Here is a 57671-nt window from a genome sequence, read left to right as displayed (position 1 = left end):
CACATTGTCCTTTATTTATGATGCATTATGCAATTTTCTGAATTCGATCTTGATCCAAAAGTTTTAACCGCCATTAGTAAAATGGGTTTCGAAACAGCCACGAGTATTCAGCAGCTGGCTATTCCGGAGGCCTTAATTGGCCGCGACATTTTAGCCTCAGCTCCAACCGGTACAGGTAAAACCGCTGCATTTTTGATCCCAGCAATTCAGTATTTGCTTGATTTTCCTCGTAAAGACCCAGGGTTTGCACGCGTACTCATTATGGCACCTACCCGTGAACTGGCTTATCAAGTACATGAGCAATGTCAGTTACTCGCTGCCAACACTCGTTTACGCATTGGTGTTGTCACTGGGGGCATAAACTACGGCAGCCATAAAGAAATTTTTGAAAAGAACAACGATATTCTCATCGCCACCCCAGGCCGTTTGATGGAATATCTTGAAACTGAAAACTTCCATGCTGAAAATGTTGAATTGCTCATTTTAGATGAAGCAGACCGCATGCTGGATTTAGGTTTCAAAAAAGAAATGCTACGAATTTGTGATGAAGCCAAAAACCGTCGTCAGTGCTTTTTATTCTCTGCCACATTAGAAGGTGACAGTGTCGAATTATTTGCTGAGCGTATTTTAAATGATCCAGCCTTGCTAGAAGCAGAGTCATCACGCAAAGAAAAAGCAAAAATTCACCAATGGGTGCACTTAGCGGATGACTACAAGCACAAACTCGCTATGCTAACCCATTTGCTGCAAAACGAAGAAGAAGTGCAAAAGGCCATCGTCTTTGTTAAAACCCGTGAACGTCTAGAACAACTGGTTGGCGAGTTATACTCTAACGATATCAAAACAACATGGCTACGCGGCGAAATGCCTCAAGATAAACGCATGACTGCGATGGCAAATTTTCACAGCGGTAGAACTCGCATTTTAATCGCCACGGATGTTGCAGCCAGAGGTATTGATGTACCTGACATCACCCATGTGATTAACTTTGATATGCCACGCACAGCGGATGTTTATGTACACCGCATTGGTCGTACTGGTCGTGCTGGTAAAAAAGGCACAGCGATATCATTTGTCGAAGCACATGATGCAGCCATCTTGAAAAAGGTCGAACGTTACACCGAGCAGAGCTTAAAACGTCGTGTAATTAAAGGGTTAGAGCATCAGCATAAAGAAGCTAAGTTACCTAAGAAGAAAAAAGACCCAGTAAAAATCAAAGCCAAGAAAAAGCTAAAGGCGAAGCAAAAGAAAAAGAAATAATAGTTGCACATTAATTCAGCCTAAAGTGACATCATTGGATGTACTTTAGGCTGATGTGTTTTGCTCCAGATACTGCAGTAGTACCATTTTAAGTTTGTCTATTTCGATTGGCTTAGTAATAAAGTTGTCCATACCACTGGCTATCGCTTTGTCGTAATCCTCCGACATCGCATTAGCTGAAAGCCCACAGATTGGCATAGTTAATTTCAATTCATTGCGAATAAATTGCGTTGCACTAAACCCATCCATGACTGGCATTTGTATGTCCATTAGCACCAAGTCGTAAGCATAAGGCGTATTGCTGAGTTTATTAACCGCTTGGCGTCCATCTTCGGCAATATCAGCTTGTAGCCCCAAAGAGGTAAGTAGTTTTTCGGCCACCATCTGGTTAACCGCATTGTCTTCAACAAGCAGAACACGTCCTTTAAGATTAAGCTCAATTTCAGGCTGTATCGCTATATGAGCGCGCTGACTTTCATGTTTGAATAACTTGCAAATGTAGTTATAAAAGGTGCCATAAGTGAATGGCATTTCTAGCACCAGCGTATCTCTGGCAATACCGGCACGCGTCAGTAATACGGCATCTCGCTTATCGATGACCACACATAAGCCTGCACTGTAATGCTGCAAAGATGCAATATCTGATAAGCAAATAGATTTGGACATCTCATTATCAAGTATCAATACAACGTTCAGCTCACTCAACTGTTGCTGCGTTATACCGCTTACCTTTTCAGCATCAAGATAGCTCACTTCACAGTTATTTACTGCTAGATACTTACTGATAATACGTGTGGTTTTATCTGTTTGCCGATGACACACAATAGAAACACTAAAGTTGTGACCCTCAGATAATTTATTTTCTAGAAGGTTAGTTGCAGGTCGAAGTTTAAGTAATACCGAAAAAGTTGACCCTTTATCAATTTCAGAGTGCACACTCACACTGCCATGCATCAGCTCGCACAGCTGCTTGACTATTGCCAACCCCAAACCCGTGCCACCAAACTTTCGACTTGTAGACACATCGGCTTGAGAGAACTGCTCAAACACATCGTTTTGATGCTGCTGTGTCATACCAATTCCAGTATCTTCAACATCAATCCCTAAAATCACCTCCCCTGTGGCGCTATCATAAGTAGACACTCGCAACTCAACGCCACCAAGAGAGGTAAATTTAATGGCGTTGTTGCATAAATTGAGAATAATTTGCGTGATCCGAACTTCGTCCCCCACTACGTGGCTAACTTCTGTTGGGCTTATGCATCTAAAATACAAGTTTTTCTCAGCTGCGCGTAAACTTACTGAAGCCAGTATATTGTCGAGCATTTTATCTAGCTCAAACTCTTTTTCTTCAATGTCCAATTTGCCCGCTTCAATTTTTGAGAAATCTAAAATATCGTTTATCACAGCCATCAGCACACCACTTGAGTAGTCTATTTTATCGATGCATTCTCTTTGCTCAGTAGATAAATCAGACGTTTTTAACAGCTCAATTAAGCCGATAATACCATTCATTGGCGTGCGAATTTCGTGACTCATATTGGCTAAGAATAAGCTCTTTGATACCGTGGCTTGCTCTGCCTCCTTTTGCTTTGCCGCTAACTCTTTATTCAATTCTTTTTGCTCTAATACCAATTCTTTGGTGCGCTCAAACAGCTCTGTCGTTTGCAAATTTTTATTATGAAATACACTGGCAGCTACAGATAGCTGGCCAATCTCATCTTCGCGATTAAGATATGGAATATCCTCAACATGCAAGTTATTACTCAAGCGTTTAAATAGCACCGTGAGCGAGCGGATCGGCCGGATCACTCTGAGAATAAGCAACGCGGCATAAAGGGCAACCAATACTATACTCAGCATAATGAATAAATCGCTGCGTGATTGCAAAGCGCTTGTTACTTCTTTGGCTGAGGCAATTTTATCTTGCACTAGCTGCTGTTCTTGAGCGCGCAGCTTAGTTGATAAGTGCAGAATTTCATTGGCAGTGCCAGGTAAAACCACGTTGGTTAAATACAAATACCCACGAATAGTTTGATGGAGCTTTCTAAATGCGGTGCTCATATTTTGAAAATGCTCTTTTACCACAGCGTTTGTTAATTGCCACTTACCTTGGGATACATATTGATTAAAGTCCTTTACATGCGCCGCATTTTGCGTCATCAAATACGCGAGTACGGCGTTATGCGCTTTGATTAAATTCAGTGTTGCCATGGCTTGTTGATTTGGGTCTAGTTCTTTATCTATGGCTGACTGAGCAGCATTCATAACAACAAGTAACTCGTCTTGATATAAAGATTGTCGCTTTTCTCGACCGGACACGGCAACTGCTAAGTTATCTTTGTAATCACCAAGGTGGCTTTGCATGCGAACTATCATGCCATTAACGTCTTCTGTGCTATGAGGCGTTTTGCTGATTTGAGCAAGCAGGGCCTCAATCTTAGCAATTAATTCATTACTGCGATTTACCGCAGCAGTACTAGCAGATTGCTTAAAAATTAAAACATTACGTTGTAAGTCTATCACTGACAGCTCAAGCAAATAGGCTCTTTCAGCAAGCTTGGTAGAGCTGGCTACTTCACTGTCTCTTTGTGCCAGTAATTTATAACTGGCCTTAGTCAAATAAGCCGATGCCAGAACCAGTAAGCTGATACACAGTAAACCCAAACTAAGCTGAAATGCTAGAGAGCGGTAAAACGTCATACACTTCTCCTAGCTAATAAACTCGTACCACTTTTGCAAGCTGTAGTCATAACTGGGCATGACCGTGTTCCAAACAGCAACGTTACTAAAGCGCTTCAGATAACTACCGCCCGTGCGCACTTCGCCTTGCTTAACTGACAACTTACCATCAGTGCCAGTCAAGTTTTGCGCGGCGGGAAGCCCTTCATACCAATAATCCCATTCAGTTTTAGACAAGAAAGATTTGGCCCGTTGAGGGTTTGAAATGTAGTAACCTTGTCTTGCAATAAAAGCTCCAGGCCAGCCTGATAGCCACCAATTCATGTAGTCATAAGCCGCATCTTTAACCGCACCAGTCGTTGCTGATGATAAGCACATTACGCCATGCCAACCTCGATACCCTTCTTTAGGCGCAGCATAAATTACCGGCACATTCTGACCATTGAGCGCAGAGACAGCAGGCGAAAACATACTTTCAATTACCACTCGGTTACTTTTCATAAAATCAACCGATTCGGGTACCGATGTCCAAAAACCGCTAAAATGCCCTTGCTGTTTAAAGTCACTCAATACTTTGAATAATTGGTCTAGCTCATCGTTGGTGATATTACCGATATTTGCAAAGCTCACTAAGCGCTGAGCTTGTGCAGCAAGCGCCAAATCAAACAAGCCTATGGTAGGTGCGTTCACTATGCCAACTTTACCTCTGTATGCTTTCTCAAGTAGCCACCCCCAACTCTCAGTTTTATATGGCACTCCGGGTGCAATAACATCGGTGTTATAGCCAAATGAATCTACATTATGAACATAAGGTAAGTAACTTATAAAATCACTTTCTTGATCTGAGAGGGTTTGATCTTCTTGAACATGAAGCAATTTGTAGGGGGCATCTCCAGCACCAATTTTTGCGCTTGGCTGCAGACGGCCCGTTTTTGTTAGCGAGTTGATTTCATTCCAATATGTTAGTCGTTTTTTTTCAATTGGTTGAATTGAGCCTGAGTACCATAATACGTTGATGCTGTTTGACCACTGTTCATATAAATCGAATGACTCAGGTGCCATTGCCGCTTTTTGTAGTACTGCTGCACTACCTTTTGGTTCATAGACTAAATTGATGCCTAAGTCCTTTTGTGCCTGCTCTTTAAGAGCTTGTTGCAGCGTAACATGTGTGCCTAACACTCTTACTGTTTGGACTTTTTTGGCAAAAACATACGGCGCTTTAAAACCCAACACACTACACACACCAACACTTGCAGCTTGTTTGAGTAGCTTTCTCTTACCTTGATCAACCCCACTACGCAACGATTTATCTGTCATAAAATTTCCTTACAAACACACGCTTTTAGTAGCTCATTCGCTCTAATTTTATCCAAGTATAGAAGAGGGGTAGCTATTTGGCTTGCGGCAAGGACAATTAATGAACGCTCAGATAGTGAGTATAAAACAAGCAGAAGATGTGAATAACAACCGTGTTAAGTCAATAAAGATAAACGCTTTTGCGCCAGTCTATAAAAGTTTACGGCTAACAAAGTGAAAATCATGACCGGCATTGCGGCAAAGTTTAACACTTGCCAACCAATCGCTGACTCAAGCCAACCTGCGGCCAAAGATGACATGGCAACCATACTAAATACCAAAAACTCATTACTGGCCTGAGCTTTTGCTCGTTCGTGCTCATGGTAGGTTTCGCTTACCATGTGAGTGGCTGAGATAAACATAAAGTTCCATCCAACCCCAAGCAAACATAACGCGAGCAAAAAGTGCCAGTGAGTAACACCAAGTAAATTAATGGCGCAACACCCTAGAACCGCAAAAACGCCTGCCGTCATAACATGAGTTTGACCGAATCGTGTTATTAACTTTGCGGTAAAAAATGACGGCACAAACATGCCCAAAACGTGCCACTCAATCACCAGCGCCGAGTCACTTAGGTCAAAACCATGGCGATGCATTGCCAGCGGGGTCGCCGTCATCAGTAAATTCATGGTTGTATAGCTGGTCATTGCAACCAACACCGCAGTAATAAATTTAGGCTGACTGATAATTTGTTTTAAAGGACGTGGAGTTTGCAGGCTCTTTTTATGATCTACTTCGTTAAACGTCACCGCTTGCAGTAGCCCTAAAGCAAGGCAATACAGTGCAGATAAAGCAATAAACACATTGGCATAGTTTATTGATACATAATGCTCATTGACCCAAACTGCGATATTAGGCCCCAAAACTGCCGCAACGACACCACTTGCCATAATCGTTGAGATAGCCGTTGCTGGATTGTCGCTTGCCTCTATTGCAGCAAAACGATACAAGGTGGCAAAGCCAATGCCAATACCAATTAAAAAAGTGGCAAAGCTAAACAACCAAAACGCACTTTCAGTTAACGCGTAAAAGCCTAGTATCGTGCCACTAATACCAATGAGGTTACCTAATGAAAAACCAACCCGACGGCCAACTTTCGCCATAATTAAAGAAGCAGGAATCGTCGTGAGCAAAAGACCTAGCATTTGTGTTGCCACTGGAAACGTCGTAAATCCATCGCTTGGACTAAGCGCTTGACCAACCAAGGCTGAAATCGTAACTAGCAAGATGTTTCCAGTAGTAATTAAGCCCTGACAAATTGCCAGTAACAACACATTTTTATTCATACTGCTTCCATTATATTGGCTTTCTACTTAAGCCAAATGGTTGAATTAGTTTTGCTCAGCCCTTAAAAAAACCGGCTCATGTTCTTTTGTCGTTGCGTCTTCACTAAAATAATATCCAGCCACGTCAAAGTGCTTTAATTCCTCAACAGAAGTAACTTGGTTTTCCATGATATATCTTGCCATCATGCCTCGCGCTTTTTTCGCGTAAAAGCTAATTACCTTGTATTGCCCATTTTTGCAGTCTTTAAAGGTTGGCGTGATAATATCTGCTTTGAGTGTTTTTTTATCAACCGCTTTAAAGTACTCATTTGACGCTAAGTTTACCAGCAAAGTGGCCTTTGCTTGCTCAAGCGCTTCATTGAGCTTTTGAGCAATAATTGTTCCCCAAAACTCATATAAGTTTTTACCACGACCATTATCAAGTTTAGTACCCATTTCTAGCCGATACGCTTGCATCAAATCCAGTGGTTTTAGCACCCCATACAGGCCCGACAAAATTCTTAAATGATCTTGCGCATATGCCAGCGCTTGTTCACTTAACGTGCTCGCTTCAAGGCCAGTGTATACATCGCCGTTAAAAGCAAGTACCGCAGGCTTTGCGTTATCTTGAGTAAATGGTTGTGACCACTGACTAAAACGCGCCACATTCAACCCCGCAAGCTTATCACTTATTTTCATTAAGCTTGCTACTTGTTGTGGTGATAACGTACGACATACCTTAATGAGCTCTTCGCTGTGCTCTAATAATTCAGGCTGAGTAAACTGCGTGACAGTAGATGGGGTTTCAAAATCTAAGTTTTTTGCGGGTGAGATTACCGTGATCATTGCGGGCCTATTGACTTAAAATATGTTTAGTGTCAATTTCAACACTATCCCTTAATTACTTCAAGTGTTGAATAACCCTTGAATTTATAAGGGGTAACCACAAATTAATCTAAGAGCTGCAACGTTGCTACCCTTTAACACCTCACAACTGTGTTATCCGAGTAAATACGGACAATTGACCTATTAAAGACCGTCATGGTACTGCAACATAGGAGCTCTAGAATTTTTGATAATTTTTTGCTGCAAAATAGGAATGAGGAAAACCAATGACATCAGCACTAGATAGGCTAAAACAACACTCTTCGATTGTTGCTGACACAGGCGATATTGAAGCCATTCGCAAACACCAGCCAGAGGATGCGACAACAAACCCGTCACTACTTCTAAAAGCTAGCGAAATGCCAGCATATCAAGCCTATCTGAACAAAGCATGGGATTATGCCAAAAGTGCTGAGAAAGACGCAGATAAACAGCTTGAGCTTGCCTGCGACTATTTTGCAGTACTTATTGGTAAAGAGATTGCGGACATTGTACCTGGCTACATTTCAACCGAAGTAGACGCGCGTTTATCATTTGATACGCAAGCGACCATTGCAAAAGCCAAAACGTTGCTCGCTTTATATCAAAAAGAAGGCGTAAGCCAAGACAAAATCCTCATTAAAATTGCTTCAACTTGGGAAGGCATAAAAGCTGCCGAACAGTTAGAAAAAGAAGGCATTAAGTGTAATTTAACACTACTGTTCAGCCAAGCCCAAGCTAGAGCCTGTGCGGACGCTAACGTATTCTTAATTTCACCTTTTGTTGGCCGCATTCTAGATTGGCACGTTGCAAACGGTCTTGAAAAACCAACTGATCCACTGGCCGACCCAGGTGTTCAGTCAGTACGTAGCATTTATGAATTCTACAAGCGTCATGATTACAAAACCGTTGTGATGGGCGCAAGCTTCCGTAACACAGGTGAGATCATTGCCCTTACTGGTTGTGATAAATTGACAATTAGCCCAGCACTACTTGAAGAGCTTGGTCAACTAACTGATGTAAAAGAATATCTGCTTGAAAGCGACTATCCGCTAGAAGCAAAACCAGCACCACTGAGCGAAGCGCAGTTCCGCTGGCTACATAACGAAGACGCCATGGCAACTGAAAAACTTGCAGAGGGTATTCGCGCATTTGCACAAGCCCAAGAAGAATTAGAGACTCGTTTTAAAGGCTTATAATCTAAATTCAGCTCTGCTATGAAACGCCGCATTTTGCGGCGTTTTTTATTTCCTTCTCTTTTATTGATTTTAATCAAACTGTCACCTGCCTTTAACCTAACCGACACATTTTTGTTTTATTTTCACACAAGTTATGGTATACCAAAGTTGCTTGCAGCGCGGTTTCAAGTGCGAAAGCGTTATTGAGGTTAATAATCAATAGGAGAAATTCATGGATAGCCTAGACGATATTCTGGAGATATTAGAAGGTCCTGAAACAACAAAACGAACCTCTCAGAAAAAGCAAAAACGAAAGTGGCGTGAAATTGAAGCGCTAAAAGATAAACAGCGTCTTCGCAAAGAGTTACAGGAATTAGATTACTTCGCAGACAACCTAGATTTAGATGACTTGGATTTTATTTAAGTCATCTAAATAAAAAAGGCTCCTAGGAGCCTTTTTTATTGACTAGATAACTCGACTTTCTTTAATAAGTAGTCGAGTACTATCCGTAATACCTTGTTATACCTGCCAATTAATGGGCTGTTTTCCCATATTTTTCAATAGCTGATTAGTTTTTGAAAAATGCTTGCAACCCAAAAAGCCGCGATGCGCAGATAAAGGAGATGGATGTGGTGCATGCAGTACATGGTGGCGTTGCTGGTCGATACATTTGCCTTTTTTCTGAGCGTGTGACCCCCAAAGTAAAAATACAATACCATCACCGTATTGATTTAACTGTTCGATAACCACATCGGTAAAGCGCTCCCATCCTAAAGTTTTATGAGAATGGGCAGCGCCTTGTTCGACCGTTAATACCGTATTGAGTAGTAACACCCCTTGTTGCGTCCACGGCAGCAGATAACCGTGACTAGGAATAGTAAAACCGTCAATATCTTGCACTAGCTCTTTATACATATTCGCAAGAGATGGGGGTGGCTTTATTCCTGGCAATACCGAGAAACATAAGCCATGCGCTTGATTAGGTCCGTGGTATGGATCTTGTCCTAAAATAACGACTTTTACTTCATTAAAAGGAGTCACCTTAAATGCTTCAAATACTTGTTCTTGAGGGGGATAAACTGTCACCCCTTCACTGCGCCTTTGCGCTACGTAGTTCAAGGTGTCTTGAAAGTAGCTTTGTTGCTTTTCTTGACCGAGTAAGTCTTGCCACGTTGTCATACGATTAACCTTTAGTCTTTATTATAGTGTGAGCGAGCCACTTGCAGTTTATCACACATGTCGGTAACACCATCAAGCACCCTAGTGCTGTATCGATGAAGCAAATCAGCATCAACTTCTATAAATTGCTGATACTTAACCGCTGGGATCTCAGGCCAAGCTTGCCAATTTAGAGTTGGCATCACTTTTTTACTCTTTTCATTGGGCAGTACAATCACTTGTGGTTTGGTTTTTAATACGTTTTCAATACTTATCTGCGGATAATCGGCAGAGTTATCAGCAAACACATTCTCGACTGCACACACTTGAAGTAGCTGATGCAACCAAGTGTCTCGATTAATTGTCATCATCGGCTCAGGCCATAATTGATAGAACACTCGTAAAGAAGCGCTATTCTGATAGCGCTTCTTTAGTGCCTCAAAACGCTTTGAGAAGCGCTCAGCCAGCAATTGTGCTTGTTGATTTTGACCCGTAAGTTGACCAAATAGCCTCAGTTCATCAGCAACTTTGCGTATATCCTTGGTGTCGCTATAAATAACTTTTATGCCGAGCTTTTCTAGTTTTTCTAGATCAGCCTTTTTGTTACCAGATTGCCACGCAATCACCAAATCGGGTTTTAACGCCAATACTCGCTCTAGTGAAATACCGTTATAACCACCAATACGCTCAATTTCATTGGCAGCAGCCGGATAATCTGCATATTCTACCGTACCAACAATACGCTCGCCCGCACCGATGGCAAATAGGTTTTCAACTATATGCGGGGCAAGTGCAATAATACGTTGTGCCTCTTTCGCCTGCACAACACCACAGGTAAACAATGCTACAAGCCATAGCAAATAAGAAACTCTCATCAGTAATCAAAGCCTTCTAAGGCTTTAACCCCAGACTCAAAAGCATGTTTTACGTTGCGCACTTCGCTTACTGTATCTGCTAAGTCCGTAAGTTTACGGTGAGCGCCGCGCCCGGTGATAATGACAGATTGCATTTTTGGTCGTTTGGCGATTGCATCAAGCACCTCTTCAAGGTCTATGTAATCGTAGCTCACCATATAAGTCAGTTCATCGAGTAAAACTAAGTCGATGCTTTCATCTGCAAGCCACGCCTTGGCTTTTTGCCAAGTTTGTTGCGCAGCTAGGGTGTCGGTTTCACGGTTTTGTGTCTCCCAAGTAAACCCCGTTTTCATGACTTCAAAGGGTACACCCGCTTTTTCTAGTAAGTTGCGCTCACCACATTCCCACATCCCTTTTATAAACTGCGCAACTACCGCTTTTTTGCCATGACCGACACATCGAGCCACCACGCCGAATCCAGAAGAAGACTTGCCTTTGCCGTTACCTGTGATCACTTGAAAAATACCTTGAACTTTGTCAGCTGCAGCTACTTTTGCATCCACTTGCTCTTTTACTTTTTGTTGTCTTTGTTGATGCTTTTGCTGATCTTTATTCGATTGCGAGTCGCTCATAAATTCCTCGTTGTATGATTAATCATTAGCGCTTAAAAGCGCTAAAATTTTCTCTATATTCAGATATTGCTCACAGGTGTCAGCAAGACGCTCTAACTGTTGTTCTCGATGCTTTGCTAAGTCAAAACCTAGCGCTTGCATACGACCATCACTAGCCCAAGTTAATATTGCTTTGGCTGCATTTGGATTATCAAAAAGCCCATGTAAGTAAGTGCCAACAACTTGCTTATCACCCGATATAAAACCATCTTTAACTTGCCCTGCAGGGTGCTTAGCAAAATGCATAAACGGGCTATCGAGTGCAGGCCCTTCACTTACACCGCAGTGAATTTCATAGCCATGAATGGTCTCATGCGTATCTGCCAATAAACAATGTCCTGATACCTGAGTCAGGGTTTTGTAGTTGGTCAGTGTAGTGGTGAAATCTGCCAAACTCAGTGCTTCAATGCACTGCTGTGTTGATTCAATACCATCGGGGTCATAAATCGCTTTGCCCAACATTTGCAAACCACCACAGATACCTAACACTTTGCCACCAAAGCGTAAGTGACGCATCAGTTCAACTTGCCACGATTGTGATTGTAAAAATTTCAAATCGCTTATCACGTTTTTACTGCCAGGAATAATTATCAAATCGGCAGCGCCAATTTGCTCACCATGGCGAACATAACGTAAATCAACATTTGGGTGCAAACGCAGGCTATCAAAGTCAGTATGATTACTGATATGAGGCAGCAGCAATACGCTAACGCTAAGCTGTTTATCGGTCACATGATTTTCAACTGTCACCGCATCTTCAGCATCTAAGTTGAGTGAATGCAGATAAGGCATAACGCCCAAAACAGGCTTGTTTGTGTATGCTTCAAGCCAATCAAGACCCGATTGCAATAAGCCAATATCGCCGCGAAAGCGGTTGATCACAAACCCTTTCACTAATGCTTGCTCGGCCTCACTGAGCAGCGCCAAAGTACCCACCAAGTGAGCAAACACACCGCCTTTATCTATGTCGGCAACAATGATCACAGGGCAATTAACTTCACAGGCAAAGCCCATATTGGCGATATCATTCTCACGTAAATTAATTTCTGCAGGGCTGCCAGCTCCCTCAACCAGTATCGCTTGATATTGCGCCTCCAACCTTTGGTGAGATGCCAACACCGCTTGCATCGCTACTTTTTTGTAATCATGATATTTGGCGGCTTCCATATTACTAATTGCGCGCCCATGAATAATAACCTGTGCACCCGTATCACTATTTGGCTTAAGTAATATAGGGTTAAAGTCGGTGCTAAGTTCAACATTTGCTGCAACCGCTTGCAGCGCTTGGGCGCGGCCTATTTCGCCGCCACACGGCGTGACTGCGCTATTGAGTGCCATATTTTGCGGTTTAAACGGCGCCACACGTAACCCTCTTCGAGCCAATACGCGACATAATCCAGCCACTAAAGTGCTCTTGCCAGCATCCGAAGTGGTACCTTGTATCATCAATGTTTTCAACGTGTTTGCTCCTGCTTAAGTGCTAAGGTGCATCCTGCAATCACAAAATCTACCCGACCAGCAAGTGCCGCAAGGTCTAGGTGTAGCCAACCCGCTTGATCAACAAATTGTCTACTTAACTCGCCCAATGGCACAATGCCATGTCCCACTTCGTTACTAACCAATATGACGTGTGCTGCTGTTTGCTGTAATGACTGGATAAGTTGTTGTTTCTTTTTTTCAACAGCCGCTAAACCTAATTCGCACAGGCCATACGTTAACCAAAGTGTTAAGCAGTCAATTAGAACACAGGTTTTTTCACTTTGTGATGTGATTATCTCATCAAGCAGCCAAGGCTCTTCAACAACCTGCCAATCTGCGCTTCGGTGCATTTTATGATGTGCGATGCGATGTTGCATCTCAGGGTCTTTGCCTTGCGCTGTTGCCACATAAATGAGCTGCTCTACCACTCCATCTGTAAGCAACTGACTTGCCCTTTGCTCAGCTAAGCGACTTTTGCCTGAGCGAGCGCCCCCTAAAATAAGCTGTATTTTTGAGTTCATAGCCACACCTTTAAACACATCAAGTAAACGCTTACTTCTGCAATTTGTTGCGCAGCTCCCAAACAGTCACCGGTATATCCACCGAGTTGCTTAGTAAACCAAAGCACACACAATTTACGCACTAGCCATAAACAGGCAACCATCGCAACAACATGCCACAGACTCAACAAGCCAAATAACCAAGCAAACAACAAAACACTCAAGGCGCACAAATACACACTCTCTTTTGCACTGGTAGATAAGTATTGTGCAACAGGCTTTACCTTACTTTGGCCATCTAGTTGTACATATGGGATGAGCCCAATTAAGCTCGTTGCCATCGCACGACTTAAGGTGTGAGCAAGTATTAAAGCGATACATGGTAAATACCAAGTGGCACTCAGTAAAACCAACAATTGAAACTTCAATAGCATGATTAAGCACAGTGCCAGTGCACCATAAGTACCTAATCGAGAGTCTTTCATAATATTAAGCTTTTGCTCAACAGACCAACCGCCACCAAAGCCATCCCATACATCAGCAAAGCCATCCTCATGAAATGCACCGGTGAGCAATATCCCCGCTGATAAAGTTAAAATAACTGCTATCTCAATGGGTAGTAAGCTTTGTAAAGCAGCATAAATGGTTGCTAATCCTAAACCTATGAGCAGGCCAACTAATGCAAAATATCGACTCGCATCATTGAGTAGTTCATCGTTTACAGGGCTATTTATTTTAATTGGTAGACGCGTTAAAAATACCACCGCCACTAAGAATGTGGGCTTATTCACATGGCACCACATGAGTAACCTGCGCTTGTTCAAAGCTCGCCATTTCATTGTAAAAAGCCAAAGCACTTTGCATCAGTGGCAGACAAAGTGCAGCGCCTGTGCCCTCTCCAAGCCTTAAACCTAAATTTAATAAAGGGGTTACATTGAGCTCACTGAGCATCTTTTGATGACCCTGTTCACCCGAGCAATGGGCAAAGATCATATAGTCTTTACATGCATCGCATATGTTAATCGCAAGCATTGCCGCAGCGCTGGCAATAAAGCCATCAATGACAATCATACGCTGCAATTTGGCGGCTTCTAATATCGCACCAACCATTTGGCAAATTTCAAATCCACCAAAACAGCGTAAGATGTCATATGCGTTGTGAAAACGCCCCTGATGATGAACAAGTGCCAACTCTATCAAGCGCTGTTTTTTGCTTCGAATGTCTTCACTAACTCCTGTGCCACTACCAACAGTTTCCTTTGCAGGCAACCCTGTTAGGGCTGATAAAATAGCCGCCGCAGCACTGGTATTGCCAATGCCCATCTCGCCAAAAGCAAATACATTACTGCCTTGCTGCGCAAGTTTGGCTATCAACTGCTTACCGTACTGGAGTCCTTGTTCGAGCTGAGTTTGACTAAGCGCTTCCTCTTTGACAAAACAACGTGTAGTACTGCCCAAACGCTGCGATATCACTTTAAGCTCAGATGCTGGAGGGGTTAATATTCCGCAGTCAACCACACTGAGCTGCCAGCCTAACTGCCTACAAAACACGTTAATTGCCGCGCCGCCTGTTGCAAAGTTTGCCACCATTTGCCCTGTAACTTCACTCGGCGCAATTGAAATGCCCTGCTGGGCAATACCGTGATCTCCCGCAAAAACGACTAGTTGCGGTGCTATCAACTTAAATTCAGCGGTTTCGAGCTGCTGTTCCGTTAAGCTTTGCGACAAAATCAGCACCAGCTGCTTGGCAAGCTCTTCTAACTGCCCAAGTGCACCTAATGGTTTGGTTTTTAAATCTATTTTATGCTGAATTTGTTGCTCAAACTGTCTGTTTAGTGGCGGGATCACCATCATGTTCTGCGTCCTATATTTGCGAAGCACTGCGATTTCGCAGTACCAGTAGCGACAAGAAAAACACGCTGCCTATTGCCGCGGTGATCACACCCACTGGCAATTCCTGATTATTTAATAGCGAGCGTGCGGCCACATCGACCCAGAGCATAAATATCCCACCACTAAGTGCGGTGGCAAATAACCCTGAAAAACTCGCTTGAGAGATAAAAAACCGCACGATGTGTGGCACCATTAAACCAACAAATCCGACGCCGCCACACATTGCCACTAACACGGCGGTGAGTAATGAACTTAATAGCAGCATACTTAAACGCAGCTTAGTTACATTGATGCCGAGCGTTGTGGCACTTTCATCACCTAACAAAAGCGCATTTAAAGCTCTTCGAAACAACAGCATACAAACCAAACTTATGCTTACCACCACCGCAGGTAGCCAAAGCGTTTGCCAATCTGCTCGCGCAAAACTGCCAAGCGTCCAAAAAACAATGGCACTGATAGCCTGAGGGTCACTCCAATACAAAATTAAGCTCGTGGCGGCACTGAATAAAAACGATAAAGCAACGCCCGCTAACAACATAGATTCAACTTGCTGAGTAGACTGAGAACGAGCGACCACTATCAGCGCGCTCATAGCAAGGAGTGAGCCTAAAAATGCCGCGCCAGAGAGCGCCAAACCTGCTTGTACACCAGTCAGTGCAAATAGCAAAACCACGCCAAATGACGCACCTGACGATACACCGAATAAATAGGGATCTGCCAGAGGGTTTCTAGTTACTGTTTGTAAAATCAGCCCTGCCATAGCAAGCCCACAACCCGCTAAAAAGGCCAATATAGCGCGTGGCAATCGCAGCTCTATAATAACTCTATGTGATAAATCGGTAGCATCATACATAAGCAATGCTTGCCAAACTTGCGCAAATTCTATTGAAATAGCCCCAAAGCTCAGCGCACACTGAAAGCTTATCGCAAGTACGGCAATTGAGAGTCCAAAAAAAGCGAGTCTACTCATCGAATATAACCATAGTGGTAACGAATATGCGGTACTGAAGCCTGCTCATCACTGCGAATTGGCACTTGAGTAACCTCTGCACACACGCCAAACACATCACTGAGTAAACCGCTAGTAAGTACTTCATTTGGCTTGCCTTGCGCGGTTAGCTGACCATTTTTTAGAACCAATAAATGATCAGACATTGCACCAGCCAAATTAAGATCATGAAACGACGCGAGCACGCTTACTCCCAAAGATTTAGCCAACTCCATGATTTGAATTTGATACCTTACATCTAAATGACTGGTGGGCTCATCCATAATCAGCAAGCTCGGTTTTTGTAGCATTGCTCTGGCTATCATAGCCCGCTGTTTTTCTCCGCCGGATAAGGAGCTAAATACTTGCTTAGCTTTGTGTAAAAGACCGACTCTATCTAACACAGCCTCAATGTTACTTTTATCTTCTTTGCTCGTTGCTGAAAACAATGGTTTGTGCGGTGTTAGTCCCATCGCGATAACATCAAATACGGCCAAATTAAATTGCTCTGGGACTTCTTGCAAAACCACAGCTACATGCTTTGCATATTCTTGTCGCGAATAGGCATTGATAGAGCGACCAAACAACATGATTCGGCCATCAGAGGGGACACAATAACGATAAATACAACGCAATAAGGAGGATTTACCAGCCCCATTGGGGCCCAGTAAGCCAACAAACTGACCCGCTTTGAGCTCAAAAGTGACGCCACTAAGAATGTTGGTTTGGCTAACTCGAAAGCTCAAACTATCAACAGTTAACAAAGGGGAAGTGTCTGTTGTTTGGTTCATGTCTACCTTTAATACTGTAAAACGAGCACATAGACACAAACAACCACAATACTAAAAGGTATTGCACAAAAAGGGATTGATTGTGACTCAAAGTACGCCCGCTAAGAGTGTATTTGCTGGCCTTGGTATCTGACTTCGGCTATTGCCTTCACAGTTGCGGGGACAGTTGAGTATTTGCAACTCATTCCCAAGAACTACCAACAAAATTAAGCGCTCATTATGCTGTCTAGACGGCTAAAATACAACTTTTGCCCACGCTTTATCCTGTTCATCGTAATAAACATGAACTGTAACACATTTACCATACCCAACTTCGAGCGCGTGAAATGCATGGGTATTGTTTGGCTCCAGCTTTAAAATATGACTAACAAGCTGTTTGATAACACCCGCATGGGTAAAAACGACGTTATTGGCACTACGATTGTGGCGCAGTTGCCCTGACCACCAATTGATGACTCGAGCTTGGAATAACTGCAGCGATTCTCCATTTGGCGGTGTATAACAGTCAGGCGATTGCCAAAACTGGCCAATGGTTGGATTGGACGTTTGTTGCCAAAGCACTTCATAAGACTTGCCATCCCAATCACCAAAGTTCATTTCTTGTAGCCTAGGCTCAATGAGTAATAGACACTTTAGCTTGGCAGAAACATGTTCCGCGAAGTCTCGACAACGCTTCAGTGGGGAGCTGACAATAGTATCTACTTGCGTTAGATGCGCTACTGAATCCACAAGTTGCTGCCATCCTTCATCACTTAGCGGTATATCGCTTGCGCCTAGTAAACAGCCTTTGCTTTGTGGCTGGCCATGACGAATAAAATGCCAAACCTGATGCATACAAGTCCTTATAAAACAAAAATGCGAGCCTTAGCTCGCATTTTTCAAGTGTGACAAAACTATAGAATTTGATTTTCTTTCCAAGCTTGCTCTTTAGCTAAACGCTTTTTGCGTCTATCACACGGGTCATCACAGTCGCAGGCTTTCTCTACGCCAACTGCGCCTAAACCGCCACAACTACTGGCCATCGATTTCTTTTGTACGAGAACACCTACCGCCATTGCAGCAACAATTAAAATGAGCAAACCGAAGGTAAGTAAAAACAGTGACATTGTACTGGCCCCTATAAAGTAAAAAGTGTCTTTGCAAAACTGAGCATTGACGGTCTAAGACGGCGTTATTATAACTCGCTTATTGCTTACTCACAAATAAGGTTTGAACGCCTCACTTGCATAAGTTTTTAGACCTTCAGGCGATTTACTAATTAGATACACCGCCAGATTGTGTTGCTCTGCATATGCCTTCGCCCGCTCTGTGCCCATTACCGTCAGTGCTGTTGCTAAGCCATCTGCAGTCATTGCAGATGGATGCAATACGGTTACTGACACTAAATCATGTTTAACAGGCATACCGGTTGCTGGGTCAATTAAATGCGTAAAGATTTCACCATCCATTTCGTAAAAAATACGATAATCACCGGATGTCGCAATGCCAATGTCACGGAGTTTTAGCTCTTTGTGAACCTGACGCTGTCCCATAGGTGCATCTGGTTGCTCAATAGCGATGATCCAGGGTTTATCATTTGGTTTGCTCCCCGATAGTCGCAGCTCTCCACCAATTTCAACCATATAGTTGTGGATACCATTTTGCTCAAGCAAAGACGCTACTTTATCAATACCGTAACCTTTCGCGGTGGATGAGAATGACACTTCTAAGCCATCAATAGTTTTTGCTAAGCCCTGCTCATTTAGAATAAGCTTGTCGACACCAATGCGGCTGCGCATTTCATCTAACTGTGCTTGCGTAGGGCGATTGGTTGGGCGCTTATCTGGGCCAAACCCCCATAGATCAATTAACGGTCCCATAGTGACATCTAGGGTTTGAGTTGACTTTCCAAGCCTAATTGACTCAGCGACTACGAGTCTAAAATCTTCGCTAATAGGCATAAATTGGTTATGTGCAAGCGCATTAAAACGATTTATCTCAGAGTCTTTCACCCAAGGTGACATTGACTGGTTTACAGCAATGAGGGCGTCATCAATTTGATTTTTTAGCTGCTCGGCGGTAACTTGTCTATCTTGCGGGTACACCTTGATGTTATAGGTAGTTCCCATTGTCTTACCGTTTATAACCAGCGGTTGAGGCAGCTCAGAACTGGCTTGCTCACAGCCAGTTACACATAAAATCACTAAAACTAACAATGGAAGAAATACACGTCTCATAATCCTTGCCTCAAAATTTTATCTAAAAGTACATCTTTGGCTTTATCACAAACTCACTTCCTGCCGTCCAATTTAATAAAACCAACTAAACATAATAAAAAACCCCAAGGCTTAAAAAACCTTGGGGCTTATATTTTATCGCAAAACTGTGTTTTGGATCATAACTAAAAGCTCACTAGCCACCGAAATCATCAAGTAAGATATTTTCGTCTTCTACACCTAGTTCTTTTAGCATGTTGATTACAGCTGCGTTCATCATTGGAGGACCACACATGTAGAACTCACAATCTTCCGGCGCTTCATGATCTTTTAAGTAGTTTTCATAAAGTACGTTGTGGATGAAGCCTGTGTAACCTTCCCAGTTATCTTCTGGTTGTGGATCTGACAACGCCGTATGCCATACGAAGTTATCGTTCTCAGCCGCTAAGCCGTCGAAGTCCTCAACGTAGAACATTTCACGTTTAGAACGCGCACCGTACCAGAAAGACATCTTACGCTTAGAGTTAAGACGCTTAAGCTGGTCAAAAATGTGCGAACGCATCGGTGCCATACCTGCACCACCACCAACGAATACCATTTCTGCATCAGTATCTTTAGCGAAGAACTCACCAAATGGACCAGAGATAGTAACTTTGTCACCTTCTTTAAGTGACCAAATGTACGAAGACATTTTACCACAAGGTAGAGACAAGTTATTTGGCGGCGGAGTTGCAATACGTACGTTAAGCATGATGATGCCAAACTCTCCAGGGTAGTTAGCCATTGAGTACGCACGAATTGTTTCATCATCCACTTTAGACTCAAGATTGAAGAAGCCAAAACGCTCCCAATCTGGACGATATTCTGCTGGAATATCATAGTCTGCGTATTTAACGTGGTGTGGTGGAGCTTCAATCTGGATATAACCACCCGCACGGAAAGGTACTGACTCACCATCAGGAATAGCTAGTTTTAGCTCCTTGATGAACGTCGCTTTGTTATCGTTAGAGATAACTGTACATTCCCACTTTTTAACACCGAAAATTGACTCTTCAAGTTCAATTTCCATGTCGTTCTTCACGTTTACCTGACACGCTAAACGGCAGCCCTCACGAGCTTCACCTTTAGAGATGTGATCAAGTTCAGTTGGTAGAATGTCACCACCACCTGATTTAATGTGTACGCGACACTGACCACATGAGCCACCGCCACCACACGCTGACGATACGAAAATACCTGAATTAGCTAACGCTCCTAGTAGTTTACTACCAGCTGATGTCGTAATCGCTTTATCCGGATCACCATTAATTCCGATTGTGATGTCACCACTTGCTACTAACTTAGATTTAGCTGCAATAATTACTAAAACTAAGATAACAACGATAGCAATGAACATCCCTACGCCTAAATATACCTCAAGCATGATTTTTCCTCGCTACCTTTACAGTGAAATACCAGAGAATGACATAAAGCCAAAGCCCATTAGACCAACAGTGATAAAGGTAATACCTAAACCACGAAGACCATCTGGTACATCTGCATATTTCATTTTTTCACGGATACCAGCAAGCAATACGATTGCTAATGCCCAACCCACACCAGAACCAATACCAAATACCACTGATTCACCAAAGTTCAGGTTACGCTCAACCATGAATGAAACCGCACCAAAAATTGCACAGTTTACGGTGATAAGAGGTAAGAAGATGCCCAATGCGTTGTAAAGTGCAGGGAAAAACTTATCTAGTGCCATCTCAAGGATTTGTACTAGCGCAGCAATTACACCGATAAAGGTCAAGAAGCGTAAGAAGCTAAGGTCTGCTTCAGCAAAACCTAACCACTCAAGTGCACCTGGTGCCAATACCGCGTAATAAACTAGATTGTTTACTGGTACAGACACACCAAGTACAAAGATTACAGCAACACCTAGGCCTAAAGACGTGGTTACTTTCTTAGATACTGCTAAGAATGTACACATCCCTAAGAAGAAAGATAAAGCTAAGTTTTCAATAAAAACCGCTTTTACGAATAAGCTAATATAATGTTCCATCTCTCTCCCCTTATGCCTTCGCTTCTACTTGTTCTTTCTTGTATGTGCGAAGTATCCAAATAAAGATACCCACTAAGAAGAACGAGCTAAATGGCATAATTAGTAGACCCATTGGACGGTACCAACCACCATCAGAAACCAGAGGTAAGATTTCAACACCAAACAATGTACCTGAACCAAATAGTTCACGAACAAAACCAATCGTTAGAAGAACAACTGAGTAGCCTAAACCATTACCAATACCATCTAGGAATGACATAGTTGGCGGCGACTTCATTGCATATGCTTCTGCACGACCCATTACGATACAGTTGGTAATGATCAAACCGATAAAGGTAGATAGCTCTTTCGCTGTTGAGTAAACAACCGCTTGCAAGATTTGATCTACTACAATTACCAATGATGCGATGATGGTCATCTGAACAATGATACGTACACTTGATGGAATATGGTTACGGATCATAGAGATGAATAGGCTTGAGAAAGCAGTTACCAATGTCAATGCGATTGACATGATCAATGCGTTCTTAAGGCTTGATGTTACCGCCAGTGCAGAACAAATACCAAGTACCTGAAGGGCAATTGGGTTGTTTGCAAAGACAGGGCCAAACAAGACTTGTTTCATTTCTTTAGTATTAGCCATTAGTTCAATGCTCCTTTACGTACTTTCGCAAGGAATGGACCAAAGCCTTTGTTGCTTGTCCAAAAGTCAATCGTGTTATCTACACCGTTTGAGGTTAAAGTAGCACCAGATAAGCCATCAATTTTGTGCTCATTGTTACCAGCAGTACCTTTAACGATGTCAATTGGAAGTTGCTTACCTTCCCACGTCGCTGTCCACTTAGGGTTTTGGATTTCTCCACCTAGACCCGCAGTTTCGTTGTGCTTGTAGAACTGAATTGCCTTGATTGTTTGACCTTCAGCATCCATTGCTAAGAAGCCAAACATAACGCCCCAAAGACCATAACCTTGAATAGGCAGAATAACTGTAGACACCTGACCATTTTCATCTTTTGCAAGATAAACTGGCGAGTTGTTAGTCATACGCTGCACACCGGCAAGGTCGTCTTCTTTAGGAATAGCAAAGCTGCGCGCAGCATCATATTTTGTGCTTTCGAAATCAAATGAAAGTGGGTCAACATCTACATATTCACCTGTTTTCATATCAATAACGCGCGATTCAATATTTGCGTTAAATGTTGCTTCAACGTCTTTAACATCTTTAAAGCCAGCAGCAGCAAGGATATTGCGTTGAACGTCCTTGATTTTGTTAGCTTGTTGCAGTGGACGTAACTGCACTGATGCAACAGATACGACGATCGCACATACCAAACACAGGCCAACAACAACGCCTAACGTTTTGCCAATAGATTCATTGTTACTAGACACGTGCTAATCTCCTCTTAACATTAGACTGCACAACAAAGTGGTCGAATAGCGGAGCAAATAGGTTAGCGAATAGAATTGCTAACATCATGCCTTCTGGGTATGCCGGGTTAACCACACGGATTAATACCACCATCACACCAATTAATGCACCGTATGCAAACTTACCTTTATTAGTGAAAGACGCAGAAACTGGGTCAGTCGCCATAAAGAACATACCAAATGCAAAACCACCTACCACTAAGTGCCAGTACCAAGGCATAGCAAACGCAGCGTTAGTATCTGAACCTAATGCATTAAACAAGCTTGCCATAGCAACCATACCTAGGAATACACCTAGTACGATGCGCCATGAAGCGATACGCACATACATTAAGAAGAAACCACCTAACATCAGTGCCAGTGTTGATGTTTCACCCATAGAACCTTGGATGAAGCCATAAAACGCATCCCACCAAAGAGCCATGTTGTTGAAATCTAAAGCACCTTGAGCCGCTTGACCTAAGTATGTAGCGCCAGAGAATGAATCTACTGCTGTCCATACCGTGTCACCTGAGATGTTTGCAGGGTATGCAAAGAACAAGAACGCACGACCAGCTAACGCAGGGTTTAAGAAGTTACGACCTGTACCACCGAATACTTCTTTTGCAATAACAACACCAAAAGTGATACCTAGTGCTGCTTGCCAAAGAGGAATTGTAGCAGGAAGAATCAAAGAGAATAGAACAGATGTTACGAAGAAACCTTCGTTAACTTCGTGCTTACGGATTGATGCGAATAATACTTCCCAAAAACCACCCACAGCAAAAACTGTCGCGTAGATAGGTAAGTAGAAACATGCACCGTAGAACATCTTCGCGCCCCAGCCTGACTGCGCGGTTAATTCACCACCCAGCGCTTGGAACATCGCTACTTGCCATGTGTTAGCAAGTTCAAAACCATTACCAAGCGCAATAGCTGCCTGATGACCGATGTTGAACATACCAAAGAACATAGCTGGGAAAGTTGCCATCCACACTAAAATCATAATACGTTTTAGGTCGATGTTATCACGTACGTGAGTTGCACCTTTGTTTACATAACCAGGCGTATAGAAAATAGTAGCGACTGCTTCATACAGTGCATACCACTTTTCGTGTTTACCACCTGGTTCAAAGTGAGGTTCAATGTCTTCTAAAAATTTCTTTAAGGCCATTTTTAACCTTCCTTCTCGATAGTAGTCAGGCAATCACGTAGGATTGAACCGTACTCATACTTGCCAGGACATACGAAGGTACATAGTGCTAAATCTTCTTCATCTAGCTCTAATGCGCCCAACGCAATCGCACTATCCACATCACGTGAGATTAAATCACGTAGTAATGGAGTTGGTAAGATATCGAGTGGCATAACACGCTCATAATTACCGATTGGTAACATCGCACGCTTAGAACCACCCGTCGACGTTGTCATTTTAAACAAGCGACTTGGTGTTAAGTGTGAAATGAATGTACGTGTTACTGAGAACTTGTCACTACCTGGTGCAATCCAACCAAATAGTTCTTTTTCGCGACCTTCAAGCAGTACTGATACTTGAACATGGTAGCGACCAAGGAAAGCGTGAGGGCCGGTTGCTGTTTTACCAGCTAACACAGAGCCAGAAATGACTCGGTTATCACCGTCTTCAAGCTCGCCTGCAACTAAATCTGTTAGCGACGCACCTAGTTGAGTTTTAACTAAACGTGGGTTTTTCACACGAGGACCAGCTAGTGATACCACACGCTCAGCGTAAATTTCGCCAGTTAAGAACAACTGACCAAACGCTATTACGTCTTGATATCCTAGATGCCATACCTGCTTACTAGCAGATACTGGATCCAAGTAGTGAATATGAGTACCCACTAAGCCTGCCGGATGAACACCTGCAAATTCATGCACTTCAACTTGTGAAAGTGATGAACTTGGCACCTTGCTACCTGCTTGCTTACAAACAAATACCTTACCATCAGTTAAACGTGACACTACCGCGAGACCCGCTTCAAATGCTTCCACATTTTCAGCAATAATCACAGCAGGATCAGCAGCTAATGGATTGGTATCGATTGCAGTCACGAAGATAGAACTTGGTGTTGCATCAATTGCAGCTACTTTGCTAAAAGGACGTGCTCTTAGCGCAGGCCATTGACCTGATTCAACAAGCACATTTTTCACTTTGTCACGCTCTAAGCCACTTAATTCTATAGCCGCAAACTTGTCAAAAGTGATTTGCTCATTGCCTTGTACTTCAATCACAACGGATTGCAGTACACGCTTAGCACCACGGTTGATTTCTTTAACTACACCAGCAGCTGGTGCAGTAAACTTAACGCCTGGATTCTTCTTGTCTTCAAAAAGAATTTGGCCTTTTTTGACTTGGTCATCCACACGAACATGCATGGTAGGACGCATACCAATAAACTCTTCGCCGAGCACAGCAACTCGTTTGACGGCAGAACCATCATGAATCACTTGCTGAGGCGCGCCCTCTATGGGTAAGTCCAGACCTTTTTTTATGTTGATCATACGCACTTGCATTACATTAACGGAAAGAAATTGAAAAATCTTTAATCACCACGGCGCTTGTTGCCTCATATTTTTCGGTATCAAAGAGCCACCTGAACGAATATCGCACAAGCATCGTAGTTGTGTTCTCACATATTTCTGTGATTTTAACATTAATCACCCAGACTATGCGAGTGGAAATACAAAATTTATATGCCTTTCATCGGCTTTGTAGCGAGCATTGAGAGCAGTATAGACTAAAGTAGCACAATAGAAAGTGCGTCACTCTATGAGTGCAAAAAAATGCTTTTACTAAATTTGCTCGCAAAGGATTAGGTGACTGAAAAGCGCACGTTTGAAAATAAAGTAAAGCCATTACTACATTTTCAAAACGTTAATCGTTGACAGATCACTCTCAGCAAAAGCCTTTGCAAATTGTCTTGATCAAAAACATCTGCCCATTAGGCATTAACACCTGATGGAAAAAGAATTTGCCTTTTACTCAACTTCTTTAGCCACACACTAAAAGGCAAGCCTTTAAGAAAAAAGACAATAAAAAAACGGCTAATCAATCATTACAAATAATGCTGAAATTAGCCGTTTTCTCTAAGTGTTATTCACTTAGTTAGATAAGATTATTGATTGCCACGTCAGGGTTAACGTCTTGTTCATAATCTATTTCGTCGATACCAAAGCCAAATAAACGTAAGAACTCATTGTGATAACCCACGTAATCTGTCAGCTCATCGATGGTTTCTGTTTTAACGGTATCCCAAATGTGTTGTACGCGCGCTTGCACGTCATCTTCAAGCTCTTTGTAGTTTTGGAATAAATGGCCGCCTTCGTCAAAACGTGGCGTTTCACCATACAAGTTTTCACGGAATAAAGCATTGATCTGCTCAATTGTGCCCTCGTAGGTACCGTCGGCTTTCATTACTTTAAACAGCGCAGAGATATATAACGGCATAATAGGAATCGCAGAACTTGCTTGTGTTACAACCGCATTTAATGATGATACATATGCTTCACCGTTTAACGTAGCTGTAGCTTCCTTAATAGCAACCGTTGCGCGGTCTAAGTCTTCTTTGGCTTTACCAATGGTTGCATGACCATAAATAGGCCAAGTCAGTTCTTTACCAATATAGGTATAAGCAGTTGTCTTGAAGTTATCAGCTAATACGTCAGCTTGTTTAAGCGCGTCAATCCAAAGCTCCCAATCTTCGCCGCCCATCACTTTAACGGTGTTAGCAATCTCATCTTCGTTAGCTGCTTCTACCGTTACTTCATCAATTTCGCGCTTTGAAGTATTTAAGTTTTTCGTGGTAATGTCGCTGCCGATTGGTTTTAGCGTTGAAGAGTAAACCTCACCGGTTTTAGGGTCAGTACGACGAGGTGATGCCAAGCTATAAATAACTAAGTCTACTTTACCCATTTCAGCTTTTATGGTTTCAACTGTCTTTGCTTTTATTTCATCAGAAAACGCATCGCCGTTAATATTTTTTGACCATAAACCAGCTTCATCAGCCGCTTGCTGGAAAGCCGCAGTATTGTACCAACCTGCCGAAGCAGTCTTACGCTCTGAACCTTCTTTTTCGAAAAAGATACCTAACGTCTTCGCACCGGCACCAAAAGCAGCGGTGATACGCGAAGCTAAGCCATAACCAGTGGATGCACCGATAACCAGTACATTTTTAGGGCCATTGGCAATTGGGCCTTGTGCTTTAACATAAGCAATCTGCTCTTGCACATGTGCAGCACAGCCTTGAGGGTGTGCGTTGGTACAAATAAAACCACGAATTTTCGGTTTAACGACCATAATCAATCCTATAATTTTTCAAAAACTGTCATAGTTTAATGGTTGATCAGACAAATACAGGTCTGATCAGCTAGTTATCAAATTTTGAGCCGCCTAAACAATTAGGCGAATCAGGGGTTTGCCCTGCTCTTTCGCTGTATTCATCAGGCGTATACGCATGAATTGACAAAGCATGAATATGATTAGCCAGTTCATCTTTTAATATTTCATTAATTTTGCGATGGCGCTGCAACAGACGCTTGCCAGCAAACTCTTCACTTACAACCACTACTTTGAAATGAGAGTCTTCACCGCGCGAGTGCATGTGACTTTCATTAACAACATTGAGGTGCTTACAGCTAATAGCTGCCGCTATTTTTTCATGGATGAGTGCTTGCATCGACATGCTAACCTCTTCATTTAAGTTTCATTTATGAGCGCTACTATACGCTTTTGTACTTTATTGACCAACCGTTCTAAAGGTTAAATTAATTCGCCCACTACTGACTTTCGCTTGCATAGGAAGCGAGTGCTGGTAATCACGCTGGCTATCTCCATGCATGACTAGGCAACTTCCGCTTTGCAACATAATGTCATATTGCTGCTGTGTGGTTTTATGTTTGATTTTGAATTTGCGAGTCGCCCCCAAAGAAATAGACACAATGCATGGTTTAGCGCCAAGTTCAGCTTCATCATCACTGTGCCAACCCATTTTATCTTGGCCATTACGATACCAATTGGCGAGTAAGGCATTGAATCGATGTCCATAGGTTTGTTGCAAACGCCGACGCATCGCCAACAAGGGCTCTGGCCAAGGTGTATTCGCTAATGTTTGTTTTGAATAACTGTAAGACACCTCTTTGTCGGCAATAAAACACTGCATACGAGGAATGAGATGGTGCTTACCGTACACTTGAATGCTAGGTTGCTGCCAATTGAGCTGACGACATAAATAGTCATACAACGAAATGCTCTTAGATAAGCTCATCACCTTGGGATAATAATCAAAACCTGGAGGCAAGAGCTGTTCAGACTGGCTCGATGTCATGATACCATTGACCTATTCACTACATGTTACACAATATTATGACAACTGATGCGTTATTAGGTGGCCACGCCCTAACCTTACACCGTTTTCCTTTAGAACAAAAAAACCGTAGTCTGCAAGCATGGGATGCGGCCGACGAATACCTCATCGATCACGTACAGGAACATCATAACCAAGCTTTACGTATTTTGATACTCAATGACAGTTTTGGTGCGCTAACCTGTGCGTTAAAAGCTCTTGGCTGCAATCAAAGACACATCATTAACGTTAATGACTCCTTTGTTAGCCAGCAGGCTTGCCAGTATAACCTTGAAGAAAATCAACTTGAACAGGATGGCGTAAGCTATTTAGACAGCTTAAGCGAATACCCTCATGATGTTGACTTAGTTATTATAAAGGTACCAAAAAATGCTGGATTTTTAGCTCACCAACTGGCTCTGCTTAGCCATTTACCCAGTGGAATTAAAGTTATTGCAGGTGGCAAAGCCAAAGAGATCCACTCTTCTACACTGAAAAGCTTTAGCCATTTTTTAAGCGAGCCAACCACCAGTCTAGCTGTAAAAAAAGCACGACTCATTTTTAGTGAAACAACGGCAAAGCCCGTTAACAGCAAGTTTCCCGTGTCGTGGCCACTTGAAAAAACCGACTATACCCTGACCAATCATGCCAACGTATTCTCTCGAGATTCACTAGATATTGGCGCACGTTTTTTCATGAATTATCTACCACAGGGTAAAAAACCTTTAAAAGTAATAGATTTAGGCTGTGGTAACGGTGTGATAGGGCTTATGACTCTTAGCAAAATGCCCAACGCCGAACTCACTTTTATTGATGAGTCAGCAATGGCAGTTGCCAGTGCCGAAGTTAACATCACTGTAAATTTGCCAGATGCGCTAGAGCGCTGCCGATTTGTACAAAACGATTGTCTTAGTGACTTCACCCCAGGTTCAGCTGATCTAGTGTTATGTAACCCTCCTTTTCACCAAGCTCAAGCAATCACCGATCATATTGCCTGGCAAATGTTTGTACAGGCTAAACAGGTGCTGAAAAAAGGTGGTGAATTAAGGATCATCGGCAATCGCCACCTTGATTATCAAGACAAGCTAAACCGCTTATTTGGCAACTGTAAGGTGATAGGAAATAATAAAAAATTTACAGTACTCAGTACGATACGAAGAGGTTAAACGATGAAATTACCCACTGCTGTTTTCGCTGTTTTTTTAGCAGGCTGCGCCAGCGCACCTAAATCTGTGATCCTCAGTCCTAACTACTCGGCAGGACAATTAACGCGCCTAAACATCCCATTACAGGTTTCGGTAGAAGATAACCGCACAAGTAATTTTACCATACGCGTGCTAGAGCAAGAGCCCGCAGTGTATTTACCTGATGCGTCTCTACCAAATATCGTTGGCGATACGCTTCGCCAAGCGCTACAAACCAACGGCGCTCAATTAACTGAAATAACAAACAATCAATTTATTCTGCACATCAATGAGTTTGGTGCCAAAATCACAGAATCTTTGACTGAACATCAGAGCAATGCACACGCCAAATTTAGTATCGAAGTTGCCAAAGGCTCAAAACGCTTTGAAAAAAGCTATCATGCCAAAGCGCAGCTTAGTGGCCCACTAAAACATGATCAAGCCAAAATAGAAGGTCAACTCAATAACTTGACTGAGCTACTCATCACTCGCATTGTGTCTGATAAAGAACTTATTCAATTTTTACAGGGATCATAATGAAAAATATCATCATTTTCTTATCATGCTTATTGTTTTCTCTATCTAGTTTCGCAGCCAATAAAGAAGGCCGATTTGTACAAAAAGATAACCTATTTCCGCGTGTAAAAATGGTGACGAGCTTAGGTGATATCATCATTGAACTAGACAGGTCTCGTGCACCAATTACAGTAAATAACTTTTTGACTTATGTTATCAATGGCGATTACAAAGGTTCCGTATTTCATAGAGTAGAGCGAGACGAAGCCAACGAAACGGACTTTGTCATTCAAGGAGGTGGCTATGACAAAGAATATGATGGTATGTTCGAACGCGCCCCTATTTTTAACGAAAGTGGTAACGGCTTAAAAAATGATATGTACTCAGTTGCTATGGCATATCAAGACAACAAACCACATTCGGGTACTCGTCAGTTCTTCTTCAATATGAATGATAACGACCATTTAAACCCTGGTCGAGGTTGGGGCTTTGCAGTGTTTGGTAATGTAGTCGAAGGGTATGAAACTTTAGATAAAATCATGCAGGTTGAAACCGGCTACAACAGTAAGCTCGGCTATACATTTATTCCTAAAACACCTGTTGTTATTTTTGATGTCAGCGTACTCGAAGCAGAGCCCCTTTAATTAGCAAGGAATCACATGATCCTCAAAGCAAGTTTGCGTGAATATTTAGGCTACTACACTGACAAGCGCCTCGTGACTATTTTTATGTTGGGGATCAGCAGTGGCTTCCCATGGGTGCTGATTGGCTCAGTCATGTCTGCTTGGCTAAAAGATGAAGGACTTAGTCGCAGTATGATAGGCCTGTTTGGTATTGTCTTTGCGGCTTATACGGTTAATTTTTTATGGTCGCCATTGTTAGACCGTATCAAGCTGCCTATATTAGGAAGGCTCCTTGGCCAAAGGCGAAGCTGGATAGCATTATGCCAAGTGATCACCGCAAGCGCCGCACTTGCCATGTCAACCATCGTACTCAAAGAACAACTGTTTTTAGCTGCCCTATTGTGCTTTATTATTGCGCTTGCATCTGCAACACATGATATTGCAATTGATGCGTTTCGAATTGATTCTTTGCCAGAAGACGAAAGTGAAAAGGCAACCGCAGCTGCCGCCATGGCAACCTCTGGTTGGTGGACTGGCTATGCCCTACTAGGCGCAATGCCATTCTTTTTGGCTGATCTTCCAAACTTCGACTGGCCTTATATCTATATTATTCTTGCTGGCATCATGCTGATGCTGCTGTTGGTCACTTTGTTTGCCAAAGAGCCTGAGTCCATTCGCGACGTAGTGCAAGCACAACTAGAACAAGATTACCAGAATAAGCTTTCTAAGTTGGCTCCAGGCACAATTAGCCGCCTAAGTGCTTGGCTGGCTGTTACTTTAGTTGAACCGTTTAGAAGCTTTTTTAGAAAAAACGGTGTTAAAACCGCGCTTGCGCTATTGGCCTTTGTGTTTTTATTCAAAATTGGAGAGTCATTCTTGGCAAGAATGTCGATTGTTTTTTATAAAGAAGTAGGCTTTAGCAATAGCCAAATTGCACAGTACTCAAAATTGGGTACTGGCGTTATTACTATTATATTTGCCTTTTTAGGCAGTATATTCAATCACAAATACGGTATCGTCAAAGGGCTATTCATTAGTGGAATAGCAATGGCTGCGTCAAACTTAATGTTCTCATGGATAGCCATTGCAGGACCCAAAGAGCATTTATATGCACTTGCAATAGTCATTGATGGTTTTACGCAAGCGTGGTCACTAGTCGCTATGGTCGCGTTTATTTCCATGCTATGCGATAGAGCATTTAGTGCCACACATTATGCCTTATTGGCGTCATTAAGCAGCTTAGGGCGTACAGTGCTCTCTAGCTATAGTGGTGTGGTGATAGATGATTGGTTTGGTGGAAACTGGGCATTGTTTTTTGCCTTAACCGCCGTCATGGTTACCCCATCTTTAGCTTTCTTATATTTAATTAGACATAAGCTATACGCAATCGAAAGCGCGTATCATGGTAGAGATGTGACGACAAAATAAGTGAAGGCTATTGAAGGTAAATTAACTTTGCTGAATCAAGTGTTGAAAGTGAAGAAAGGTCGAGGTGCAATTCCTTGCACCTTATTGCTTAAGCAAGCATTACTGCTCGTCTTTCAGCAGGTGAAGTCCCTCATACGGGTCAACTTCAAGCGCTTCACAATAACGTAAAAACTCTATCACGTCTAAACGACGCTCTTGGTTCTCAATTTTTCCGATGAAAGAATGCGGAGTACCCAATACCTGTGCAAGGCTGCGCATTGTATGGCCTTTCTCATGACGCTTAGATTTTAGCCATTTAGTTAGCTTGCCGTTTTCTTCAGAAGAAACCGTTTTTCCCATCATATTAAACATCTCCTACTAGATGATATTCATAAAAAATTCAAATGAAATATGCCCGTCTCATTTGAAGTAATGTAATGTATACAATAGGAACACCAGCGAATAGCCTGATTTGTCCCTATGTACCAAATTAGGTATAGACTATAATTCTTTTAACACCTAATTAGAACTTAAACTATTTTTAACTTTCTACCGATGTAGTAAAGCCCCTTAACTTTAACAAAAATTTTATAAAATGTACCACTTTTAATAATAAAATATTTTTCTTTAAAAAATATAAACTTAGACCTAATATTAACAAATTAACCCAAATGTAGGCTGAATATATATGATCCGATTGCTGTTTTTATTACCAATTTTGCTGTGTTTTGCGTGGTATTGCTTTTTACGCACTAATGGTGTGCCAATAAAAAAGGGAAAAAAAGGTTTTTTATATATTTTGGCATTTAGTACCTTTGTATTAGGCTTCTTTGTTCTAATGATTCAGGTCACACACCAAACATAAAAAAAGCCACTATAAATAAGTGGCTTCATTCATTTAAAAACAGTTATACACTGAAACTAGCACCGCAACCGCATGTTGTCGTTGCATTTGGGTTATCGACAAAGAATCGAGCCCCTTCTAGCCCTTCTGTGTAATCTACCGTACCATCGATGAGGTACTGAATACTCATCGGATCAACAACCATAGTTACGCCATTTTTTTCAATTTCTAGGTCTCCTGGGTTGGCCTTTTCATCAAATGTGAAACCATACTGGAAACCCGAGCAGCCACCTCCAGTTACATAAACACGCAACTTAAGGTTCGGATTTTCTTCCTCTTCGATAAGCTCTTTAACTCGATTTGCTGCTGCATCGCTAAATTGGATAGGTAACTGTTCAGACATTTTCACTCGACCCTTGTACATTTTATGCGGCAATTATCTAATACCCGAGTGTTTTAATCAAGTATAGTTATTTGGCCCCTCACAAGGTTAAACAGTGCAAAAATAGCGAATTAAATATTCACTAATCAAGGACGCTATGACATTTTTTTGATAAACTTAAGTCCTTATTATGACTCGGAATTCAAACATGTCGCTGGATACTCTAAGGCGTCGCCTAGCCAAGCCCAAAACTTCTGTCCAATTATGCTTACTTGGCGTAATTGCTGGGCTATTGGCCGCCATTTTGATTATCCTGTTCCGACTTACCATCACACAAGTGCAAGCGTTGTTTTTGCAAACAAGCGATAACTTCTCAACACTTGCTGAATATCAGCGGGTCGTGTTACCTGTCCTTGGAGCCTTACTGATTGCGGTATTTGCTGATCTAACTGGTTTTAAACACTATCGTTTGGGTATCCCCTTTGTGATCCATCGCATCAAGCATCATTACGGAAAGATGCCAATATGGAACAGTGCTAACCAGTTTTTTGGTGGTGCTGTTGCTCTTATCTGTGGCTTCTCTGTTGGTAGAGAGGGCCCCTCTGTTCATATGGGAGCAACTGGCGCAAGTATTTTAGCCGAGCGTCTTCACTTACCACATAACGCAGCCAGAACGTTGGCGGGATGCGGCGTAGCAGCAGGTATTGCAGCGTCTTTTAATACACCACTTGCTGCCGTTATTTTTGTAATGGAAGTGGTACTTAGGGAATACAAAATACACATTTTTGTGCCCATCATGCTGGCCGCAGTAACTGGCGCATTAGCAACACAATTTGTATTCGGTAGTGATAGTGAGTTAGCTCTGTTCAGCATTACACCTTTAAGCTTTTGGCATTATCCCTATCTGATCCTCTGTGGAGTGGTTTTAGGTGCAATCGCCTTTAGTTTTAACCAAAACCTTATGCTTATTATTAAAACCTTTAATTCGGTAAACATGTTTCCTCGTTTGTTATTGGCAGGCCTTATCGCTGGATTTATTGGTTATATGGTTCCAGAAGCAATGGGTTCAGGTATGAGTGCCATCAGTTTAGCCGTTGACTCTCCCGATAATATGCAACTATTAACAACTGTTTTAATAGCCAAATTACTAGCAACTCTATTTGCAATTGGTTTAGGTATTCCCGGTGGTTTAATAGGGCCTGTTATCGGGCTGGGCGTTATTATGGGCACCTTGATGTCGTTCTTCGCCCAGTTTATTACCCCAGAACTTGATGTCAGCGGCACCTATGGCGTTTTAGGTATGGCAGGGCTATTAGCTGCTACTTTACACGCGCCACTTGCAGCATTAACAGCGGTAATGGAGCTTACCTCTAATCCACAGATCATCGTACCAGCCATGCTGGTAATATCAACGGCCTATGTCACGGCATTACAGGTTTTTGGCAATCGCTCTATCTTTTTGCAGCAACTGGATTTCCAAGGTCTCCCCTATCAGGTTTCTCCTGCAAGCGAAGCATTGCAAAAAGTCGGCATTATGGAAGAGATGGATGAAAACTTTAAACTTCTCTACTCTGACGATAAAGAACAAATAAAAGAAACTCTCGCTGCGGTGAACAGTCAAACGCCTTTGATCGTATATGATGAAGAAAATGGCTATAGACTCGCTGAATATGATTTGAGTTTAATGAGTGACCAAAATGTCGGGATTTCTTATATTCCACTACAAGGGTTAAGCAGCCAAGCCACTTTGTCAGATGCATTCGACATTTTAAAAGACAAGCGCAGTGGCGCGGTATATGTTTACAGCCAAAAAGATGATAAACAAATTATGGGACTATTACGATGGGACCAAATTCGACATATTTTAACTATTCGAAATAGTTTACTTTGATGGAGATGTAATGAGCGCACTTTTGATTTACAAAGCCCTACATATATTCTTTATGATTGCTTGGTTTGCTGGTATTTTTTATCTGCCTCGCTTGTTTGTTTATCACGCTATGACGGAAGAAAAATCCTGTAGTGCCATGCTAAAAATTATGGAAAGGCGCTTACTTTACTTCGTTACGCCATTTGCGTTGTTTACGCTGCTATTTGGCGTACTCACAATTTATGAGTATGGCAGGGAATGGTTTCGTCATAGCATGTGGCTGCACTACAAATTGGTGCTCGTAATTATCCTATACGCTTATCATGGTTACTGTTTTAAACTACTGAATGATTTTAAACACGACCGTAACCAAAAGAGTCATCGCTTTTATCGAGTGTTTAATGAATTTCCAGTGATACTTTTATTAGTCATTGTACTGCTCGCAATACTCAAACCTAATCTATAACTATGCTATGATAGCGCGCCAAATAACCGCGATGTTATGTCCGCGTTATCACGGTTGGGTTGCCTAGCTGTTTGTGACCCGTTGTTAAGTTGTGATTAGGAACCGCCCAATGTTAAGTTTCCAAGGTGAAAACATTCTTTCTGTCAATCAGTTAGACAGAGAAGCGATTGAACATATCTTTGCTGTAGCAAAAAAAATGGAGCCATACGCGAAAAAGCACAAGCGCACTCGTGTGCTCGAAGGTGCTATTTTAGCGAATCTGTTTTTTGAACCTAGTACTCGTACTCGAGTAAGCTTTGGCACCGCATTTAATCTACTCGGCGGTTTGGTGCGTGAAACAACAGGCATGCAAAGCTCTGCACTGGCTAAAGGTGAATCTCTTTATGACACCGCGCGCGTTATTTCAGCGTATGCAGATGCGGTTGCGATGCGCCATCCAGATGCAGGCTCTGTTAGCGAGTTTGCCACGGGCTCTGATGTCCCCGTGATCAATGGTGGTGATGGCCCTAACGAGCACCCAACTCAAGCGTTACTTGATTTGCTGACTATCGAACGTGAGTTAAGTCGTTTTGAGCGTGGCATTGATGGCATGCATATCGCACTTGTTGGTGATTTAAAGTACGGCCGCACGGTACATTCACTGTCTAAATTACTTTGCCACTACAAAGATGTTCGCTTCACCATGGTTGCTCCTGATGGTTTGCAAATGCCTGATTACATTCTTGATAGCGTCAGTAACGCAGGTCACAAAATTGAACTTGTCTCAAAAATGGAAGGCAATCTAGCGGCTGACATCGTATACCAAACACGTATCCAAGAAGAGCGCTTTCCGTCGCAAGAGGAAGCCAATAAGTACCGTGGTGGTTTTAGGATCAGCCAAGCCATTTACAACGCACACTGTAAACCAAGCTCAATTTTAATGCATCCGTTGCCTCGTGATAGCCGTAGTGATGCCAATGAGCTAGATAATGACTTAAATAACAACGATAACCTCGCTATTTTCCGCCAAGTACAAAATGGCGTACTTATCCGTATGGCACTCTTTGCCCTGACCTTAGGGGTCGAAAACCAAGTTGAAAAGTACGAAGCAGACGTGCCTTGGTTTAGCCGCAAAAGTAACAGTTAACCGATAGGAATCATAATGACAATTAGCAAAGATTTATTTATTCGTGCCCAAGCGTCCATCCCTGGTGGCGTAAACTCTCCAGTGCGCGCCTTTAATGGTGTGGGAGGTACGCCTCTTTTTATCACCAAAGCGCAGGGGCCTTATACCTTTGATGCTGATAATAACAAGTACATAGACTACGTAGGTTCATGGGGACCGATGATTTTAGGTCATAACCACCCACAAATAAAACAAGCCGTATTAGCTGCAGTAGAAAACGGCCTAAGCTATGGCGCGCCAACCGAAACAGAAATTCTTATGGCTGAAAAAGTCAAAGAACTGGTGCCATCCATTGAAAAAGTTCGCATGGTTAGCTCAGGCACCGAAGCGACAATGAGTGCTATTCGCCTAGCTCGTGGTTACACAGGGCGTGACAAAATTCTTAAGTTTGAAGGCTGCTACCATGGCCATGCAGACTCTCTGCTGGTAAAAGCAGGCTCAGGCGCACTGACTATGGGCGTGCCTAACTCACCGGGTATTCCAGCCGATTTTGCAAAACATACGTTAACTGTGTCGTTCAATAATTTGGACGAAGTAAAAGCTATTTTTGAGCAATATAAAGACGAAATTGCCTGCATCATCGTAGAACCTGTCGCGGGTAATATGAACTGTATTCCACCAGTACCTGGCTTTTTAGAAGGCTTGCGTGAGGTATGTGACAACCACGGTAGCGTGCTTATTTTTGATGAAGTGATGACCGGCTTTCGCGTTGCATTAGGTGGTGCACAGCAATACTACAACATTACACCAGACCTAACGTGCTTAGGTAAAGTTATCGGTGGTGGTATGCCTGTCGGCGCCTTTGGTGGTAAGCAAGAGATTATGGACTATATCGCGCCGGTAGGCCCAGTTTACCAAGCAGGTACTTTGTCAGGTAATCCAATCGCGATGGCTGCAGGTTTAAAAGCGCTTGAACTGTTAAGTGAAGAAGGCTTACACGCGCAGCTTGAAGCTAAAAGTAAGGCACTGTGCGATGGTTTCCAACAAGCAGCGGATGAAACAGGCATTGCGCTTACAACAAACTATGCAGGCGGTATGTTTGGCTTCTTCTTTACCGAGGCTGATAGCGTTAACAGCTTCGCTCAAGCAACAGAGTGTGACTTAGAGCGCTTTAAGCGTTTCTTCCACTTAATGCTTGAAGAAGGCGTTTACCTTGCGCCATCAGCGTTCGAAGCGGGCTTTGTTAGTACTATGCATACCCAACAAGATATTGATGATACCATTGCCGCAGCAAAACGCGCGTTTGCAAAGCTATAATCAAGCTCTATTCGCAGCTAGCTATCTTGGGCTAGCTGCACCTTCTTTTTAAAAGCATTTCATCCGCTTCGCACAAATTAAACAAACTTGAACTAAGATTAAGTTTTATCAGGTCTTTATAACACTACTACCCTAAGAAAGTGAACCTTATGCATGGACTAAGAGCTTTTTGTGCGCCCGCAATACATCTAATGGCAAACCTTAAATACAAAACCAAAATCACCTTGGTATTTGGTATTTTACTGGTGCCGCTGAGTGTCAGTTTGTTTTTCCTTACTAACATACTGTCTCATTCAATCAATATCAGTGCCCAACAGCAGCAAGGTTTGAATTTGTATCCAAAGCTGCTCAATAACATGATGCAAATGCAAGAACAGGATAATCACGCAATTGCCACAAAGGCCAACTACCAACTGAACTCGCAAGACTCGGTCATTGAGCAAGTATCAATTCAATCTAAGCTTGCAATCGATGATGACCTTGCTCGCTCGTATATCAACCGAGCCTTAGTCGAGTCTACCCCTAAATTGGTAGAGCAAATCAATGCCCTTGCCGAGCAAGCTCGCCTGGTGATAGAGCAAGGTGAATTTACCCCAGACAGCTTTATTGCCCTGTCGAACCTAAACAAAGTTCTGCTGACATTTTACACTCAGCTGGATACCAAACTGGCTGTGGCAATGATTGCAAACCCGCAAACAAAAAAGCAATTGCAGCAACCGATTGAACGTTTAGAAACCAGCCTAACTCGATACAAAAATACCATCAAAGAAAAGCTACTAGACCCAGATAACTTAGAGCTGTCGAATGCCCAGTTCAAGCAGCTTCATCAAGCGGTTATTACAGATGTGTCTGAGTTGATTGGCCAAGCAACGCCTTTGTTAAATCAACTACTAACAGACAAAATTACCAGACAAAAATTCATCCGAAATGGCGTCGCTATCGCTTCTGCACTCAGTCTTTTATTGGCAATATACTTAATGTACGGCTTCTACTTCGCGGTTGTAGATAGTATTTCCAGCTTTGCTGACGCAGCAGCCCTTGCTGCACAAGGTGACTTACGCGCCAAAGCCAACCCCTATGGCAAAGATGAAATGACCATCATTGTTGCCCAATACAACAAAGTGCTAACGGCTTTCATTGCGCTATTAAAAGATGTCAATACAACCAGCTTAGAGCTTGATGGTGAAACCTCAAAGCTCACCCAAATCAGCCATGATACCCGTAGTGATGTTGATCAACAGCAGCATAAAATAAGCATGATCCATGGTGCTTTGAGTGAAATGGCCCATGTTGCAGATTCGGTAGAAAGCTCCGCGCAACATGCCACTGAATTAGCCAGCACCGCAGCACAGCAAGTTAAGCAAAGCTCTGCAAACACCACTGAACTAGCTCAACATATGACACTGCTGCAAAAAGAGTTTGAAGAAAGCCGCATAGCACTGGATAAACTTGCCCAAGATAGCCAAAACATCAGTAAAGTCAGCGCAGCCATTAGTGAGATTGCAGAGCAAACCAACCTACTAGCCCTAAATGCTGCCATAGAAGCTGCCAGGGCCGGAGAGCAAGGTAGAGGCTTTGCTGTGGTTGCCGATGAGGTGAGAACCTTAGCTAAAAGAACCCAACAACAAACCGAGGAAATACATACCATAATTAGCTCTTTGCAAAATGCCTCGAACGATACACAAAGCAAAATGCGCAGCAGCGTAGAGAAAATGGAGCAAGGTGTTGCGGCAGCCGATCAAACCAACCAAGTATTACAGCAAGCTCAGCAAAGTATGGTTAAAATTGATGAGCAAGGTGCCCATATCGCCCAGTTGGTGCAACAACAAAGCCGGGCTACACAACAAGCGCTTATCGATGCCAGTGAAGTCAATGAACTTGCTGAACATACACTAAGCTCAGCACAGGCAACGGAAGAAGATGCCTTAAAACTAGCTGCAATGGCTCAAAAATTACAAAAAGCAATGAATCAGTTCAAAAGCTAGCTAGTTCTCAAGACCTCGGTGTTTATTCACACAGAGGTCTTGGCTTAAACTCACTTTCACGTATCGGCAACTGGATCACCTTACCGCACCCTGGGGGTGCTTGTTTACCCGTCAGCGGGTTTACAAATGCCCAGCGAACATCACTTGGGCGATTGTCGGCTATGGCTTGTGGGTTAAGTGGTTTCAAGTAACGGATATAAAGCTCTAACGCGCCATTGGCACCGGTTAGACCAGTCGATTGATTGTCATCCCTTCCCAGCCAAGTAACCGTTACCGTATTATGGTCAAAACCTGCAAACCAGCTGTCTCGTAAATCATTACTGGTGCCCGTTTTTCCCGCTAGCTGAATAGATGGAAAGTGTACATTCAACCTTTTTGCAGTGCCTTCTTTAGTCACTTTCTTTAATCCATACTTAGTCATATAGACAGCTTGCTCACTAAAGCGCTCACGATTTATTACATCATGCTCATAAAGCACCTTACCAGTGGCATTGGTCATCGCAGAAATCGTGGTAAGTTGACGGTAAACTCCATTGCCCGCAAGTGTGGTGTACATTTGCGCAACTTCAAAGCTCGACAGCTCCAACGCACCTAACAACAGCGAAGGATATTGATTTATTTGCGACTCTATACCGAGTTTTTTAAGTGTAGCGGCAACATTATGCACTCCAACATCGAGCCCTAAATTCACCGCGGGGATATTAATACTGTTACTAAATGCTTGATAAAGAGGTAAAACACCTCGGTATTTATGATCAAAGTTTTCAGGGCGCCATACATCACCTGACTCATCAGTGACTTGTAGCGGGCCATCTTCAAGCAATGTACCTAAATTGTATTTAGGTTTTTCCAATGCTGTTAGATAAATCGCAGGCTTAACTAAAGAGCCGATGTTGCGTTTAGTATCTAGTACGCGGTTAAATCCACTAAAGCGCACGTCACGCCCAGCTACCAAAGCAGACACACCGCCTTTAGCGACATTGACAGAGATCATTGCTGTTTCCAGTTGCTCTGTATCAAAACGCCGTTCAAGGTATGGCAGGCCAGTGCGCACCGCCTCTTCCATCGCTGCTTGTTTTTGCAGATCAAAATAGGTAAAAATCCGTACCCCTGCGTTGATGATTTCTTGATTTGTCAGTAACGCTTTAAGCTCTCTATCAACCAGTTCTAGGTAGCCTGGATAGTTTTGTTCGCGACTCTTTTTTAATGGCTGGACTTTGACAGGCCTTACTAATGCTTGGCGCAGCTCATTGGTTGAGATATATCCTTGCTCTGCAAGTAATCGCAGTACCAAGTCTCTCCTCTCTTGTACACGCTCAGGATAGCGCCTTGGGTTGTAAAAAGAGGGTCCTTTAACCATCGCAACCAACATAGCAATTTGGTCAAACTCAAGCTCATCAACGGGTTTAGCAAAATAAAACTCCGCAGCCAAGCCCATACCGTGCACTCCTTGGTTGTATGCTTGACCCATAAAGACTTCGTTAAGATAAGCTTCTAAAATTTCATCTTTGCTATAACGATAATCCAAGATCAGCGCAATAAAGGCTTCATTGATTTTTCTAACAATTGAGCGTTCGCGAGTTAAGTAAAAATTTTTCGCCAATTGCTGAGTCAAGGTACTGCCACCTTGCACCGTTCGTCCCGCTTTCAGGTTGGTGTATAACGCGCGTAAGATTGACCACACAGACACGCCGTGGTGATCATAGAAATTCCTATCTTCAACCACCAGCAATGCCTGTTTCAAAATATTGGGAAACTTATCTAAAGGCACAAACTCTCGGTCTTGTTTAGATTCATTACCAATACGAGCAATTTGTACAGGCTCCAAGCGCGCTTGTTTTATGCGTCGACCATTTTCATCAACAATATTGACTAAGCGTTTACCGGCAAAACTTAAAGTAAATACCTGCCCAGGCTCCGCGCCATTATAAAACTCGAAAGCTCGACGATATATTTTTATAGTTCGCCCTTGCAGCACGTATTGCCCCGTACGGTTAATTTTATTTACCTGAGAGTAGTTAAGACGCTTGAGCTCCCAAATAACTTCATCTTCTGATAGAAACTGCTCTGGATAGAAGTCCATGGCTCGCGCATACACTTGTACAGGCAACTGCCACTTACTGCCTTCAAATTGGCGAGTGATTTTTGCATCTAAGTAAATTAAATAAAAACTGACGAGCACCACAATAGCGATAGTGCCTTTGTAAAAAAACCGCCAGCAAGTTTGTAAGATACGATGTTTGATTGCCCCAACAGCAGATTTACGAGGAGGAGTTTTCGCTTTAGATGCAGAGGCTTTTCTGCGACGCGTATTGGCTGGTGTATTTGTAGACTTTTTTTGGGGTTTCTCTGCGTCGTTATTCTTTTTATCTACCATGCCACTTATTACAAACTTCTGAGTTAATTATGCCGAAGCATAGAGTACCCTAGATTAACCAAGCCTGAAAGAGAGAACGGGCCATTTTGGCCCGCTCATGCAATTTAATAAGTGTTAATGTTGCGTGCTTTATTGGCTGCGAACAGACACAAACTCAGGGTATGCATCAATACCACAATCATGTTGATCCATACCGTTTATTTCTTCTTCTTCGCCAACACGAATACCCATAGTCGTTTTTAGTAATGCCCATACTAGATAAGACACAACAAATACAAATCCTAGGATACATGCTAAGCCAATCAGTTGATTTACAAATGTCGCATCGCCGTTAGATAAAGGCACTAACATCACCCCTAAAATACCACAGGTACCGTGCACTGAAATTGCACCAACGGGGTCATCGATTTTAGCTTTATCTAAGAATACGATACTAAATACCACTAAAGAGCCACCCAGAGCCCCCAACATACATGCAAGTAATGGCGTTGGTGATGCAGGCTCAGCAGTAATAACCACTAATCCAGCTAATGCGCCATTTAACACCATCGTTAAGTCTGCTTTCCCCCACAGTGCTTTACACACAAGTAGCGCCGCGATTGCCCCAGTAGCTGCAGCCGCATTGGTATTTAGCAAGATTTGGCTGACTGCTACTGCATTTGACTTATCCGCCAAGAATAATTGCGACCCGCCATTAAAACCAAACCAGCCCATCCACAAAATAAACGTACCCAGTGTCGCTAAAGGCATGTTTGAGCCTGGAATTGGGTAGATTTCACCATTTTTGCCATATTTACCTTTACGTGCACCTAGCAATATTACCCCTGATAATGCCGCCGCAGCTCCTGCACCGTGTACAATCGCCGATCCTGCAAAATCAACAAAACCAAGTTTAGATAAGAAGCCTCCGCCCCATGTCCAGTAACCTTCCACTGGATAGATAAACCCTGTAAGTACTACAGTGAAGGCCAAAAATGCCCATAACTTCATACGCTCAGCAACAGCACCTGATACAATCGACATGGCGGTAGCGACAAAAACAACTTGGAAAAAGAAGTCAGACTCTAAGGCATGATCAGCATCCGCAGCCGCCTCTCCAATCAATGCACCAAAACTTGGCACGATTCCGCCTTCGGTATTGCCCACATACATAATGTTGTAACCAACGAGCAAAAACATCGTACACGCTATCGCATAGAGGGTAATATTTTTAGTTAAAATCTCTGTGGTGTTTTTTGAACGAACCAATCCAGCTTCGAGCATGGCAAACCCTGCTGCCATCCACATAACCAGTACGCCCGAAATTAAAAAGTAAAAAGTGTTTAAAGAAAATTTCAGTTCTACAATTGCGCTTTCCATTGTCCGGCCCCCTTAAATTGCTTCTTCATCTAATTCGCCGGTACGGATCCGCACGACTTGGTCTAGGTCATATACAAAGATTTTTCCATCACCGATTTTTCCCGTGCTGGCTACTTTTGTCAGTGTGTCGACTACACGTTGTGTATTTTCACTGAGTGTTGCAATTTCTAGCTTAATTTTTGGAATAAAATCGACTTGATATTCAGCACCACGATATAACTCGGTATGACCTCGTTGACGGCCAAAGCCCTTCACATCAACCACTGTCATACCTTCAATACCTAAATCTGCGAGCGCTTCTCTTACCTCATCCAATTTAAATGGTTTTATTATTGCACTTATCATTTTCATTGTTGGTCCCCTTAGGACAGGTTTATCCTGTTAACACAGCTAATCCAACCTTCGTGCCATAAAATTAAATTAATAAATTTCAATATGTTAATAAAAACCACGGAATAATAACGGCTAATAATGCACCAACTAAGTGCATTATTAGACGTGCTGTACTGATGTGGTGCAACCTCTTGGCTATAACCCTTCTTTGGGGTTAATCACAGCCGAATCACGAAATACCCGCAAGTTATCCTATTGTTGATGGGATTTGACTCATACACTTTGAAAATTGCGTGAAAAACAACTGTAATGTTATAAATTTATTCATTTGGGGAATTTGATGAACTTAAGCAAGTTGCTTGCGATATGTTTTATTGCCATTGGCTTTAACTGTAATGCTGCAGAGCACAATCGTGCCATTGATATTGATAGTAAAGTGGTGACCAATCATAAAGCGACCATCAATGGTGAGCGCATTAGTTACAGTGTTACATCAGGCACTCAACCTGTATGGAACGAGCAAGGTGAACCCACTGCGACGCTTTACTATAACTACTACAAAAAAGATAAAGTGGATGACATAAGTAAACGCCCACTGTTAATTTCCTTCAATGGTGGTCCTGGTTCAGCTTCTGTGTGGATGCATATCGCCTACACTGGACCGCGCATTTTGAAAATTGATGACGAGGGCTACCCAGTACAACCTTATGGTATGAAAGATAACCCTCACTCTGTGCTGGACGTTGCAGACATCGTTTTTGTTAATCCTGTTAAAACGGGTTATTCTCGTGTTTTACCAAATAAAGAAGGCAAAATGCCCAGCGCCGATGAACAAAAAGCGCAATTTTTTGGTGTTAACGCAGACATAAAATACCTTGCAGATTGGATCAATACCTTTATTACCCGCAATGACCGCTCATTATCACCTAAGTTTTTAATCGGTGAAAGCTACGGCACAGTGCGCGTTTCAGGTCTTGCTAGAGAGCTACAACAAGCCCATTGGTGGTTTTTAAATGGTGTGGTGCTAGTCTCGCCAACCGATATTGGTATCGAACGTCAGGGGCCAGTAAAAGCCGCAAATCGACTGCCTTATTTTGCTGCCACAGCTTGGCATCACAAGGTACTGCCAGCTAAATTACAGCAAAAAGACTTAACAGAAGTGCTATCAGAAGTTGAGCGTTTTACTCTTGACCAGTATTTACCCGCACTGGCAAAAGGTGCTTTTATTGCAAACGATGACAAACAGGCAATCGCAGAACGTGTAGCCTTATACAGTGGCTTATCTAAACAGTTTGTGCTGCAAAATAATTTGGATATCAGCGATGATGCATTTTGGAAAGAACTGCTGCGTGACCAAGGCTATATTTTGGGTAGATTAGACTCACGCTATTTGGGCATAGATAAGCGCGATGCCGGTGACAGACCGGATTACTTTCCTGAACTAAGTGCCTGGTTGCACGCCTTTACACCAGCTATGAACCATTACATTCGCGAAGAGCTAAATTATAAAACTGACATACAATACAATATGTTAGCCGATGTTCATCCATGGGATAGAAGTAACAACAACACAGGTGAACAGCTACGTGAAGCGATGGCTGAAAACCCTTATCTAAACGTGTTAATACAAGCGGGTTACTATGATGGTGCAACAAACTACTTTGATGCCAAATACACCATGTGGCAACTTGACCCAAGCGGTAAAATGCGCGACCGATTAAGCTTTAAAGGCTATCGTTCGGGCCATATGATGTACTTACGTAAAGAAGATTTAAAAACCTCTAATGATGATTTGCGTGAGTTTATTAAGGCTTCTTTAAAAAGCCAAACTCGTTCAGCAAAATACTAATCCTCTGAAATGCGAATAGCGCGGCTATTCGCATTTCTCACCCTATACACATTGTGACTTAACCGCCAGCTTGGTAGTATCGCCCTTTTAACATCTTTAGGGGCGTAAAGATGCAAGGCACTTTAAGCAAGCTAAAAGCAACGCATACACAACCAATTCAATACCAATTACCCATTGGTGATGAGCTTATTGCACTCAATGAGCACATAGGTAAGCGCATTACACTCACGCATACGGGTAATATCTTTTGCTGTAACTGTGGTAAAAAAACCAAAAAAAGTTACTCGCAAGGTCACTGTTTTGTGTGTATGAAAAAGCTGGCAAGCTGTGACATGTGTATTATGAAACCGGAAACTTGTCACTTTGATAAAGGCACTTGCCGAGAGCCACAATGGGGTGAAGCACACTGTATGATCCCTCACTATGTTTATCTTGCGAATACTTCAGGGCTAAAAGTTGGTATTACTCGCCATACTCAGATCCCAACACGTTGGATAGACCAAGGTGCCACTCAAGCTCTGCCAATATTCAAAGTGCAAACACGCTTACAATCAGGCCTTGTAGAAGTTGCATTGGCGCAATTTATTGCTGATAAAACCAATTGGCGCAACATGCTCAAAGGTGTATCTGAAGACATTGACCTTAAAGCCAGTGCCAATGAATTAATCCCGCAAATAAAAAGCAAATTAGACGAGCTTGCTGAATTATTTGGCGCAACGGCCATCGAATGTTTGGATGAAGAGGTGGTTGATTTGAGCTTTCCAATCGAGCAATTCCCGAGCAAGATAACGTCTTTTAACTTTGACAAAGAACCTGAAGTATCGGGCGTGTTGCAAGGTATAAAAGGCCAGTATCTAATTTTTGATACTGGCGTGATTAATATTCGTAAATTTACTGCTTACGAAGTGACTTTCTCGGCGTGATAGAAACGCAGCCAGTCATCATAATTCAAGGGCTTACAATACAAATAACCTTGGATAGTGTTGCAGCCCAGTTTTTGTAAAAACTGGCGCTGCTCTGGCTTTTCAACCCCTTCAGCAACAACGTGCAAATTGAGTGCTTTAGCCATTGCGATGATTGCAGCTACTACTTCACTATTGCCATATTCATCAGGAATTTTAGCCACGAAGCTGGCATCAATTTTTAGCGTATCTATGGGTAGTTTTGTAAGGTAACTCAACGCTGAATAGCCCGTGCCAAAGTCATCTAGAGCAATCGAAACACCTAAGCTTTTTAATTTATGAAGCTCACTTTTAGCTTCATGTAAGTTACTGATAAAACTGCTTTCTGTGAGTTCAAGTTCAACAAAGCGGCCATCAAGTCCGTGTTTATTCAAGGCACTGGAAACGGTTGTCGCTAATTCGCCTTGGCACAGATGCTGAGCAGACACATTGATAGCAATACGCCTCAAGTCGCTGCCTTGTCGCCGCCATAGCGCCATTTTTTCGCAGGCTTTATTGATCACCCATTGGTCTAACTTGATAATGAGCCCTAACTCTTCGGCAAGCGGAATAAATTGTGCCGGTGGGATCATCCCCAGTTTCGGGTCATTCCAACGTAACAAACATTCAACACTAGACACCCGTTGGCTCACCACACATTGTAATGGCTGAAAATAAAGCTCAAACTCATCATGCTCTAAAGCTTGCTGAAAGCGGCTTAACATCGACAAACGCTCCAAAGAGCGGGCGTTCATTGAGGCTTTGTATAACTGAAACGAATTTCGACCAATTTCTTTGGAGCGATACATCGCCACATCGGCATGTTTGAGTAACGTTTCGCTATCTACGCCGTCATCAGGGTAGATAGCAGCTCCCAAAGAAGCCGTGGCATTAACACAGATATCATTTAGCTCAAAAGCAATGCTTAATTGCTCAAGTACCTTGTTCGCGAACCCCACCACATCAGAGATATGCTTCACCTCTGTTAATAACACCACAAACTCATCTCCCCCCAGACGAGCCAAGGTGTCACCTTCTTCAAGCATATCTTTTATACGCTTACTAACTTGCACCAAGAGTTCGTCACCGGCACTGTGCCCTAGGGTGTCGTTGACTTCTTTAAAACGATCTAAATCGATGAACATCACCGCAAGTTTGTGATTCTCGCGATGTGCAGAGGCCAAAGCCATTGATAATCGGTCGTAAAACAAGCGACGATTAGGCAAACCAGTTAGCTCATCGAAGTAGGCTAATCGCGCTATTTTCTCCTCGGCATTTTTTCGCTCAGTAATATCACTGAAAATAGCCGCATACAGCACTTCATCACTGTATGGCTCATTGATAGCAATAATGGTTAGCCACTCAACGTATATCTCACCACTTTTTTTACGATTGCAGATCTCACCTTGCCATACGCCTTTGGTTCTAAGCTGCGACCACATTTGGTCATAGTACTCTTTGCCATGAATGCCTGAACTGAGAATATTTGGGCTTTTACCTATCACTTCATAATCTTGATAACCTGTTAATTCGCTAAAAGCTGGGTTAATTTGCAGTATTTCTCCGTCTCCTCGGGTGATCATAATGCCATCTAAAGAAGCATCAATAATGCGATTGGCAAGGTAAAGGTTTTTCTCTGACTTGCGCAGCGCCAAATCTCGTTGCACCAATACCTTTTCAAGCTCACTGCAATAGGCCGTTTCAATCTCGGTTAAAACATTTTTAAGCGGTAATAAACCTATCACTTTACCTGAACATGGGTCTTTTACCACCAAGTGACGAATAGACTCGGCAGTCATCAGCCGATATGCATCAAACAAGCTATCTTTGGGGCTCACTTGCAACAACGGATAGGTCGCCAGCTTCCAGCAGGGGATACGCCAATCAGGATTAAGCAGCATGTAAGCGATATCTCGTTGCGTCACTATGCCATACTCCGCCAAGTCATTGTGGTAAACCAACACGGCTGTAGCACGACGAACACGCATTACCTCGATTACTTTTGACACACAATCATCGGCTTTTAAAATGATCACATTGCGGTTGTAGTGATCTTCGATTGGCCGAAAATGTAGGTAATGATCAAGCCCTTGATTGCGCACAATATCAGACAGCGAGACTACGCCCACAGGTTCATTATGCTGATCTTTAACCAGTAAATGACGGATGCCTAGTTGATGAAATTTAACGGTGGCCTCACTCAAAGTTTTATCAACTTGAATATCATGCACAGGTGCCGTCATTGAATCACCGATGGGGGCATAGGCAAAGTCTGGGTCATTAAAGTTAAGCTTTACGCAATCTGATTCCGTCCAAATTCCCACTATTTGCCTTTGTTCAGTGACAAATATTGAGCTTACTCGTCGCTTACGCATCAGCTCCACCGCTTCTGCTAAAGGAGTTTGATGATCGCAGGACAATAATTGATTAGAAAAAATATCTTTGATTTGTAATTGACGGTTATCAGATACCATTAAGCACAACCTCGTATTCTTACTCGAATACGCAGTATAATGCTGCTCATGTTTTATACTTTGATTGAGAACAAACTATGACAATAAAATATTACCCATTCTTGCTCTGTTTAGAAGAAAGTATTGAATATATAGACAGCCCGAGTTCACTTGAACAAAGCATTTTTTATTTAACGAGTGAGCAAAAGAATCAAGCGCTGTGTGTATTAAATGACGGCAAATGTTACGATTTATCGGGAAATGACGCCCAAGTGGTTTCTCTACAACAGCTCACAGAATTAGTCCAGCAAGCGCTTATTGAAGACGGCCAATGTTGCGTGCAAAAAGTCACCTTACAAAACTATCAACAAGCCTTTGAGTTACTCTCACCGCTACATCGCTAAGTTAACCTGAACTTGGGTTAACTTATAACTGACCTTCAACCAATGCTTTAATGTGTGTGGCAACGCTGCGTCCTAAAGCCGACAAAGCATATCCCCCTTCTAAAAAAGAGATGATCCCCTTAGCTTGGGTGCTTTGAGCTACGTTTATCACTTGCTCCGTTAACCATTGATAATCGGCTTCTACAAATTGTAAACCGGCCATATCATCTTCAATGTGGGCGTCAAAACCGGCACTAATAAAAATGAGCTCCGCTTTAAATGCCATTAATTTCGGTAGCCATTGCTGATTAAATAGCGCTTTTAGGTCTTCGCCCTTACTTGCCACAGGTAGTGGAGAGTTGACGATGTGCTGATTGTTCTCAATTTCGCTGTTTGGATAAAATGGATGTTGGAATAAGGAGCAAAACAGCACATCAGATTGAGCGCGCAATATATCTTGTGTGCCATTGCCATGATGTACATCGATATCTAAAACCGCTATGCGCTTTACGCCCAGTGACTTTGCATACGCCACTGCAATAGCCACATTATTAAATACACAAAAGCCAGATGAAGTATGTTGATTAGCATGGTGTCCAGGTGGGCGTACGCTACAAAATGCAGCATCGAGATTACCAGCTAATATTTCGTCTACGGCTAATATGCCAGCCCCCGCAGCTCGTTCAATCGCTTTGAACGACTCAGGGCACAACCAGACATCTTCAGCAAATTCGTGCACACCTTGCTTGGGAATGGCAGCACGCACTTTGTCGATGAGAGACTGCTCATGTACTAACGCCACCTGATCCATGCTCACTTTAGGTGCTTGCATATGAGCGATGGTTGCATCAACTCCCGATGCCAACAATCTATCGGTGATGGCATCCAAACGCTCTGGACACTCTGGGTGCTCTTCTCCCATCGTGTGCTTTCGACAATGAGGGTGGCTTATCACTGCAGTACGCATTGTAATCCTTCAGCTAGTTTTTATATAAGTGTAACAAGCACGGTGGGCTTGCACAGTGCGACTTTGGTGTTAATTGCCAATGCCGTGAGTTTATTCCAGCGCGATGCTGTTATGCCTTTTTACTCAGTCTCACTTTTTGATATAACTGCCACTCTCGCTGGGCACGTTCTACGTCATGGTCAGTGATATGCCTTTGCGCTTCAATGTGCTTAATGTACTCAGCAGGAAAACCATGCTCTAACGCGCCGTGAAGTACATGCTGCACGTACCAATCAAACGGTAAATGTGTATCAATAAAAGTATTGGCGATGTAACAATGCGCTTGCATCGGACCATGCTCTAATGCCTCAACATCAAGCGTTACACGATCGTAACGCTCACCTTCGATGATATCTAATTGATTTATCTCATTATCATTTAAGGCATACAATACCCCCATAACCAAATCATCATTACGGTGAGTGGCGTCAATGGTGCATTTGGCAGAGCCATCGGTGCTGAGCATATTAAAAGTAAGCTGGTGACCATAGAGTTTAGCCACCCCCAAACACTGTGCTTGGGGTAAACGGGCAAACAACCGCTTAGTGGACATGTTCGAACCAAATGCAAAATTGATATGGGGTTTTAGACTCATACTGCTTTAACTACCTTTACTTAAAGAACGACTCGCACCGCCAAAGCGATTAAGACAACACCAATACCTCTGTCAAACCAATGACCTGCACGCGCAAAAAAAGCACGTACGCGCGCTTTGCTTAACACCAAAGCTAAAAACGAAAACCATGCCCAAGTGGCAAACGCCATATACAAGCCATAAAATGCCTGCACATTGGTGGGCGTCGATGGCGAAATAACCAAGGTAAACAGCGATAGAAAAAACAGCGTCGCTTTTGGGTTAAGTGCATTGACTAAAAACCCGCGTCTCAATGCTTGCCAAGCGCTTTCGGCGTGTTGCTCAAACGGAGTATCGCTCTGTGCTTTGCCTTGCGTTGGTTTTGCCCGCAGAGCTTGTACACCCATATAAGCCAAATAAGCACCCGCAACGTATTTAAGCACATTAAACAACATTGGGGATTGCGATAAAACGATAGCCACACCTAATAGGCAGTAAGTAACATGGACCAAAATGCCTAATGCAACCCCACCGCTTGTCCAAAGTGCATTTGCACGCCCCCGCTGAATGCTCTGCTTTAATACAATCGCAAAGTCAGGACCAGGGCTTGCAACAGCAAAAAAATGCGCCACAGCAATAAGCAAAAATTCATCAACATACTCAAACATTACTTTGCTCCTTGAGCATCAACAAAACTGGATTAGGTGAGTCACTAATGTAACTTGCAATTTGCTTTTGTGCTTTTTTATAGATGCTCTTTAAATGCGGTTTCAAATGCTTTTTGCCATCTACATTGGGTTTGAAATAACACACTAATGCATGCATAAACACCGTTTGCGCCTCTGTAAGCGCAGCTTGTCGGTTAGCATAAGGGTTATAGCAAGAACCACATCCCCCTTTAAATTGATATACCGTATTACTCATCATAACGCCAAAGCCCATAAAGCAAGCTAGGGCATCGCTGGCTGCTGCTATTTGTTGCTCTCCCCCCGGCGGTAATACCCCTTTTTGATAAATCATGACCGTCGCTAAACTGCCTGCAAAACTAGCCACTAAGTCTTGGGGTTGATTGATTTGGTTTGGATTGTACGACAGCAATACATTGTGTGGCGGCTGTACATTGAGCATAGCTGACTCACCACGCATGGTATCGGCAAAGCTAAACGCTGGCATATTTTGCTGAGCAGGTAAATTTGCCGGACCCACCAACTGTAATGGCCATGTTTGCAAACCTGCATAGTCTCGCACACGTCTAAATACCGTCTGCGCCATTTGCTCTACACTCGTAACTTGGTCGGGAAAATACCTTCCCGTTGGCTCAATAATTTGTGTTGTAGATAAAAAGTATTGCCCATCAAAGTGCTCACATGCCCAGATGAATGTATCCATCAGCCAAGCAACTTCTGACTCACTTAATAATGGTTTTGATTTAAATAACGCTAGCATAATTACTCAGTTCTCGTTGCCCACTGCCACGCTTGTGTATTGTATAGTGGTACCGTCGACAAGGCATGGTGATGACTGCCGCTGGTTTCTTTGGTCGAATAAGATAAATACAATAAAGTACGTGTTTTGGCGTCATAAATACGACGAACTTTTAATGATTTAAACAAAATACTTTTCGACGTTTTAAAGACAATTTCACCATCTTTAGATAAATCGACTTGTTGCATCTGCTGTTCGGTAATTTCACCTGTTTGGCGACACGCTATTGACATATCCGATGGATCTGAAAAGTCAAAGTCAGCCTCTACATGGCTAATATGACAAGTTACGCCCGTCACTATCGGGTCTTGCTGCGCGGATACCACCACATCTTTAGTGGTAAACAAACCTAAGCTCACCTTAGCTGCATCATCACTACAGCCACTTAACGTCATCACCGTAGCCATTGCTGCTAACCCAATTTTGTATTTATACATCTAGTATTTCCATATAAATGACCTAATATAGCCCTCATTTACTCATACTTGGACCAATAAGTCATCATGCCACATATAATCATTGAACATGCCTGTAATCTTCCTGTTTCATCGACTGATCTCGTTGAGTGTGTTCATCAAGCTGTAGAGCAAACAAACTTGTTTGATAACAGTACAATAAAAACGCGTAGCCAAAGTTTTGAGCATTTTAAAGTGCAGACAGGTAAAATCGGCTTTGTTCATGTACAAGCTCACCTTATAGCTGGGCGCAGTGATGAGCAAAAACAGCTACTTAGTGACACTATTCTCAGCGCTTTGAAAACGCTATTGGATAGCAATTGGCTACTTAGTGTTCATCCGTATGATTTAATTCCTGGGGTATACCGAAAAAACTGATCTAAATAACACAGTTGCGTATAATGATGATTCGTTAAAATTAAAGATAAAAGATTATGAAGTTTCCTTGTCGCTTGGATAAGTTTTTGAGCCACCTCACTGAATTACCGCGTACCAAAGTCAAAGCTGGTATTAAAAAACGTTATGTAACCGTTAACGGTGAATTGGTTAATAAATTTGATTATTCAGTTACACAGGATGATCTTGTCACTTGGAAAGGTGAACCGTTGCAATATCTGGGCAAACGTTACTTCATGCTGAATAAGCCCGCAGGTTATGTGTGCGCTAATAGTGACGAAATGCATGCCACTGTGTTTGATTTATTAGACGAGCCTAACTTAAAAGATTTTCATGTTGCAGGTCGTTTAGATATCGATACCACAGGGCTTGTACTTATCACCAATGATGGTGATTGGTCTCATCAGATCACCTCTCCCAAAAAGCAAAAGTTCAAAACTTATTTGGTTGAAACCCAAGAGCCAATCACAGAAGAAGCCCTTGAGCAGCTAAGAGAAGGTGTGCAACTGCATAACGAAAAGCAGCCCACTTTACCTGCTATTGTGCAGCAGCTGGAAAGTTACAGTTTGCGTTTATCTATTTGTGAAGGTAAATATCATCAAGTTAAACGTATGCTCGCAGCAGTTGGCAACAAAGTTGTTGAACTACATAGAGAAAAGATTGCTGACATTGAGTTAGACGAGCGTTTAGCAAGTGGTGAATATCGCCCTTTAACAGAACATGAAATAAGCATAATCAATGCAAAATAAGTGGAGAACCTCGTCAATATGAGGAAATATCATCTCCATTTTTAACCAAAAGCACTATATGTTACTTACATGATTCCGATAAACATGGTAGATAATAATACTCTATTATCTGAAAGGGGCGTATCGTGCTATCAGGTTTAACTTTAAGAATTAAAATAATACTTTTCGCCGCGGCTATTTTCCTCTCACTTTTACTGGTCGCCATTTTAGGATTACAAGCTTTACGTCACGCGAGTGAATCAGACAATATTGCACGTATCAATCAATTGATGAAAAGCACCGTTAATATTGTCGAGCAATTCGAAGCATATGTGCAAACAGGTGCACTAAATGAAGAGCAAGCTAAAAAACTTGCAACTCAGATGCTTAGAGAAAACAAATACCATGATTCTGAGTATGTTTATGTGGTTGACGACGAGCTAAACTTTGTTGCCACGCCTCATGATCCGCAACTTCATGGTACAAGCTTTAACGATTTTAAAGATGCCAAAGGTAACAGCATTGGCCGTATGGTCGAGCGCTTGGTGGGCAATAAAACTGACCAAATCATTACCTATAAATGGGATTCTGTAAGAGATGGGGAAGTAGTTGACTTAACCTCTGTCGTACAAAAAACCCCAAGGTTTGGCTGGTACGTGGGAACGGGGATCAGTGCCAAAGAAGTCGACGCACGATATTGGGGCACAGCACGTTGGCTGCTGAGTTTATCTTTGCTTATTGCAGTTGCGTTAACCTTTGCATTAGCTAAGTTTGGTCTGGCTCTGTCTAACAAGCTCGGTGGAGAGTTAGATGAAGTATTGGCTATTGTTAAACAAGTATCCCGTGGCAACTTAAGCTCTCCCATCAATACCTCGCAAGCAAAAGAAGATAGCATTATTGCTGCAATGAGCTATATGCAACAAGGCTTGCAAGGCGTAGTTGGTGGTATTGCTTCGGTAAGTGATGCGCTTAAATCGCAAAGTAACGATGGTGAGCAACGCTCAAACGAGCTTGAGCAATTAACCCACAGTTTAAGTAGCGAAACCCAAATGGTTGCCTCTGCGATTACTGAGTTAACAGCATCAGCACAAACCGTGGTTGAGCATGCCGACCAAACCGCCAACTCCGTACAAGAAGCAGAGAAGCAAGGCCAAAACGCTGATAAGCTGACAACAGAGGCTGCAAAAACCATCGCTTTATTAGAGCAGCAAATTGACAGCGCTGGTAATAACATTCAAACCCTAGATGAAGAAGTAAGCAATATTGCTAATGTGCTCAGTGTCATTCAAAGCATCGCTGAACAAACTAACTTGCTGGCGCTCAATGCCGCCATTGAAGCTGCACGTGCTGGCGAGCAAGGCCGTGGCTTTGCGGTAGTTGCCGATGAAGTTCGCCAGCTTGCGCAGCGCACGCAATCCAGTACCGAAGAAATTCATACTATGATTGGCAAGCTGCAATCTGCAACACAAGAAGCGAAGTCGTCGGTGACGGTGTCGATTCATACCAGTGAAAAAACCGTGACTATGTCTAAAGAAGCAGGTGAAGAGTTACGTAAAGTGGCCAATTCATTGAGTGAAATATCGCAAATGAGTCATCAGATAGCCCATGCAGCCAAAGAGCAGCTCGAAGCTGGTGAAGATACAGCGCGTCGTGTGGTTACTATTTCAGATACCGCCTCACAAACTGCCAGTGTGTCTGAAAAAGCCCACCATGCAACAGACTGTATTAAAGACTTAACCGTTAAACTAGAAACAGAAATCGCCAAATTTAGCTGTTGATAAACAGACAATGTCAGGTGAGTTAAGGCTCAGAAAAGGACCAAACGGTCCTTTTTTATTGGCAGCTTGTCAGCTGACTACCTTTTTGCTCTTAGCCTTTGCGAGTTTAGTGTCAATTGGCAGCATTAAGGTGATCTTAGCACCTCCCAAAGGGGAGTCGCATATCTCTAATTTACCGTTATGGCTGTTTAAAATACTCGCCACAATTGATAAGCCAAGACCTATCCCCGGCACATTACGGCTACTGTCTAAGCGCAAGAATGGTTTTAGTACCGCAGCTCGTTTATCTTCGGGGATACCTGCACCGTCATCTTCAACGTCAATACAAACATGTCCATCGCTGCTGCGCGTAGTCACACGAATTGTACTAGAGGCAAATTTGCAGGCGTTGTTTACCAAGTTCTCGATTGCTCTGCTTAGCAGCTTTTTATCGGCATTCACCTCAATATCAGGCACGATGTGGGCAAGCGCATTTATCTGTGAATATGCCGGAACACTGCGACTAACCACCTTATTTACAATACTATCTAGTCGGCAGGTTTGGATTTTAGGCTCTCTACGCGCAGCATTTAAGCCAACATATAAAAACCAATCGTCGAGTAGTTCGTCCAAGGCATCTAAATCTTCATCCATAAACTGAATCGTCTCACGATACTCTTCGGCACTATTACAGCTGCGAGTCATATCTAAGGCAAAGCGTAACCGAGCAAGAGGTGTTTTTAAATCGTGGGAGATACCATTGAGCATATGTTGATGCTCTTCTAACAAGCTCTCGATTTTTTCAGCCATGGTATTAAAGTGGCTTGCAAGCACACTATAGGGAGCTGGCATTTCGGTGGGTACACGTAACGAGAGCTTACCGTGGCCGTACGCTTCATACGCCTTCAGCAATCGTTTAATGTACTTTTTATGCATATGCACATAGCAATAAACAAACAGTGCCAGTACCGTTAAAATCGTCACTAATAGCGATTGCCAATAGAGCAAGTAAGCTTGCTTATCAACATGCATCTTAGACATCATTAGTATTTGCTCGCCATGCTGATAATAAGCGGTCACCCTGTCTTGCGTCCAACCACTGACTAATTCAATAACACTGCCTTCACTGGATAACTGTGTTAAATCAACTTCTAACGCCTTAGCCTGCTCGGCAGTCAACACATCTAGCTCATAGCCAAATTGACCCGACCAGTAATTCAGTACATCGTCACTGATAGGGCCTTCCTGAGCTTGCTTATTAATGACCGAATAAATGCCTTCTAGAATTGGTTTTTCTTCTTGAACACGAATATCAACGTAGTTGGTATCTAAAAGGATTACTGCAATAAAAATACTGCAAATAAAAGCTGCAGCAGAATAAAAAAATAAACGTTTAAACATTTGCTTACTCGCGTAGTACATACCCCACTCCCCTAACCGTTTTTATGTACTTATAGGGAGGAACATTATCGTTTATTTTTTTGCGTAAGGAAGAGAGTCTCATATCAATAGAACGATCATGTCCGTCGTACTCTATGCCTCTAACAGCAGAGATGATACTGGCTCTGTCTAGGATCTCGCCCGGATGCGACATCAAATAGTACATCAAGCTAAATTCTGCTTCTGTAAGCTCGACAGGCGTATCATCTAAATAAAAGCTACGATTGCTGGTATTAAGGGTTAAATCTTGAATTTGAAATACTGACTTTCTACAACTAGGAGCTTGACCTGCAAGGCGGCTAAGCGCTTTTACTTTTGCTACCAATATATGGGGCCTGATTGGTTTAGTAATAAAATCATGCACACCTAAAGCCAGTGCATCGGCTTCTAAACACTCATCATTACTGGCGGTCATCATGATGATGACCCCTGTGTATTCTGGCAGTATTTGTTCCAATACACTAATACCATTGAGCCTTGGCAG

56 protein-coding genes and 1 riboswitch (1 of these 57 cut by a window edge) are annotated in these 57671 nt (G+C 42.7%); of the genes, 18 read left to right on the top strand and 38 right to left on the bottom strand.

All coding sequences use genetic code 11. The features are described from left to right. The first annotated feature begins 27 nt into the window (after positions 1–27). Positions 28–1260, top strand: coding sequence for an ATP-dependent RNA helicase SrmB (gene srmB / locus HC733_RS00935; RefSeq protein ID WP_190363187.1), 1233 nt, complete (start codon positions 28–30; stop codon positions 1258–1260). Between the two features lie 45 nt (positions 1261–1305). On the opposite strand, the gene HC733_RS00930 is transcribed toward srmB, so the two are convergent. The 4 genes from HC733_RS00930 to yaaA all read right to left on the bottom strand — a co-directional run bounded on the left by HC733_RS00930 (position 1306) and on the right by yaaA (position 7409). Further along, positions 1306–3963: an ATP-binding protein gene (locus HC733_RS00930; protein WP_190363186.1), complete on the bottom strand. Its 2658-nt coding sequence runs from the start codon at positions 3961–3963 to the stop codon at positions 1306–1308. Positions 3964–3972: 9 nt separating this feature from the next. Then, positions 3973–5259 carry an ABC transporter substrate-binding protein gene (locus HC733_RS00925; RefSeq protein WP_190363185.1) on the bottom strand — a complete coding sequence of 429 codons (1287 nt, stop codon included), beginning with the start codon at positions 5257–5259 and terminating at the stop codon, positions 3973–3975. A 155-nt stretch (positions 5260–5414) separates the two neighbouring features. Continuing rightward, a complete protein-coding gene (locus HC733_RS00920) occupies positions 5415–6584 on the bottom strand; it encodes an MFS transporter (protein WP_190363184.1) in 1170 nt (389 codons plus the stop codon). A gap of 45 nt (positions 6585–6629) precedes the next feature. After that, the gene (gene yaaA / locus HC733_RS00915) at positions 6630–7409 is read right to left on the bottom strand and encodes a peroxide stress protein YaaA (protein WP_190363183.1); all 780 of its coding nucleotides are present in this window, start codon (positions 7407–7409) and stop codon (positions 6630–6632) included. A gap of 266 nt (positions 7410–7675) precedes the next feature. Between yaaA and tal the strand changes: the two genes are divergently transcribed. Together tal and HC733_RS00905 are read left to right on the top strand one after the other, a co-directional pair. Further along, positions 7676–8626, top strand: a complete 951-nt coding sequence (tal, locus tag HC733_RS00910) for a transaldolase (RefSeq protein WP_190363182.1) — start codon at positions 7676–7678, stop codon at positions 8624–8626. Positions 8627–8837: 211 nt separating this feature from the next. Then, positions 8838–9029 carry a DUF3545 family protein gene (locus tag HC733_RS00905; RefSeq protein WP_190363181.1) on the top strand — a complete coding sequence of 64 codons (192 nt, stop codon included), beginning with the start codon at positions 8838–8840 and terminating at the stop codon, positions 9027–9029. Between the two features lie 96 nt (positions 9030–9125). Here HC733_RS00905 and ung read toward each other — a convergent pair whose 3' ends face one another. The 21 genes from ung to HC733_RS00800 all read right to left on the bottom strand — a co-directional run bounded on the left by ung (position 9126) and on the right by HC733_RS00800 (position 27934). Next, positions 9126–9785: a uracil-DNA glycosylase gene (gene ung, locus HC733_RS00900; protein ID WP_190363180.1), complete on the bottom strand. Its 660-nt coding sequence runs from the start codon at positions 9783–9785 to the stop codon at positions 9126–9128. An 11-nt stretch (positions 9786–9796) separates the two neighbouring features. After that, on the bottom strand, positions 9797–10639 hold the full coding sequence (locus tag HC733_RS00895) for a cobalamin-binding protein (RefSeq protein WP_190363179.1): 843 nt from the start codon (positions 10637–10639) through the stop codon (positions 9797–9799). Continuing rightward, positions 10639–11250 (bottom strand): cob(I)yrinic acid a,c-diamide adenosyltransferase, encoded by a 612-nt coding sequence (gene cobO, locus HC733_RS00890; RefSeq protein WP_190363178.1) that lies wholly within the window; start codon positions 11248–11250, stop codon positions 10639–10641. The genes HC733_RS00895 and cobO overlap by 1 nt, the downstream gene beginning before the upstream one ends. An 18-nt stretch (positions 11251–11268) precedes the next feature. Continuing rightward, positions 11269–12747, bottom strand: coding sequence for a cobyric acid synthase (locus HC733_RS00885; RefSeq protein WP_190363177.1), 1479 nt, complete (start codon positions 12745–12747; stop codon positions 11269–11271). Further along, entirely contained in the window at positions 12744–13289 is a 546-nt protein-coding gene (gene cobU / locus HC733_RS00880; protein ID WP_190363176.1) for a bifunctional adenosylcobinamide kinase/adenosylcobinamide-phosphate guanylyltransferase, read from the bottom strand. Before cobU ends, HC733_RS00885 begins: the two co-directional genes overlap by 4 nt. Next, positions 13286–14071, bottom strand: a complete 786-nt coding sequence (locus tag HC733_RS00875) for an adenosylcobinamide-GDP ribazoletransferase (RefSeq protein WP_190363175.1) — start codon at positions 14069–14071, stop codon at positions 13286–13288. The genes cobU and HC733_RS00875 overlap by 4 nt, the downstream gene beginning before the upstream one ends. Further along, positions 14052–15122: a nicotinate-nucleotide--dimethylbenzimidazole phosphoribosyltransferase gene (gene cobT / locus HC733_RS00870; protein WP_190363174.1), complete on the bottom strand. Its 1071-nt coding sequence runs from the start codon at positions 15120–15122 to the stop codon at positions 14052–14054. Before cobT ends, HC733_RS00875 begins: the two co-directional genes overlap by 20 nt. 10 nt (positions 15123–15132) lie before the next feature. Then, on the bottom strand, positions 15133–16131 hold the full coding sequence (locus tag HC733_RS00865) for a FecCD family ABC transporter permease (protein WP_190363173.1): 999 nt from the start codon (positions 16129–16131) through the stop codon (positions 15133–15135). Next, positions 16128–16940 carry an ABC transporter ATP-binding protein gene (locus HC733_RS00860; protein WP_190363172.1) on the bottom strand — a complete coding sequence of 271 codons (813 nt, stop codon included), beginning with the start codon at positions 16938–16940 and terminating at the stop codon, positions 16128–16130. Before HC733_RS00860 ends, HC733_RS00865 begins: the two co-directional genes overlap by 4 nt. Positions 16941–17041: 101 nt before the next feature. Next, a riboswitch (cobalamin riboswitch) is annotated at positions 17042–17157 on the bottom strand. A gap of 17 nt (positions 17158–17174) precedes the next feature. Further along, positions 17175–17774, bottom strand: coding sequence for a histidine phosphatase family protein (locus HC733_RS00855; RefSeq protein ID WP_190363171.1), 600 nt, complete (start codon positions 17772–17774; stop codon positions 17175–17177). Between the two features lie 59 nt (positions 17775–17833). Next, positions 17834–18046, bottom strand: coding sequence for a (Na+)-NQR maturation NqrM (gene nqrM / locus HC733_RS00850; protein ID WP_171627162.1), 213 nt, complete (start codon positions 18044–18046; stop codon positions 17834–17836). A gap of 90 nt (positions 18047–18136) precedes the next feature. Beyond that, positions 18137–19156 carry an FAD:protein FMN transferase gene (locus HC733_RS00845; RefSeq protein ID WP_190363170.1) on the bottom strand — a complete coding sequence of 340 codons (1020 nt, stop codon included), beginning with the start codon at positions 19154–19156 and terminating at the stop codon, positions 18137–18139. A gap of 175 nt (positions 19157–19331) precedes the next feature. Then, positions 19332–20558: an NADH:ubiquinone reductase (Na(+)-transporting) subunit F gene (gene nqrF / locus HC733_RS00840; RefSeq protein ID WP_190363169.1), complete on the bottom strand. Its 1227-nt coding sequence runs from the start codon at positions 20556–20558 to the stop codon at positions 19332–19334. 18 nt (positions 20559–20576) lie between these two features. After that, positions 20577–21185 (bottom strand): NADH:ubiquinone reductase (Na(+)-transporting) subunit E, encoded by a 609-nt coding sequence (gene nqrE / locus HC733_RS00835; RefSeq protein WP_190363168.1) that lies wholly within the window; start codon positions 21183–21185, stop codon positions 20577–20579. A 10-nt stretch (positions 21186–21195) separates the two neighbouring features. Then, positions 21196–21828 carry an NADH:ubiquinone reductase (Na(+)-transporting) subunit D gene (locus HC733_RS00830; protein ID WP_190363167.1) on the bottom strand — a complete coding sequence of 211 codons (633 nt, stop codon included), beginning with the start codon at positions 21826–21828 and terminating at the stop codon, positions 21196–21198. Further along, positions 21828–22574, bottom strand: a complete 747-nt coding sequence (locus HC733_RS00825; RefSeq protein WP_190363166.1) for a Na(+)-translocating NADH-quinone reductase subunit C — start codon at positions 22572–22574, stop codon at positions 21828–21830. Before HC733_RS00825 ends, HC733_RS00830 begins: the two co-directional genes overlap by 1 nt. Further along, complete coding sequence (locus HC733_RS00820) at positions 22567–23766, bottom strand: NADH:ubiquinone reductase (Na(+)-transporting) subunit B (protein ID WP_190363165.1); 1200 nt, start codon at positions 23764–23766, stop codon at positions 22567–22569. Before HC733_RS00820 ends, HC733_RS00825 begins: the two co-directional genes overlap by 8 nt. A gap of 2 nt (positions 23767–23768) precedes the next feature. Further along, positions 23769–25112, bottom strand: a complete 1344-nt coding sequence (locus HC733_RS00815) for a Na(+)-translocating NADH-quinone reductase subunit A (RefSeq protein ID WP_190363164.1) — start codon at positions 25110–25112, stop codon at positions 23769–23771. 604 nt (positions 25113–25716) lie between these two features. Next, positions 25717–26907, bottom strand: coding sequence for an enoyl-ACP reductase FabV (gene fabV / locus HC733_RS00810; protein WP_190363163.1), 1191 nt, complete (start codon positions 26905–26907; stop codon positions 25717–25719). A gap of 70 nt (positions 26908–26977) precedes the next feature. Then, entirely contained in the window at positions 26978–27292 is a 315-nt protein-coding gene (locus tag HC733_RS00805) for a BolA family protein (RefSeq protein ID WP_190363162.1), read from the bottom strand. 54 nt (positions 27293–27346) lie between these two features. Continuing rightward, positions 27347–27934, bottom strand: a complete 588-nt coding sequence (locus HC733_RS00800; protein ID WP_194709926.1) for an alpha-ketoglutarate-dependent dioxygenase AlkB — start codon at positions 27932–27934, stop codon at positions 27347–27349. 38 nt (positions 27935–27972) lie between these two features. Between HC733_RS00800 and HC733_RS00795 the strand changes: the two genes are divergently transcribed. From HC733_RS00795 to HC733_RS00780, 4 genes are read left to right on the top strand one after another with little or no spacing between them, the layout of a single operon-like run. Beyond that, on the top strand, positions 27973–29118 hold the full coding sequence (locus HC733_RS00795) for a methyltransferase (protein ID WP_190363161.1): 1146 nt from the start codon (positions 27973–27975) through the stop codon (positions 29116–29118). Positions 29119–29121: 3 nt separating this feature from the next. Then, positions 29122–29673: a YajG family lipoprotein gene (locus HC733_RS00790; RefSeq protein ID WP_190363160.1), complete on the top strand. Its 552-nt coding sequence runs from the start codon at positions 29122–29124 to the stop codon at positions 29671–29673. Further along, positions 29673–30296 carry a peptidylprolyl isomerase gene (locus HC733_RS00785; protein ID WP_190363159.1) on the top strand — a complete coding sequence of 208 codons (624 nt, stop codon included), beginning with the start codon at positions 29673–29675 and terminating at the stop codon, positions 30294–30296. Before HC733_RS00790 ends, HC733_RS00785 begins: the two co-directional genes overlap by 1 nt. A gap of 15 nt (positions 30297–30311) precedes the next feature. Further along, positions 30312–31703 carry an AmpG family muropeptide MFS transporter gene (locus HC733_RS00780; RefSeq protein ID WP_190363158.1) on the top strand — a complete coding sequence of 464 codons (1392 nt, stop codon included), beginning with the start codon at positions 30312–30314 and terminating at the stop codon, positions 31701–31703. Positions 31704–31802: 99 nt separating this feature from the next. On the opposite strand, the gene HC733_RS00775 is transcribed toward HC733_RS00780, so the two are convergent. Together HC733_RS00775 and erpA are read right to left on the bottom strand one after the other, a co-directional pair. Further along, complete coding sequence (locus HC733_RS00775) at positions 31803–32045, bottom strand: helix-turn-helix domain-containing protein (protein WP_070983810.1); 243 nt, start codon at positions 32043–32045, stop codon at positions 31803–31805. Between the two features lie 545 nt (positions 32046–32590). Continuing rightward, a complete protein-coding gene (gene erpA / locus HC733_RS00770; RefSeq protein ID WP_190363157.1) occupies positions 32591–32929 on the bottom strand; it encodes an iron-sulfur cluster insertion protein ErpA in 339 nt (112 codons plus the stop codon). A gap of 187 nt (positions 32930–33116) precedes the next feature. On the opposite strand from erpA, the gene HC733_RS00765 reads away from it, so the two are divergent. From HC733_RS00765 to HC733_RS00745, 5 genes are all read left to right on the top strand, one after another. Then, positions 33117–34799, top strand: coding sequence for a chloride channel protein (locus tag HC733_RS00765; protein WP_190363156.1), 1683 nt, complete (start codon positions 33117–33119; stop codon positions 34797–34799). Positions 34800–34809: 10 nt separating this feature from the next. Further along, positions 34810–35244, top strand: a complete 435-nt coding sequence (locus tag HC733_RS00760) for a CopD family protein (RefSeq protein ID WP_190363155.1) — start codon at positions 34810–34812, stop codon at positions 35242–35244. Positions 35245–35353: 109 nt separating this feature from the next. Next, the gene (locus HC733_RS00755) at positions 35354–36370 is read left to right on the top strand and encodes an aspartate carbamoyltransferase (RefSeq protein WP_190363154.1); all 1017 of its coding nucleotides are present in this window, start codon (positions 35354–35356) and stop codon (positions 36368–36370) included. 15 nt (positions 36371–36385) lie between these two features. Next, entirely contained in the window at positions 36386–37666 is a 1281-nt protein-coding gene (gene hemL / locus HC733_RS00750; protein ID WP_190363153.1) for a glutamate-1-semialdehyde 2,1-aminomutase, read from the top strand. 149 nt (positions 37667–37815) lie between these two features. Beyond that, a complete protein-coding gene (locus tag HC733_RS00745; protein ID WP_190363152.1) occupies positions 37816–39651 on the top strand; it encodes a methyl-accepting chemotaxis protein in 1836 nt (611 codons plus the stop codon). 22 nt (positions 39652–39673) lie between these two features. Here the strand turns inward: HC733_RS00745 and mrcB are convergent, their stop codons facing one another. The 3 genes from mrcB to HC733_RS00730 all read right to left on the bottom strand — a co-directional run bounded on the left by mrcB (position 39674) and on the right by HC733_RS00730 (position 43738). Then, the gene (gene mrcB / locus HC733_RS00740) at positions 39674–42028 is read right to left on the bottom strand and encodes a penicillin-binding protein 1B (RefSeq protein WP_190363151.1); all 2355 of its coding nucleotides are present in this window, start codon (positions 42026–42028) and stop codon (positions 39674–39676) included. A gap of 129 nt (positions 42029–42157) precedes the next feature. Continuing rightward, on the bottom strand, positions 42158–43387 hold the full coding sequence (locus HC733_RS00735) for an ammonium transporter (protein WP_190363150.1): 1230 nt from the start codon (positions 43385–43387) through the stop codon (positions 42158–42160). A gap of 12 nt (positions 43388–43399) precedes the next feature. After that, positions 43400–43738: a P-II family nitrogen regulator gene (locus tag HC733_RS00730; protein ID WP_190363149.1), complete on the bottom strand. Its 339-nt coding sequence runs from the start codon at positions 43736–43738 to the stop codon at positions 43400–43402. 322 nt (positions 43739–44060) lie between these two features. On the opposite strand from HC733_RS00730, the gene HC733_RS00725 reads away from it, so the two are divergent. Continuing rightward, a complete protein-coding gene (locus HC733_RS00725; protein WP_190363148.1) occupies positions 44061–45569 on the top strand; it encodes a S10 family peptidase in 1509 nt (502 codons plus the stop codon). A 110-nt stretch (positions 45570–45679) separates the two neighbouring features. Further along, entirely contained in the window at positions 45680–46492 is an 813-nt protein-coding gene (locus HC733_RS00720) for a DUF2797 domain-containing protein (RefSeq protein WP_190363147.1), read from the top strand. On the opposite strand, the gene HC733_RS00715 is transcribed toward HC733_RS00720, so the two are convergent. Then, on the bottom strand, positions 46468–48984 hold the full coding sequence (locus tag HC733_RS00715) for an EAL domain-containing protein (RefSeq protein ID WP_190363146.1): 2517 nt from the start codon (positions 48982–48984) through the stop codon (positions 46468–46470). The two genes, HC733_RS00720 and HC733_RS00715, sit on opposite strands and share 25 nt — an antisense overlap. Before the next feature lie 77 nt (positions 48985–49061). Between HC733_RS00715 and HC733_RS00710 the strand changes: the two genes are divergently transcribed. Beyond that, positions 49062–49367, top strand: coding sequence for a DUF4144 family protein (locus tag HC733_RS00710; RefSeq protein WP_190363145.1), 306 nt, complete (start codon positions 49062–49064; stop codon positions 49365–49367). A 22-nt stretch (positions 49368–49389) separates the two neighbouring features. On the opposite strand, the gene HC733_RS00705 is transcribed toward HC733_RS00710, so the two are convergent. The 5 genes from HC733_RS00705 to HC733_RS00685 form a co-directional block, all read right to left on the bottom strand. Continuing rightward, entirely contained in the window at positions 49390–50313 is a 924-nt protein-coding gene (locus HC733_RS00705) for a histone deacetylase family protein (RefSeq protein WP_190363144.1), read from the bottom strand. Positions 50314–50422: 109 nt separating this feature from the next. Then, the gene (locus HC733_RS00700; RefSeq protein ID WP_190363143.1) at positions 50423–50947 is read right to left on the bottom strand and encodes a gamma-glutamylcyclotransferase family protein; all 525 of its coding nucleotides are present in this window, start codon (positions 50945–50947) and stop codon (positions 50423–50425) included. Positions 50948–50967: 20 nt separating this feature from the next. Beyond that, positions 50968–51594 carry a LysE family translocator gene (locus HC733_RS00695; RefSeq protein WP_190363142.1) on the bottom strand — a complete coding sequence of 209 codons (627 nt, stop codon included), beginning with the start codon at positions 51592–51594 and terminating at the stop codon, positions 50968–50970. After that, positions 51587–52372: a hypothetical protein gene (locus HC733_RS00690; protein ID WP_190363141.1), complete on the bottom strand. Its 786-nt coding sequence runs from the start codon at positions 52370–52372 to the stop codon at positions 51587–51589. The genes HC733_RS00695 and HC733_RS00690 overlap by 8 nt, the downstream gene beginning before the upstream one ends. Positions 52373–52374: 2 nt before the next feature. Further along, positions 52375–52848: a CreA family protein gene (locus HC733_RS00685; protein ID WP_190363140.1), complete on the bottom strand. Its 474-nt coding sequence runs from the start codon at positions 52846–52848 to the stop codon at positions 52375–52377. 66 nt (positions 52849–52914) lie between these two features. On the opposite strand from HC733_RS00685, the gene HC733_RS00680 reads away from it, so the two are divergent. The 3 genes from HC733_RS00680 to HC733_RS00670 all read left to right on the top strand — a co-directional run bounded on the left by HC733_RS00680 (position 52915) and on the right by HC733_RS00670 (position 55768). Further along, a complete protein-coding gene (locus tag HC733_RS00680) occupies positions 52915–53244 on the top strand; it encodes a 5-carboxymethyl-2-hydroxymuconate Delta-isomerase (protein WP_190363139.1) in 330 nt (109 codons plus the stop codon). Between the two features lie 56 nt (positions 53245–53300). Then, a complete protein-coding gene (gene rsuA / locus HC733_RS00675; RefSeq protein WP_190363138.1) occupies positions 53301–54011 on the top strand; it encodes a 16S rRNA pseudouridine(516) synthase RsuA in 711 nt (236 codons plus the stop codon). Positions 54012–54136: 125 nt separating this feature from the next. Next, positions 54137–55768, top strand: coding sequence for a methyl-accepting chemotaxis protein (locus HC733_RS00670; protein ID WP_190363137.1), 1632 nt, complete (start codon positions 54137–54139; stop codon positions 55766–55768). 69 nt (positions 55769–55837) lie between these two features. On the opposite strand, the gene HC733_RS00665 is transcribed toward HC733_RS00670, so the two are convergent. Together HC733_RS00665 and HC733_RS00660 are read right to left on the bottom strand one after the other, a co-directional pair. After that, complete coding sequence (locus tag HC733_RS00665; RefSeq protein WP_190363136.1) at positions 55838–57169, bottom strand: sensor histidine kinase; 1332 nt, start codon at positions 57167–57169, stop codon at positions 55838–55840. After that, positions 57153–57671, bottom strand: partial view of a response regulator transcription factor gene (locus HC733_RS00660; RefSeq protein ID WP_171627127.1) — the 3' portion only. The gene runs 171 nt beyond the window's last position; only the last 519 of its 690 coding nucleotides appear in the window; its start codon lies beyond the right edge, outside the window; it ends in the stop codon at positions 57153–57155. The genes HC733_RS00665 and HC733_RS00660 overlap by 17 nt, the downstream gene beginning before the upstream one ends.

The organism is Pseudoalteromonas sp. S16_S37, from assembly GCF_014694405.1.
Classification (GTDB): Bacteria; Pseudomonadota; Gammaproteobacteria; order Enterobacterales; family Alteromonadaceae; genus Pseudoalteromonas.
The sequence above is the reverse complement of the archived record's forward strand: the minus strand, read 5'-3'. Positions and strand labels throughout refer to the sequence as shown.

Excerpts from the sequence above, each read along its gene's own strand:
- srmB (WP_190363187.1), top strand. The coding sequence starts at position 28 with ATGCAATTTTCTGAATTCGATCTTGATCCAAAAGTTTTAACCGCCATT.
- HC733_RS00930 (WP_190363186.1), bottom strand. The coding sequence starts at position 3,963 with ATGACGTTTTACCGCTCTCTAGCATTTCAGCTTAGTTTGGGTTTACTG.
- HC733_RS00925 (WP_190363185.1), bottom strand. The coding sequence starts at position 5,259 with ATGACAGATAAATCGTTGCGTAGTGGGGTTGATCAAGGTAAGAGAAAG.
- HC733_RS00920 (WP_190363184.1), bottom strand. The coding sequence starts at position 6,584 with ATGAATAAAAATGTGTTGTTACTGGCAATTTGTCAGGGCTTAATTACT.
- yaaA (WP_190363183.1), bottom strand. The coding sequence starts at position 7,409 with ATGATCACGGTAATCTCACCCGCAAAAAACTTAGATTTTGAAACCCCA.
- tal (WP_190363182.1), top strand. The coding sequence starts at position 7,676 with ATGACATCAGCACTAGATAGGCTAAAACAACACTCTTCGATTGTTGCT.
- HC733_RS00905 (WP_190363181.1), top strand. The coding sequence starts at position 8,838 with ATGGATAGCCTAGACGATATTCTGGAGATATTAGAAGGTCCTGAAACA.
- ung (WP_190363180.1), bottom strand. The coding sequence starts at position 9,785 with ATGACAACGTGGCAAGACTTACTCGGTCAAGAAAAGCAACAAAGCTAC.
- HC733_RS00895 (WP_190363179.1), bottom strand. The coding sequence starts at position 10,639 with ATGAGAGTTTCTTATTTGCTATGGCTTGTAGCATTGTTTACCTGTGGT.
- cobO (WP_190363178.1), bottom strand. The coding sequence starts at position 11,250 with ATGAGCGACTCGCAATCGAATAAAGATCAGCAAAAGCATCAACAAAGA.
- cobU (WP_190363176.1), bottom strand. The coding sequence starts at position 13,289 with ATGAACTCAAAAATACAGCTTATTTTAGGGGGCGCTCGCTCAGGCAAA.
- HC733_RS00875 (WP_190363175.1), bottom strand. The coding sequence starts at position 14,071 with ATGTGGTGCCATGTGAATAAGCCCACATTCTTAGTGGCGGTGGTATTT.
- cobT (WP_190363174.1), bottom strand. The coding sequence starts at position 15,122 with ATGATGGTGATCCCGCCACTAAACAGACAGTTTGAGCAACAAATTCAG.
- HC733_RS00865 (WP_190363173.1), bottom strand. The coding sequence starts at position 16,131 with ATGAGTAGACTCGCTTTTTTTGGACTCTCAATTGCCGTACTTGCGATA.
- HC733_RS00860 (WP_190363172.1), bottom strand. The coding sequence starts at position 16,940 with ATGAACCAAACAACAGACACTTCCCCTTTGTTAACTGTTGATAGTTTG.
- HC733_RS00855 (WP_190363171.1), bottom strand. The coding sequence starts at position 17,774 with ATGCATCAGGTTTGGCATTTTATTCGTCATGGCCAGCCACAAAGCAAA.
- nqrM (WP_171627162.1), bottom strand. The coding sequence starts at position 18,046 with ATGTCACTGTTTTTACTTACCTTCGGTTTGCTCATTTTAATTGTTGCT.
- HC733_RS00845 (WP_190363170.1), bottom strand. The coding sequence starts at position 19,156 with ATGAGACGTGTATTTCTTCCATTGTTAGTTTTAGTGATTTTATGTGTA.
- nqrF (WP_190363169.1), bottom strand. The coding sequence starts at position 20,558 with ATGCTTGAGGTATATTTAGGCGTAGGGATGTTCATTGCTATCGTTGTT.
- nqrE (WP_190363168.1), bottom strand. The coding sequence starts at position 21,185 with ATGGAACATTATATTAGCTTATTCGTAAAAGCGGTTTTTATTGAAAAC.
- HC733_RS00830 (WP_190363167.1), bottom strand. The coding sequence starts at position 21,828 with ATGGCTAATACTAAAGAAATGAAACAAGTCTTGTTTGGCCCTGTCTTT.
- HC733_RS00820 (WP_190363165.1), bottom strand. The coding sequence starts at position 23,766 with ATGGCCTTAAAGAAATTTTTAGAAGACATTGAACCTCACTTTGAACCA.
- HC733_RS00815 (WP_190363164.1), bottom strand. The coding sequence starts at position 25,112 with ATGATCAACATAAAAAAAGGTCTGGACTTACCCATAGAGGGCGCGCCT.
- fabV (WP_190363163.1), bottom strand. The coding sequence starts at position 26,907 with ATGGTCGTTAAACCGAAAATTCGTGGTTTTATTTGTACCAACGCACAC.
- HC733_RS00805 (WP_190363162.1), bottom strand. The coding sequence starts at position 27,292 with ATGTCGATGCAAGCACTCATCCATGAAAAAATAGCGGCAGCTATTAGC.
- HC733_RS00800 (WP_194709926.1), bottom strand. The coding sequence starts at position 27,934 with ATGACATCGAGCCAGTCTGAACAGCTCTTGCCTCCAGGTTTTGATTAT.
- HC733_RS00795 (WP_190363161.1), top strand. The coding sequence starts at position 27,973 with ATGACAACTGATGCGTTATTAGGTGGCCACGCCCTAACCTTACACCGT.
- HC733_RS00790 (WP_190363160.1), top strand. The coding sequence starts at position 29,122 with ATGAAATTACCCACTGCTGTTTTCGCTGTTTTTTTAGCAGGCTGCGCC.
- HC733_RS00785 (WP_190363159.1), top strand. The coding sequence starts at position 29,673 with ATGAAAAATATCATCATTTTCTTATCATGCTTATTGTTTTCTCTATCT.
- HC733_RS00780 (WP_190363158.1), top strand. The coding sequence starts at position 30,312 with ATGATCCTCAAAGCAAGTTTGCGTGAATATTTAGGCTACTACACTGAC.
- HC733_RS00775 (WP_070983810.1), bottom strand. The coding sequence starts at position 32,045 with ATGATGGGAAAAACGGTTTCTTCTGAAGAAAACGGCAAGCTAACTAAA.
- erpA (WP_190363157.1), bottom strand. The coding sequence starts at position 32,929 with ATGTCTGAACAGTTACCTATCCAATTTAGCGATGCAGCAGCAAATCGA.
- HC733_RS00765 (WP_190363156.1), top strand. The coding sequence starts at position 33,117 with ATGTCGCTGGATACTCTAAGGCGTCGCCTAGCCAAGCCCAAAACTTCT.
- HC733_RS00760 (WP_190363155.1), top strand. The coding sequence starts at position 34,810 with ATGAGCGCACTTTTGATTTACAAAGCCCTACATATATTCTTTATGATT.
- HC733_RS00755 (WP_190363154.1), top strand. The coding sequence starts at position 35,354 with ATGTTAAGTTTCCAAGGTGAAAACATTCTTTCTGTCAATCAGTTAGAC.
- hemL (WP_190363153.1), top strand. The coding sequence starts at position 36,386 with ATGACAATTAGCAAAGATTTATTTATTCGTGCCCAAGCGTCCATCCCT.
- HC733_RS00745 (WP_190363152.1), top strand. The coding sequence starts at position 37,816 with ATGCATGGACTAAGAGCTTTTTGTGCGCCCGCAATACATCTAATGGCA.
- mrcB (WP_190363151.1), bottom strand. The coding sequence starts at position 42,028 with ATGGTAGATAAAAAGAATAACGACGCAGAGAAACCCCAAAAAAAGTCT.
- HC733_RS00735 (WP_190363150.1), bottom strand. The coding sequence starts at position 43,387 with ATGGAAAGCGCAATTGTAGAACTGAAATTTTCTTTAAACACTTTTTAC.
- HC733_RS00730 (WP_190363149.1), bottom strand. The coding sequence starts at position 43,738 with ATGAAAATGATAAGTGCAATAATAAAACCATTTAAATTGGATGAGGTA.
- HC733_RS00725 (WP_190363148.1), top strand. The coding sequence starts at position 44,061 with ATGAACTTAAGCAAGTTGCTTGCGATATGTTTTATTGCCATTGGCTTT.
- HC733_RS00720 (WP_190363147.1), top strand. The coding sequence starts at position 45,680 with ATGCAAGGCACTTTAAGCAAGCTAAAAGCAACGCATACACAACCAATT.
- HC733_RS00715 (WP_190363146.1), bottom strand. The coding sequence starts at position 48,984 with ATGGTATCTGATAACCGTCAATTACAAATCAAAGATATTTTTTCTAAT.
- HC733_RS00710 (WP_190363145.1), top strand. The coding sequence starts at position 49,062 with ATGACAATAAAATATTACCCATTCTTGCTCTGTTTAGAAGAAAGTATT.
- HC733_RS00705 (WP_190363144.1), bottom strand. The coding sequence starts at position 50,313 with ATGCGTACTGCAGTGATAAGCCACCCTCATTGTCGAAAGCACACGATG.
- HC733_RS00700 (WP_190363143.1), bottom strand. The coding sequence starts at position 50,947 with ATGAGTCTAAAACCCCATATCAATTTTGCATTTGGTTCGAACATGTCC.
- HC733_RS00695 (WP_190363142.1), bottom strand. The coding sequence starts at position 51,594 with ATGTTTGAGTATGTTGATGAATTTTTGCTTATTGCTGTGGCGCATTTT.
- HC733_RS00690 (WP_190363141.1), bottom strand. The coding sequence starts at position 52,372 with ATGCTAGCGTTATTTAAATCAAAACCATTATTAAGTGAGTCAGAAGTT.
- HC733_RS00685 (WP_190363140.1), bottom strand. The coding sequence starts at position 52,848 with ATGTATAAATACAAAATTGGGTTAGCAGCAATGGCTACGGTGATGACG.
- HC733_RS00680 (WP_190363139.1), top strand. The coding sequence starts at position 52,915 with ATGCCACATATAATCATTGAACATGCCTGTAATCTTCCTGTTTCATCG.
- rsuA (WP_190363138.1), top strand. The coding sequence starts at position 53,301 with ATGAAGTTTCCTTGTCGCTTGGATAAGTTTTTGAGCCACCTCACTGAA.
- HC733_RS00665 (WP_190363136.1), bottom strand. The coding sequence starts at position 57,169 with ATGTACTACGCGAGTAAGCAAATGTTTAAACGTTTATTTTTTTATTCT.